Below are 57,671 nucleotides of genomic sequence, written 5' to 3' on the forward strand. Positions count from 1 at the left end.
CTTGGAAATCCGTTCCCCGAGGCCTGGAGCGGGGTGCCGGGGCACCGTGGCCGGGCCTTATTCGTTGGCGGCCCGGGGTCGCTCGCCGTCCTCGTACTGGTCGAACAGCGGGGTGTGGCCGCGTTCGCGGGAGCGGCGGGCCGAGGCGGCGCGTCGGGCGTCGCTGCGCTCATCGCCGTCCGCCGCCGTGTCCTCCGCGTGGTCCGCCGCGTCCGGTTCCCCGTCCGGTGCGGTGCCGGAGTCCGCCGCTTCGTGCTCCGGTGCGACCGAGCTCGAACGGGCCGAGCTCCAGGCGTCCGGTGCCCCGAGGTCCACGTCGGAGGTGGCCCGGGGGGCGACCGGCGCGGTCACGTAGGTCGGCAGCGGTACCGGTACTGGGTCCCAGCTCTCGCCGTGACCGGGCCGGCGCTGTCGCTCGCGCTGCTGGTCGACCCACTCCGCGTGGTCGGTCTGCTCGACGAGCGCCCTGCGGTCGGCGGCGAGCGCCAGCAGGCCCGGGTCGGTCTCCGGTTCGAGGGCCTCGTGCGGCTCCTCTGCGCCGGCGTCGAGGCCGGGGTCGACGGACGACGACGCGCTCGCCGGCGCAGGCGCACGCCGGCGCGGCTGACGCTCCCGCAGCCGCTGCGCGGCCACCTCGGCACGCCTGCGGTCCATCTGGTACGCGAAACGGCGGTGCTCCTGGGAACGCAGGTACGCGATGTACGCGCTCAGCAGGACAGCGGGCACACCGGGCGCCCAGAGGAGGGTGAGGCCGCCGACCGCCGCGACGATCGTGCCGAGCGTGAAAGCGAGGAAGAGCATCACGGTGGTGCGCCGACGGCGCGCGAGCGCCTTCGAGCGCTGGGCACGCGCGGCGGACGCCTGCGCGGACGGCGTACGCCGCGCGACCGGCACGCGCCGGCCCGCCGGAACGGCGCCTCCCTCGCGCGCGGGCGTCGCGCCCTGTTCACGTTGCTCGCGCTGTTCGCGCTGCTCCCGCGCGGGCTTGCCCACCGATTCGCGCGCCGGTTCACGAGCGGGCTCGCGCGCCGGTTCACGCGCCGTCTCCGGACGCCCCGGCCCGCGCTCGTGACCCCGCTCGTGGCCCCGCTGCTCGTGCCCCCGCTGCTCGTGGCTTCGCTCCTGACCGCGTTCCTGCCCCCGGTTGTGACCCCTGTCGTGACCCCGGTCCGCCGCCCGCTCCTGCCCTCGCTCCGGAACCTGCGCCTTCACCTGCGGGCGGGTCGGAGGCATGACGAAGGCCCGGACGTCCACCGAGTCGGTGACGGCGTCCGAGGCGTCGGCGCCCTGCTCCCCCTCGTCGGTGGAGCGCGCCCGCAGGTCCTTGGCGTACCGGCGCTCCATGCCCGCCCGTCCGGAAAGCAGCCGAATGGCGGTGCTGAAGCGTTCCGTCGGACGGGCCTCGTTCAGCTCGTCCTGCCTACGGAGCCACATCGGCACCAAGTAGGCGGCCCAGGCCCCGACAATGACTGCGTAGATGAGGCCGCTGCTGCTCACGCCTCACACGGTAGAGGGGTTTTCGTGAGGCCATCCGCCAATTGAGCCGGTGTGTCGCACGATCTGGCTGATATTTCGAGCTTTTTTTGCGACCGGTGCGATCAACCGATCATTTTCGAACGTTTATTCGACGTAATTTTTCAATTGGACGCCCTCCGCGAGCGCGCTCGCCGCCACCTGCTCAGCAGGCCCTCCGGGACCTCCTCCGCCGTGAGCGCGAAGACGAGATGGTCGCGCCAGGCGCCGTCGATGTGGAGATAGCGCGGCCGCAGCCCTTCCTCACGGAATCCGAGTTTCTCGACGACCCGGCGGCTGGGACCGTTCTCGGGCCGAATGCAGACCTCGATGCGGTGCAGTCCGACGGTGCGGAAACAGTGGTCCACGACGAGCGCCACCGCCGTCGGCATCACCCCGCGGCCGGCCACCGACTCGTCGACCCAGTAGCCGACGTGCCCGGAGCACATCGACCCCCAGGTGATCCCGGCGACCGTCAACTGCCCGACCAACCGCCCCTGGTACTCGATGACGAACGGCAGCATCCGCCCCGCGTGCGCCTCGGACCGCAGGTGCCGGACCATCTGACGGTACGTCGGCCGGTGCGCGATCGGCCCACTGGGCGCGGGCGGCGGAATGGTCGCCTCCCAGGGGCGCAGCCAGTCCCGGTTGCGCCGGTTGACCTCACGCCAGGCCCGCTGGTCGCGCAGCTTTATCGGCCGCAGGACGACATCGCCCTCCACCAGATCGACGGGCCACGATGCGCTGTTCAGCTCGCACCCCCCGTACCGGCCCCGGGTCTGGGGTGGTCGCCGCCGCGGATCTGGTCGACGGCATGCGTCAACAGGGGCTCCAGGACGGCCAGTCCGTCCTTCACCCCGCCGGCGGAACCGGGCAGGTTGACGATCAGCGTGCCGCCCGCCACTCCGGCCAGACCCCGGGAGAGCGCGGCGGTCGGCACCTTCTCCCGGCCGTACGCCCGGATGGCCTCCGCGATGCCCGGGACCTCGTGGTCGATGACCGCGCGGGTCGCCTCGGGCGTCCGGTCGGTGGGCGAGATGCCGGTGCCGCCTGTGGTGACGATCACGTCGTAACCCGCCTCGGCCCCCGCCCGCAACGCCGCCTCCACCGGGTCCCCGTCGGGGACGACCCGCGGCCCGTCGACGGCGAAGCCGAAGCCCTTGAGGCCCTCGGCGACCAGGGGCCCGCCCCGGTCCTCGTAGACCCCGGCGGCGGCCCGGTTGGAGGCGGTCACGACCAGCGCGGCGTACGGCGCTTGCAACGCGCCGCCGATCGACCCATCGGTTGTCATGCCCGGCTCCAGTCGCCCGACTTGCCGCCCGTCTTCTCCTCCACGCGGACGTCCGTGATGACCGCTGCCTTGTCGACCGCCTTCACCATGTCGATCACGGTGAGCGCGGCGACGGAGACCGCGGTGAGGGCTTCCATCTCCACGCCCGTACGGTCCGTCGTCTTCACCGTGGCGGTGATCTCCACGGCGTCGTCCGCGACCGACAGGTCCAGTTTCACACCGGAGACGGCCAGGGGGTGGCACAGCGGGATGAGGTCCGGGGTGCGTTTGGCGCCCATGATGCCCGCGATCCGCGCGGTGGCCAGCGCGTCACCCTTGGGTAGCCCCTCGCCCCGCAGCAGCTCGACCACCCGGGGTGAGACGAGGACACGGCCGCTCGCGCGCGCGGTGCGCGCGGTCACGTCCTTGCCGGAAACGTCGACCATGCGGGCGGCGCCCGCCTCGTCGATGTGCGTCAGTCGGTCCTGCGTACTCATGCTCTGTCGGCACTCCCGGTCGGGCCTGTTGTGCGCGACACGGTACCCCCAACCAGCAGTGCTCAGCCGAGAAGGACCACCTCGACCTCGGTGCCGGGCTCGACGGACTCCACGTCCTCGGGGACGACGATCAGCGAGTCGGCGTGCGCGAGGGCGGCCACCAGGTGGGAGCCGGCCCCGCCGACCGGGCGGACGGTGCCGTCGGCACAGACGGCCCGCAGGAACTGTCTGCGGCCCTTCGGCGAGGTCAGCGCCTTGTCGGCGACCAGTGTCGCGCGCGTGGTGGGCCGGTGGACGTCGTCGAGGCCCATGAGGGTGCGGATGGCGGGGCGGACGAACAGTTCGAAGGAGACGTACGACGACACCGGGTTGCCGGGCAGGGCCAGCAGGGGGGTGTGGTCGGGGCCGATCGAGCCGAAGCCCTGCGGCTTGCCCGGCTGCATGGCGAGCTTGCGGAACTCGACGCCGCCGCCCGCCTCGTCCTCGTCGCCGACGTGCTCCAGGGCCTCCTTGACGACGTCGTACGCCCCGACGCTCACCCCGCCGGTGGTGACGACCATGTCCGCGCGGACGAGCTGGTCCTCGATGGTGGAGCGGAGCGTGTCGGCGTCGTCGGCGACCGCGCCGACCCGGTACGCGATCGCGCCGGCGTCCCGCGCGGCCGCGGTGAGGGCGAAGCTGTTGGAGTCGTAGATCTGGCCGCTGCCCAGTTCCTCGCCGGGCTGGACGAGTTCGCTGCCGGTGGACATGACGACCACGCGCGGGCGCGGGCGCACGCGTACGGCGGCGCGGCCGATCGCTGCCAGCAGGGCGATCTGGGGCGGGCCGAGGACGGTCCCGGCGTCGAGGGCGCGGTCGCCGGCCTTCACGTCGCTGCCCTTCGCGCGTACGTGCGCGCGTGCCTCGGCGGACCGGTACACGCGCACGTGCCCGGACGCCTGCTCGGGGGCGAGGCTGCGGGCGCGCATCCCTCTGACCGGTCCCTCGCCGAGCCCGCCGTCGGTCCACTCCACAGGGACGACGGCCTCGGCGCCGGACGGGAGGGGCGCGCCGGTCATGATCCGGGCGGCCTGGCCCGGCCCCACGTACAGCAGGTCGGCCTGCTGCCCCGCCGCGACGTCCCCGACGACGTCCAGCGCCGCCGGGAACTCCTCGCTCGCGCCCGCGACATCCGCGACCCGTACCGCGTACCCGTCCATGGAGCTGTTGTCGAAGGGCGGCAGGGAGACCGCCACCGTGACGTCCTCGACGAGGACGCAGCCCTGGGCGTCGGGCAGTTGCAGCTCGATGGGCTCCAGGGGGCGGACGGTGGCGAGGATGTCCGCCAGGTGTTCGTCCACCGACCAGAGGTGGTCCTGGCCGGCGGTGCGGGGCGCGGCGGTGCTCAAAGTGGCTGCATCTCCTCGGTGACGTAACTGCGAAGCCAGGACCGGAAGTCCGGACCCAGATCTTCACGTTCGCACGCGAGTCTGACAATGGCCCGCAGATAGTCGCCGCGGTCGCCGGTGTCATAGCGCCGGCCCTTGAAGACGACGCCGTGGACGGGACCGCCGACCTTCTCGTCCTGCGCGAGCTGCTGGAGGGCGTCGGTGAGCTGGATCTCGCCGCCGCGGCCGGGCTCGGTCTCGCGCAGGACGCCGAACACGCTCGGGTCGAGGACGTAGCGTCCGATGATCGCGTAGTTGGACGGGGCGTCCGCCGGGTCCGGCTTCTCGACGAGACCGGTCACTTTGACCACGTCGCCGTCCGCCGTGGGCTCTACGGCCGCGCAGCCGTAGAGGTGGATCTGCTCGGGGGCGACCTCCATGAGCGCGACGACGCTGCCGCCGTGCCGCTCCTGCACCTCGATCATCCGCTGGAGCAGCGGGTCGCGGGGGTCGATGAGGTCATCCCCCAGGAGGACGGCGAACGGCTCCTGTCCGACGTGCGGGGCAGCGCACAGGACGGCGTGTCCGAGGCCCTTGGGGTCGCCCTGGCGCACGTAGTGCATGGTCGCGAGGTCGCTGGACTGCTGGACCTTGGCGAGCCTGGCGGCGTCGCCCTTCTTCTGCAGCGCCGACTCGAGTTCGTAGTTGCGGTCGAAGTGGTCCTCCAGGGGGCGCTTGTTGCGGCCCGTGACCATGAGGACGTCGTCGAGACCGGCGGAGACGGCCTCCTCGACCACGTACTGGATCGCCGGCTTGTCCACGACCGGCAGCATCTCCTTGGGAGTGGCCTTGGTCGCCGGCAGGAACCGGGTGCCGAGGCCGGCTGCGGGGATGACAGCCTTGCTGATCCTGGGGTGCGACTGAGTCATGTCGGCAACCTTATCCGCTCACTTTGAGAGGAATCTGTAGCTCCGGTTAATTCATGATCATATGACCGCGTTGGAACGGTGTGGGAGGAGTGCGTGCGCTATGTGGGAGCTGTGCGGGAGCGGCGGATGAGCCACCTCGAAGGCGGACCAGAGTCTGACAAACGTATGTTGCGGCGAGAGTTCCTCGCCATGAGAAACAGGTTGACGACGGATGACCTGCGCACGGCGGCCGTCGCCCTGGCCGCCCGCGCCCTGGAGCTGCCCGAGTTGGCGCACGCGCGCGTGGTGGCGGCATACGTCTCCGTGGGCACCGAACCGGGCACCCTGGCGCTGCTGGACGCGCTCCGCGCGCGGGGCGTCCGCGTCCTGCTCCCCGTACTGCTGCCCGACAACGACCTGGACTGGGGCGCCTACGCCGGCCAGGACTCCCTCTCACCGGTCCGGCACGGCGGGAAGACGGCCCTCCTGGAGCCGACCGGCGAGCGCCTCGGCCCGGACGCCGTGACGGGCGCCGACGTGGTGCTGCTCCCGGGGCTCGCGGTCGACGAGCACGGTATGCGGCTGGGCCGCGGCGGAGGCTCGTACGACCGCGTGCTGGCCCGCCTGGCGGACTCCGGCGCCCGCCCCCGCCTGGTGGTGCTCCTGTACGACACCGAGGTCGTCGAGCACGTCCCCGGGGAGGCGCACGACCGACCGGTACACGCCGTGGTGACACCCTCGGGAGTACGCCGCTTCACCTGACCGGCCTGCCTTCCTGCGACCGCTACGCGACCTACACGGGGGAAGGGGCCGTCCACGCGCGCGTGGACGGCCCCTTCCCCCGTGGTCGGCCAGTCAGGGCTTCAGGACCAGGGTGTCGCTCGTGGCGGCGTCGACCGCCTTCTTGGAGAAGGACCAGTCGAGCAGCTCACCGTTGGCCCACTTGCCCGTCTGGTCGGTGTAGTGGGCGCTGAAGGCGTGCCCCGAGGCGCCGCTGAGGTTGATCCACTTCGACTTGTCGAGATCGTCGAGGTTGACCACCATCCGCATCGACGGCACCCACACGACGCCGTAGCCGCCGGCCGCGTTCCAGCCGGTCGCGTTGACCGCCGCCTCGCCGCCGCTGAGCTTCCAGGGGCCGCGGTTGAGGATGTACTGCAAGAAGCCGGGGCCGCTGGTGCCCAGGGTCTGGTTCTTCAGGAACAGGCGGTGCAGCCTGCCCCAGCTCCAGGTGTCGATGTCCTTGCCGAGCTTGGCGGTCAGCTCCCAGCGGGCGTCGATCATGGCGCGCGCGAACAGCTCGTCGCGGTTGTGGTCGGCGCCGGGGCGGGTGCCCGACTCGGGCGTCGTCCACCACGCGCTGTCCGGCTTGTCCATGAGGTTGCGCACCACCTCGAACCAGCGGTCGCCGCCGTCCGGCTGCGCCTGGTCGGCTTCGCGCTGGCCGCACTCGCGGACCTTGTCGGTGTCGTCGACCGGGCCGGTGCTGTCGACCGGGTCGACCCACAGGCACTGCCCCTCGACACGCAGCTCCTTGGGCAGCTTGTTGCCGAAGGCCAGCTTGAGGATGTTGCGCCAGACCGCGTTGAAGTAGGCGGCCGCGGCCGAGTCGGCGTCCTGCCGGTAGTCCCAGCCCTGCAGCAGCTTCTGCGCCTCGCGGACGTCCGGATCGTCCAGGTTGATGTCCAGCAGCTTGGTGACGAGCAGCCGCGCGATCTGGCTGTCGTCGTCCAGCTGCATCTGGCGCATGTCGTCGGTGGAGATCTTGCCGCCGCCCTTGATCTTCAGCTTGATCAGGTCGGTGATCCGCTGGCTGCGGGTGCCGTAGCCCCAGTCCGTGGTGAGCGTGTAGGGGTACTTGTCCTTGTCGACGACGGCCTGGTTGGCGGTGACGATGTACCCGCGCGCGGGGTCGTACTCGTAGGGCAGCTCGTCGAAGCCGATGTAGCCGGTCCACTTGTACTTGGAGTCCCAGCCGGGCGCGGGGATCGAGCCGTCGACGCGCTTGGCGCGCGTGGGGATCTTTCCGGGCAGCTGGTAGCCGATGTGGTTCGCGGTGTCGGCGTAGACGAGGTTCTGCGAGGGCACGTCGAAGAGCTTGGCCGCGGCGCGGAAGTCGTCCCAGTCCTTCGCCTTGCCCATGGCGAAGACGGCGTCCATGGAGGTGCCCGGTTCCAGCGCGGTCCACTTCAGGGCGACGGCGTAACCGTCGCCGCGGTCGGGCGCCGCGGTGTCGACGGTGGCCTTCTTGCCGACCTTGACGAGTTCGTCGGCACGGTCTGACAACAGGGGCATCCCGTCCTCCGTCTGCCGGACGACGATCTTCTTGGCGGCCCCGCCGGCGACCTTGATGGTCTCCTCGCGCGTGGTGAAGGGCTTCACCTTGCCGTCGTACTGGTAGCCGTCGTCGCCGGAGAGCTTCTCCAGGTAGAGGTCGGTGACGTCGACGCCGGAGTTGGTCATGCCCCAGGAGATGGTCTGGTTGTGGCCGATGATCACACCGGGCATGCCCGCGAAGGTGTAGCCGGAGACGTCGTACCGGCACTTGGCGGAGACGGTGCGACAGTGCAGGCCCATCTGGTACCAGACGGACGGCAGCGACGCCGACAGGTGCGGGTCGTTGGCCAGCAGCGGCTTGCCGGTGATCGTGTACTTCCCGGCGACGACCCACGAGTTGGAGCCGATGCCGTTGCCGTTCACACCGACGGCCGTGGGCAGGTCGTCCAGGACGTCGTAGAGGCCCGAGAGCTGGCTCTGCAGGGCCGAACCCGTGCCGCCCGCCGTTCCGCTGCCACCGCCGCTCGTGCCGCCGCCCGAGCCGCCGTTCGCGGAGGAGTCGCCGGAGCCGCTCTCGCCGTCCCCGCCGCTCTGCTTGAACGACTTGGTCAGCTCGTCGTACTGGCCCTCCTGGACGATCGCCTGGTTGCGGTCGTACGGGTACTGCGGGTACAGCTCGGCGATCTGCTGCGGGCCGAGACGGCTGGTCATCAGGGCGCGGTCGATCTCGTCCTGCATGTTGCCGCGCAGGTCCCAGGCCATCGCCTTCAGCCAGGAGACCGAGTCGACCGGGGTCCACTGGGCGGGCTTGTAGTCGTTGGTGAAGCCCAGGGCCGCGTACTCCAGGGAGATGTCCGCGCCGTCCTTGCCCTTGAGGTAGGCGTTGACTCCCTTGGCGTACGCCTGGAGGTGCTTCTTGGTGGCGGGCGACAGCTTGGTGTCGTACTCCTGCTGGGCTACGCGATCCCAGCCCAGGGTGCGCAGGAACTCGTCGTTGTCGACCTGGCTCTTGCCGAACATCTCCGACAGCCGCCCGGACGTCATGTGCCGGCGCACGTCCATCTCGTAGAACCGGTCCTGCGCCTGGACGTAGCCCTGCGCCATGAACAGGTCCTCGTCGGAATCCGCGTAGATCTGCGGGATTCCGTAACCGTCCCGCTGCACGTCGACCGGTCCGGACAGGCCCTCGAGCGTGATCGAACCCTTGGTCTGCGGGAAGGACGCGCGGACGGTGCTGATGGACCAGTAGGCGCCGTAGGCGATGCCTCCGATGATGGCCAGCACCAGCACAAGCACGATCAAACGGGCTTTGCGCCCCTTCTTCCTGCCGGACTTGCCGGGCTTGTCACCCGATGTGGCGGTGGTGTTGGGGGGCATCGCTGTCCTTGCTGTCCTAACGCGAGCGGCAGGCGGTCCTGGAGTGCTGGAGCAACCATAGGCGCAGGGCTTCGCGCGACTTGACGCGGAGTCGGGTACCAGCACGGAAGGATGTTCGATCTTGACTCGGCAAGCGTCAAGAAATCGTCAAGAGTTAGGTAAGGTAACGAAGTAGTTGGGTCCGGGGCGCACAGCTTCGTGTCCGATGTATCCGATGCACATGTGCGCCCGCGCGAGGCGCGCGCGCCGGTGAAGGGAACGGCCGCTGACTGTCCACCACCTCAACCAGCTCCTGCTCGTCTGCTCGCTGGTCCTGCTCGTCGCCGTCGCAGCGGTCCGGATCTCCTCGCGCAGCGGGCTCCCCAGCCTGCTCGTGTACCTGGGGATCGGCATCGCCATGGGCCAGGACGGCATCGGCGACATCCACTTCGACAACGCCGAACTGACCCAGGTCATCGGCTACGCCGCCCTGGTCGTGATCCTCGCCGAGGGCGGCCTCGGCACGAAGTGGAAGGAGATCGAACCGGTCCTGCCCTCCGCCACGGTGCTGGCGCTGGCCGGCGTCGCGGTGAGCGTCGGCGTCACCGCGACGGCCGCGCACTTCGTGATGGGGCTGGAGTGGCGGCAGGCGCTGATCATCGGCGCGGTGGTGTCCTCGACGGACGCGGCGGCGGTCTTCTCCGTCCTGCGCAAGATCCCCCTGCCCTCGCGCGTGACGGGCAGCCTGGAGGCGGAGTCCGGCTTCAACGACGCCCCAGTGGTCATCCTGGTGGTCGCCTTCTCCACGGCGGGCCCTGTCGAGCACTGGTACGTGCTGCTGGGCGAGATAGCCCTGGAGCTGGCCATCGGCGCCGCCATCGGCCTCGCGGTCGGCTGGCTGGGCTCCTGGGGCCTCAGGCACGTCGCGCTGCCCGCCTCCGGCCTCTACCCGATCGCCGTCATGGCGATCGCGGTCACCGCGTACGCGGCGGGCTCGCTGGCGCACGGCAGCGGCTTCCTGGGCGTCTACCTCGCCTCGATGGTCATGGGCAACGCGAAACTGCCGCACTGGCCCGCCACGCGCGGGTTCGCCGACGGCCTCGGCTGGATCGCCCAGATCGGCATGTTCGTGCTGCTCGGCCTCCTGGTCACCCCGCACGAGCTGGGCGACGACGTGCTGCCCGCGCTCGTCATCGGCCTGGTGCTCACCATGGTGGCCCGCCCGCTCAGCGTCGTGCTGTGCCTGACGCCGTTCCGGGTGCCGTGGCAGGAGCAGACGCTGATGTCCTGGGCCGGGCTGCGCGGCGCCGTGCCCATCATCCTGGCGACGATCCCCATGGTGAACGGCGTCGAGGGCAGCCGCCGCATCTTCAACATCGTCTTCGTCCTGGTCGTCGTCTACACCTTGCTCCAAGGGCCGACGCTGCCCTGGCTGGCGCGCAAGCTGCGGCTGGGCGGGGACCCCGAGGCCGCCGACCTCGGCGTCGAGTCGGCGCCCCTGGAGCGGCTGCGCGGGCACCTGCTGTCGGTCGCGATCCCCGAGGGGTCAAAGATGCACGGCGTCGAGGTCAACGAGCTGCGGCTGCCGGCCGGGGCCGCCGTCACCCTCGTCGTACGCGACGCAAAATCGTTTGTTCCGCTGCCGACGACGGTGCTGCGGCACGGGGACGAACTGCTCGTGGTCGCCACCGACCCCGTCCGGGACGCGGCGGAACTACGACTCCGCGCGGTGGGCCACGGCGGCAAGCTGGCCGGGTGGCTCGGCACGGGCACCGCCGACACGGGCCGTTAACGACATGTTTCGTACGGTTCACGCGCCCGCCAAACGCAGGTGAACGCGCGCGTGGTGCTCACTTTCACAGGTGCACCACGCGTTGATCCCTGTACGATGAAGGCGCATTCTGATCGAACCAACTCTGCCTGACGCAGTGCTGGCGCGACCGTATGGCGGCCGAGAACCCCTCCGCAGTGGGCGCCGGCATCTACCGCAGTCCGCGCAAGAGGACAGCTCTCGGCGCGCCACGGCCCGCACATGGGTCGCGCTACCAGGCGGCAGAAAGGCACGGGCCGTGGCATCCACGGTCACCTCCCGCCCGGGATACGGACAGCTGCTGCGCACCCGCGGCGCCTGGACGTTCCTGCTCCCCGGCTTCGCGGCACGCCAGCCGTTCGCCATGCTCACCATCTCCATCGTGCTGCTCGTGCAACACACGGCCGGCTCGTACGGTGCCGCCGGCGCCGCCGCGGCCGTCACCGGCGTCTCCATGGCCCTGTGCGCCCCCTACAGCGGCCGTCTCGCCGACCGGTACGGCCAGCGCGCGGTGCTGCTCCCCGGCGTGCTCGTGCACACGCTGTCCGGCCTCACCTTCACGGCCCTCGCCCTCTCCCACGCACCCCTGTGGGCACTGTTCGTGGCGGCGGTGCCGACGGGCGCGTCGGTGCCGCAGATCGGGCCCATGGTGCGCGCCCGCTGGGGCGTGAAGCTGAAGGGCTCGCCCCTGATGACCACCGCGGCGGCCTTCGAGTCCGTCACCGACGAGCTCACCTTCGTCTTCGGCCCGCTGCTGGCGACCGCCCTGTGCACCGCCGTGAACCCGGCCGCCGGCCTGGTCACCGAGGCCTCGCTGACCCTGCTCGGCGGTCTGCTGTTCGCCGCGCAGAAGAGCACACAGCCCCAGGTCGCTGCCGCCGGGCACGCGCGCGTGGAGCACGGCTCGGCGCTGCGCGTCCCCGGTGTGCGCGTGCTGATCGTGGCGTTCCTGGGCATCGGTTCCGTCTTCGGCGGCATGCAGGTCTCGCTGGCCGCGTTCACCGAGTCGATCGGCGAGCCTGGCCTGAACGGCGTCCTGTACGGCACCTTCGCCGCGGGCAACATGCTCTCCGGCCTGGTCTGCGGCGCCCTCGCCTGGAAGGTGGCACCGCAGCGACGCCTGATCGTCGCCTACGCCGCGCTGGCCCTCGTCGCCTCCGGTCTGTGGGCCGCGCACTCGGTGCCCGTGCTGGCGGGCCTCGGCCTCCTGGTCGGCATGTGCATCGCGCCCGCGCTGATCACCGGCTACACGCTGGTCGAGGGCCTGGTCCCGGCCGGGGCCCGCACCGAGGCGTTCACCTGGCTGACCGGCGCGGTGGCGCTCGGGCAGGCGGCGGCCGTCACGGTCGCCGGACAGCTGGAGGACCGCTTCTGGGGCGGCGCCGGTTTCCTGGTGCCGATGGGCGGCACACTGCTGGCCCTGGGGACGCTGCTGGCCCTGCGATCGAGCCTGGCGACGCGCCCACGCGCGCTTACCGTCGCACGTGGCGTCGGTCACCGCGTGCCGGTGACAGTGGACTGATCCTCCGGAATACGTCAAGATAGACCGTCGTTAGCACTCACTGAGTGAGAGTGCCAGGAGGAAGACAAGTGCCGACCTACCAGTACCAGTGCACCGCGTGCGGCGAGGGCCTCGAGGCGGTGCAGAAGTTCACCGACGACGCTCTGACCGAGTGCCCCAGCTGCGAGGGCCGCCTCAAGAAGGTGTTCTCCGCGGTCGGCATCGTCTTCAAGGGCTCCGGTTTCTATCGGAACGACAGCCGCGGCTCCTCGTCGAGCAGCGCTCCGGCGTCGTCCTCGAAGCCGTCGACGTCCGGCTCTGACGCGAAGTCGTCGAGTTCGACGTCGTCGTCCTCGGACTCGAAGTCGTCGAGCGCGGGCACCTCGACCGGCAGCAGCTCCGCCGCGTAAGGCTCGCTCAAGGGACCCTGTCGTCATGCGACGACGGGGTCTTCGGCGTTTCCGGGGCCGGGCAGGGGGTCGTTAGGGTGCGACGCATGGCGAACAAGGCGAACGCAGCAGAGATCGGTGTGATCGGCGGGTCCGGCTTCTACTCGTTCCTCGACGAGGTGACCGAGGTCCAGGTCGACACCCCCTACGGGCCGCCCAGTGATTCCCTCGTCCTCGGCGAGATCGCCGGCCGGCGGGTCGCCTTCCTGCCCCGGCACGGGCGCGGACACCATCTGCCGCCGCACCGGATCAACTACCGGGCCAACCTGTGGGCGCTGCACTCGCTCGGGGTGCGTCAGGTGCTCGGTCCGTGCGCGGTGGGCGGTCTGCGCCCCGAGTACGGGCCCGGCACGCTGCTCGTGCCCGATCAGCTGGTCGACCGCACGAAGTCGCGGGTCGGGACGTACTTCGACGGGCTGCCGCTGCCCGATGGCACGGTGCCCAACGTGGTGCACGTGTCCCTGGCCGACCCCTACTGCCCCGCCGGACGCTCGGCGGCCCTGAAGGCGGCGCGCGGGCGGGAGTGGGACCCTGTGGACGGCGGGACGCTGGTCGTGGTCGAGGGGCCGCGGTTCTCGACCCGTGCCGAATCGCTGTGGCACCGGGCACAGGGCTGGTCCGTGGTGGGCATGACGGGACACCCCGAGGCCGCGCTCGCCCGTGAACTCGAGCTCTGCTACACCTCGTTGAACCTGGTCACCGATCTGGACGCGGGCGCCGAGAGCGGTGAGGGCGTGTCCCACGAGGAGGTCCTGCGGGTGTTCGCGGCCAACACGGACCGGCTGCGGGGTGTCCTGTTCGATGCGGTGGCCGCGCTGCCGTCGAACGGCCAACGGGACTGCCTGTGCACGAACGCGCTGGGCGGGTTGAACCCGGGGTTCGAGCTGCCTTAGCGGGTGATGCGGCGTGGGGGTGGGCCATGGGGCGTGGACATGGACATGGGTGTGGGTGTGGGTGTGGGTGTGGGTGTGGGATCTCTGGGGCGGTGAGGGGGCGGAACTCCTCGTTCGGGTGAGGAAGTTGTCCACAACCCGTGGGTAGTCCACCGGCTCCGGCGGGCGGCGGCGCGAAGGCTCATCGTGGTTTCGCAAACCCGTCCTTCGTCACAGGTGGTGATCCCATGTCCCTTCCTCCTCCTTCCTCTCCGTTCGCCTTCCCGTCCGCGGCACACCCACTCGGCGCGGACGCTCCGGCCACGTGCGAGGTGCCGTCCTTCGCTCCCGTGCGGGTCCGCGGCGGGCGGTACCGGCTGCAACGACTCGTACGGAGTCGACGGCGGGCCCTCGCGATCGGCCTCGCCGTCACCGCAGCCGCGCTCGTGGCGGCCGGCCCACTGGCCGGCGACCCGGCGCGCGGACATCCGGGCGCAGGCGCGAGCGGGGGCGCCGGGGGCGGGGATTGGAGCGGAGACTCGCACGCCCGCGCGCAGACGTCGGTGGGTGCCCCGGCGCCTGCTCCTGGGGCCGTGGCGAAGGTGACGGTGCCGGTGCGCATCGCCGACGCGGCCACCGTCCGGCTGCTACAGCCCGGCGACCGGGTCGACGTCATCGCCATCGAGCAGGCGGCGTTGGGCGGCGGCGGCATGGGAGGCGTGGGCGGCACGGGTGATGTGGGCGGCGAGGCCCAAGTCGTCGCGCGTAGGGCGCTCGTGACGAAGGTGCCGCAGCCGCTGGACACTCTCGGCTCCGTCGGCGCTGTCGGTACGGCTGACGGCGGTGCGCTGGTCGTCCTCTCGGTGCCCCGGTCCACTGCGGCGCGCCTGGCGGGTGCGAGTGCGACGGCTCGGCTGGCGGTGACCCTGTGGTGAAGTCAAGTCCCTCGTTCGAACTACCGGATTGGACACGGCCGCCTCGCGTTGACGTAGGTTGCGGAGCTGTTTGTTCCACAACCTGTACATGCGAGGAGTGTCCCCGAGGTGAGCGAAAAGAAGGCAAACGTCTGGCAGGGCTTCAAGGCCTTCCTGATGCGCGGGAACGTCGTCGATCTGGCAGTCGCGGTGGTGATCGGCGCGGCCTTCACGAACATCGTCAACTCGGTGGTGAAGGGGATCATCAACCCGCTCATCGGGGCGGTCGGCACCAAGAACCTGGACAGCTACAGCTCCTGTCTCAAGGGCCGCTGCACGGGTACGGGCGACAGCGCGACGGGGGTGCGGATCCTGTGGGGCTCCGTCCTCGGCGCGACGCTGACGTTCGTGATCACCGCAGCGGTGGTGTACTTCCTGATGGTCCTGCCCATGTCGAAGTACCTGGCGAAGATGGAGGCCCGCAGGAAGGCCAAGGAGGGCGCACAGGAGGTCATCGAGGTGACCGAGCTGGAGATCCTCAAGGAGATCCGCGATGCGCTCGTCGCCCAGCGGGGTTCGGGCCACAGCGAGCGGTAGCGGCGCTGCGCACGCTGCTCAGCCGGGTTCAGAGGTGGTGGGGCGGCTTCTCGTCGAGGAAGCGCTTCAGGTCGGCGGCACTGTCCGCGTCGGCGGACGGCCGCTCGCCCCAGCCGCGGTCGGTGTCGTCCGAGGACTGCCGGTCCAGCGGGTCGTCGAAGACCAGCGCGGCCTTCGGCTCACCTGGGTCGGGGGCGGAGGAGGTGCTCATGCCTCCAGAGTACGGCCCCGACGGCAGCCCAGGTGAGGCCCGGAGCAGCGGCCACGCACCGAGCGGGCCTGCGGATTCCGCAGGATCCGCAGGATCCGCAGGATCCGCAGGATCCGCACAAGATTTTCCGCCGGTTGTCTGCTGTGCTGGGAGCCATGACGTCCAGTCCGACTCCACCGGCCTCCTCCCCCTCGGGACCCCCCGCCTCGACCTCAGCCCCCGGCCCCGCCCCGACTCATGCGAAGCCGCTGCGCAGCCTCACCGCGCGCGGGCGGGGCGAGGCGCACCGGGTCGCCTCGCCCCTCGAGCTGCTCTTCGACCTGTGCTTCGTCGTGGCCATCGCCCAGGGGGGCGTCCAACTGGTGCACGCCGTGGCGGAGTCCCACGCGGGCGAGGGAATCCTCAACTACGCGATGGTCTTCTTCGCCATCTGGTGGGCCTGGATGAACTTCAGTTGGTTCGCCTCGGCCTACGACAACGACAACGTGCTGTACCGGATCGTTACGCTGGTGCAGATCGCTGGCGTTCTGGTGCTGGCGGCGGGCATCTCGCGGGCGTTCGAGGACCACGAGTTCGTGGCCGTCTGGTTGGGCTACGCGATCATGAGGTTCGCGTTGAGCTCGCAGTGGCTGCGGGTCGCGTGGTCGGCCGAAGGCCCGGAGCGGGCGATGGCGCTGCGGTACGCAGGCGGAGTGCTGCTCTGCCAGGTCGGCTGGCTGGGGCTGCTGATCCTGCCCGAGGGGGGCCGGACGTGGCTGTTCCTGGTGATGGCACTGCTGGAGTTGTGCGTACCGCTCTACGCGGAGAAGGACCACCCGACGTCCTGGCATCCGCATCACATCTCGGAGCGGTACGGGCTGTTCACGATCATCGTGCTGGGCGAGACGATCGCCGCGGCCACGGTCGCCGTGAAGTCGGGGATCGACGAGAACGACGCGCTGGGCGAGTTGCTGCCCATCGCGGTGGGGGGCCTGTTGATCGTCTTCGCCGCCTGGTGGATCTACTTCGTGGTGCCCATCCATGGGTATCTACGCTCCAGCAAGCAGGCGTTTCTGTGGGGCTACGGGCACTATTTCGTCTTCGCCTCGGCCGCCGCGATCGGCGCGGGCCTGGAGGTGGCGGTCGAGCAGGCGGTCGGCAAGGCCCACCTCTCCGCGGCGGCCGCGGCGGCGGCCTTCACCCTGCCGACGGCCCTGTACCTGCTGGCGGTCTGGGCGTTGCACGCCCGCCACTTCAAGGCGGGCCTGGCCCAGCAGCTGGTGCTTCCCGTAACCGCGCTGCTGGTGATCTGCTGCACGTTCCTGGGCGAGTGGGCGGTCCTCGCAGCCGGCCTGGTGACCGCGCTGGCGGTGGCGACCGGGGTGACCCTGACGGCGCGCACGGCCGCGAGGGAGTCGCAAGAGGCGCGGGAGGTCCGGGAGCACGCGGAGCGCGATTCGAGCGCGGCGGTGTGACCCTGCGCGACACCACCGCACACGGCGCGGGCTGGGCGAGACTGGCTCCCATGACAGTTGACGCTCTGACGGACGTCGCCGGCGTACGCGTGGGCCATGCCACGCGCACCGGCGACGGTTGGCTCACCGGCACCACGGTCGTCCTCGCGCCGGACGGCGGCGCCGTGGCCGCCGTGGACGTGCGCGGCGGCGGTCCCGGCACGAAGGAGACCGACGCCCTGGATCCACGCAACGTGGTGCAGCGGGTCGAGGCGATCGTGCTGACCGGGGGCAGCGCCTACGGGCTGGACGCGGCGTCCGGGGTGATGACCTGGTTGGAGGAGCAGGGGCGTGGGGTGCGGGTGGGTCCCGACCCACTGCACGTCGTGCCGGTGGTGCCCGCCGCCTGCGTCTTCGACCTGGGCCGGGGCGGCGACTTCCGGGCCCGCCCGGACGCGGCCACCGGCCGGGCGGCGGTCGAGGCGGCCGCGGCGAGCGAGCCCGGCGCGCCGGTACGGGAAGGGTGCGTGGGCGCCGGGACGGGCGCGGCGGTCGGCCCGATGAAGGGCGGGGTCGGCACCGCCGCCGTCGTACTCGACTCGGGGATCACGGTGGCCGCGCTGGTGGTGGCCAACGCCGTGGGATCGGTGCTCGATCCGGAAACCGGGGTGCTGTACGGGGAGTTGTTCCAGGGGCGCGTGACGTATCCGAAGGCGCAGGTGCACGAGGCCGCGCGCCGGCGGCTCGCCGAGAGCGCGGTGAAGAACGCGCCTCCCATGCTCAACACCACGCTCGCGGTGGTCGCCACCGACGCGGACCTGTCGAAGGCGCAGGCGCAGAAGCTCGCGGGCACGGCGCACGACGGGATCGCGCGCGCCGTACGGCCGGTCCACCTGCTCAACGACGGGGACACGGTCTTCTCACTGGCGACGGGCGTCCGCCCGCTCGACCCCGACCACCCTCTCGCCCTGAACGACATCCTCGCGGCAGGCGCGGACGTGGTGACGCGCGCGATCGTACGAGCCGTCCGCGCCGCCGAGCCGGTGGACGGCCCGGGCGGCCTGTGGCCGTCGTACGAGGAGTTGTACGGGGGCCGGTGACGCGCCCCGGGCCGCGGCGAGAGAGTGCGCCGGGAGCGACGCGGTCCGGAAGCAGCATGGTTCAGGGACGGCACGAGCCGGGAACGACCCGCGCTGGAAGGGGGATTGTCCCGGTTCTGTCACGTGATGGTGTCAACGGCGGTCGGGGGGAACCCGACCGGCCGTCGGGTCCCTCCTTCTCCACGTACCGGAGCGGATCACTCACATCACACGAAGCTGGAGCAGCCCGTGACAACGGCGGACATAGCAGCGCGGCGCGCACTGGGAGCCTGTGCCGTCCTGGTGGTCGGCGCCCTGACCCTGACCGCTTGCGGGGGCAGCGCCAACGCCAAGGACGGCGACGCCAAGGGCGGCAAGAGCAGCACCGCCAAGACGTCCACTGCGGAGATCGTCATCTCGGCGAAGGACGGGTCGACGGGTGCGTCGATCAACGCGACCGGCGTGAAGGTGAGTGACGGCCGGCTCACCGAGGTGAAGATGACGGTGGCCGGGTCGGGGCAGGCCGTCGAGGGCTCCCTGTCGGCCGACGGCAGCGACTGGAAGCCGAAGGAGCAGCTGGAGCGCGGGACGAAGTACCAGATATCGGCGACCGCGAAGGACGCGAGCGGTAAGACCGCCGCCGCCAACTCCATCTTCACCACAGTCGCTTCGGCCAACAGCTTCATAGGGACGTACACGCCGGACAACGGCACGACGGTCGGCGTCGGGATGCCGGTGTCGTTCACGTTCGACAAGGCGATCGGCGACAAGAAGGCCGTGCAGTCGCACATCACGGTCACCTCCAGCAGTGGCCAGCAGGTGGTCGGGCACTGGTTCGGGGCGCAGCGGCTCGACTTCCGGCCCGAGGAGTACTGGAAGGCCGGCTCCAAGGTCACGATGAAGATCGACCTGGACGGCGTCGAGGGCACGAACGGCGTCTACGGGGTGCAGAAGAAGACGGTCGCCTTCGCCGTCGGGCGGTCGCAGGTGTCCACGGTTGACGTGAACGCCCAGACCATGACGGTGGTGCGGGACGGGCAGACCCTGAAGTCGGTTCCGATCTCGTCGGGCAGCCCGGAGCACACCACGTACAACGGGCAGATGGTGATCTCCGAGAAGTTCACGCAGACCCGCATGGACAGCCGGACGGTCAACCTGGGCGGCGAGTACGACATCCCGGACGTGCCGCACGCGATGCGGCTGACGCAGTCCGGCACCTTCATCCACGGCAACTACTGGTACAACAAAGGTAATCCGCCCTTTGGCCGCACCGGGACCAGTCACGGCTGTGTCGGACTCGCGGACGTGCAGGGCGCGCAGGGTGACACGCCCGCCAAGTGGTTCTACGACGAGTCGCTGATCGGGGATGTCGTGGTCGTCAAGAACTCCCCGGACAAGACGGTGGCCCCGGACAACGGGCTGAACGGCTGGAACATGCCATGGGCCGAGTGGACCGCCGGAAGCGCGGCCTGAGCAACGCGGGTGCCGGAAACGGCGTCTGACCCGCGGTTTCTGACAGGTCGCCGGGCCGTGCGGGAACTTTTCGCACGGCCCTCGCGTTTTCTCGGCATACGTTTTCTCGGTTCCCGGACATGATGTCCGGCCGAGGGGCTACGGTATGCACCCACAAGGTGACATGCAGCAACGCCGGGAGAAACCTTGAGCGTTCCGTACGAGACGACAGCGTACGAACCAGCCGAGTCGCCCGAGTCTCCGGAGGAGCATCTCGCGCGGCTGCTCGGTCGCGCCCTGAACTCGTTCGAACTGCCCGACGAAGCCCTGCGGCGGCTCGAGTTCGCACTGGCCCACGACAGTTCCCTGCACTCCGCGCACCACAGCGCGGGCCTGCACCGGGAGACCTACCGGCACACCTGGCTGCTGGCCGACGGCTACGCGCTCACGCTGTGGGAGCTCGTGCACAACACCGCGCCGGGCAGCGAGCCGCAGCACGAGGTGTACGTCGACGAGGAGGAGCTGCGAGCGGCCACGTCCCGGCTGCCGCTGCCGTCGGACGCCGCGGACTTCGAACTGCCGGTGCTGGTGCACCTGTCGCCGGTCCCCGCACCCCGGCATGTGTACGTGCCGGACGACTCGGCGGACCACGCGCGCCGGCTGCTGCGCCGCGCGGAGAACGCCGACGGGCCCGGCGCGGAGACGGCCGCGCTGCTGAAGTCGGCGTTCGCGCATCAGATCACCCAGGCCTTCGGCCGTCCCTGCCGCGCGGGCCGTATCGGCCTGGGCTATTCGCTGTACGAGCACGCGTTCCTGCTGCTTGACGGCCAGGAGGTCTCCCTGTGGGAGGTCGAGCACACGGCGACACCCGACGGGCGGCACATGTGCGAGGTGTATCCGTCCGAGACGGCGGCCCGGGACGCGATGGAGCGCCGGGCGGCGCAGGTCTCCTGAGGGGCGGCCCTCCGTGCTGGACGCCGCGCGGGTCAGTGGCCGCCGTCGAGTTGCCGTACGAGGCCCGCGAAGGCGGCTTTCTCGGCGGGGGTCAGTTCGACTGCCTCCAGGTGGGGGCCGGTCTGACGTTGGCACGGGAGAGCCGACAGAGCGGGCTGAGTCGGCAGGACGGGGCGGGTGGGGCGTGCCGGGTGGGGTGCGGCGGCGGAGCGGATGCGGATGCGGCGCAGGACCCGGGTCAGGACGAGCAGCCAGGCGACGGACGCCACGGCGAGGACGGTCAGGGCCGTCAGCTGAGTGGGCGTGAGATGCACGGGCATACCGCCCAGTACACACCACGGTCCGGGACTTTGGCCCCGGACCGTGACGTATCTCGCAGGCCACGCAGATCGCGTGAAAGGCCTTTTCAGCGCGGAGAGTTGTGAATCACCGCAGATATTCGTAGAAAACCGAAGGAACCCATAGTAAGTCGCATCAACCTGTAGGAAACCGTAGAAAAACTTAGAGGTCTGCAGGAACCCTGCAACAGTTCGCCGAAGCCCGACGCCTGAAGCCCGAACCCGGAACCCCGAAGCGCGTTACGCGGCCACCGGCTGCTTCGGTTCCGGTGTCGTGGTGGTCGTGGGCTCCGCCGTCGTGCCGGGTTCCGTGGTGCCGGGGACCGGCTTGCGCAGGCCCTTGAGGACGACGACCAGGGCGGTCGTCACGCACACGCCCGCCGCGATGGCGACCAGGTAGAGGAACGGGTTGCCGATCAGCGGGACCACGAAGATGCCGCCGTGCGGAGCGCGCAGTGTGGCGCCGAAGGCCATCGACAGGGCGCCGGTGACCGCGCCGCCCGCCATCGAGGCCGGGATGACGCGCAGCGGGTCGGCCGCGGCGAACGGGATCGCGCCCTCGGAGATGAAGGACGCGCCCAGCACCCAGGCGGCCTTGCCGTTCTCGCGCTCGGTCGGGGTGAAGAGCTTCTTGCGGACGGTGGTCGCGAGCGCCATGCCCAGCGGCGGGACCATGCCCGCGGCCATCACGGCGGCCATGACCTTCATCGCGGAGTCGCTGGGGTCCTGGACGGCGATGCCGGCCGCGGCAAAGGCGTACGCGACCTTGTTGACCGGGCCGCCGAGGTCGAAGCACATCATCAGGCCGAGCAGCACGCCGAGCAGGACGGCGTTGGTGCCGGACAGGCCGGCCAGCCAGTCCGTCATGCCCTTCTGGGCCTCGGCGATGGGCTTGCCGATCACGACGAACATCAGGAAGCCGACGATCAGCGAGGAGATCAGCGGGATCACCACGACCGGCATGATGCCGCGCAGCACCGGCGGGATCTTGATCCGCTGGATCGCGAGGACGGTGCCGCCCGCCAGAAGGCCTGCGGCCAGACCGCCGAGGAAGCCGGCGGCGATGTTGGAGGCGATCATGCCGCCGACGAAACCGGGGACGAGACCGGGACGGTCCGCCATGCCGTAGGCGATGTAACCGGCGAGGACCGGGATGAGGAAGCCGAAGGCGACCCCGCCGATCTGGAACAGCAGAGCGCCCCAGCTGTCGACCTGGGTCCAGGAGAAGTGCTTCATGACCGAGGGCGCCTTGTTGATCTCCCAGCCGCCGATCGCGAAGCCGAGCGCCAGCAGCAGACCGCCCGCGGCGACGAACGGGACCATGTAACTGACGCCGGTCATCAACCACTTGCGCAGCTTGGTGCCGTAGCTGTCACCGGACTCGCCGGCCCGCTCGACCGGCGTCCCGCCCCTGGCCGCCGCACTGACCTCACCGCGCGCCGCCTTCCCGCGCACCTCGGTGATCAGCTCGGCGGGACGGTTGACGCCCGCCTTCACACCGACGTCCACGGTGGGCTTGCCGGCGAAGCGGTCCTTGTCGTGTACGGGGACGTCGTGGGCGAAGATCACGCCGTCCGCCGCGGCGATGACGGCCGGGTCGAGCCGGGTGAAGCCGGCCGAGCCCTGCGTCTCGACGACCAACTCGACGCCCGCCTCGCGGCCCGCGTTCTCCAGGGACTCGGCCGCCATGTAGGTGTGGGCGATGCCGGTCGGGCAGGAGGTGACGGCGACGATGCGGAAGGGGCGCTCGGGTTCGGGGGCCGGGGCTGGGGTCGGCGTCTGCTTCGGGGCGGGGGCCTGGTGCTGGGCTTGGTCCGGGGCAGGGGCTCGGTTCGGGTCCGGGGTGGGGGCCGTGTCGGCGTCGGCGGAGGCCGCCGTCGACGCCGACACGGAGTCTTCGGAGGTGCCTTCGGCAACGGCCTCGATGGCTGCCGGGGTCTCGTCGCCGCGGATCAGTGCCGCCGCGGTGGCCGCGTCGCCGGCCGAGCGCAGTGCATCGGTGAACGTGCCGGGCCCTTCGCGGGGATTCGCCTGGGCCGGGGGGTGAGTGGAGTGCGGGGTCAGCCCGCAAGTGCCCGCTCGCTCTCCTCGGCGTGCGTGCCCTCCTCGACCGCGCTTTCCTCGATCGCTCCCTCCACGTGCTGCGCCGGCCGCTTCGGCAGGGCGAACATCAGCAGGAAGATGGCGAACATCACCAGGGCCACCCAGCCCAGGGCGTGCTGGAAGGCGTTCACGAAGGCGGGACGTACCTGGTCCTGGGTCAGCCGGTCGCCGATCTCGCCGAAGAAGACGACCGCGACGAGGCCGAGGCCGAGCGCGTTGCCCATCTGCTGGACGGTGTTGATGAGCCCGGACGCCGAACCGGCGTGCTCGCGCGGCACCTCCGACAGCACCGCGTCCGTCAGCGGCGCGACGATCAGGCCCATGCCGACGCCCATCACGACCAGCGGCAGCGCCATCTGCCACGAGGTGATGGCGAGGCCGTAGCGCTCGGACTCCCAGATGTAGAGCAGCACGCCGAGCCCCATCAGCAGCGCGCCCGTCTGGAGCACCTTGCGTCCGAAGCGCGGGACCAGTTTCTGGACGGACAGCCCGGCGGCCGTCGAGACGGCGAGCGAGAACGGGACCCCGGTCAGGCCGGCCTTCAGCGGGCTCCAGCCCAGGCCGGTCTGCATGTACAGCGTCCAGACCAGGAAGAAGACGCCGAGACCGACCCCGAACACGGTCTGCACGGCGACGCCCGCGGCGAAGCTCCGCACCCGGAAGAGGGAGAGCTCGATCAGCGGCGAGCCGTCCCGCGCGCCCTTGCGCCGCTCGTAAGCGACGAGCGCCCCGAAGACGACGAGCGCGCCGGCCATCGACACGTACCCCCACACCGGCCAGCCCAGCTCGCGGCCGCGGGTGAGCGGGTAGAGCAGCATGAGCAGCGCGAGGGTGACCAGGACGACGCCGACGAGGTCCAGTTTCAGCGCCTTGGGGGCCTTGGACTCCGTGATGAAGCGGCTGCCGAGGATCAGTCCCGCGATGCCGACCGGCAGGTTGATGAGGAAGATCGGACGCCACTCCAGCCCGAACAGGTTCCACTCCGTCAGCAGTGCGCCGAGCAGCGGTCCCGAGACGGCCCCCAGCCCCACGACCGCGCCGAAGAGCCCGAACACCTTCCCGCGCTCGTGCGCCGGAAACGTGGCGTGCACGATCGACAGCACCTGCGGGACCATCAGCGCCGCCATCGCCCCCTGCAGGATGCGGGAGGCCACCAGCACCTCCGGGTTCGCGGCGAAGCCGCACAGCGCGGAGGCGAGGGTGAAGCCTCCGATGCCCACGAGGAACAGCCGCTTGCGGCCGTGGATGTCGCCGAGCCGGCCGCCGGTGATGAGCCCGGCGGCGAACGCGAGCGCGTAGCCGGCGGTGATCCACTGGATCTGGCTCCAGGAGGCGCCCGCCTCCTCCTGTATGGAGGGGATCGCGATGTTGACGATCGTGACGTCGACGAGGTCCATGAAGGCCGCGGTCATCACGATGGCGAGGGCGAACCAGCGGCGACGGTCACCCGGGGTCGTTTCGGCGGAGGTCTCGCCGGAGGGCTCGGTCGAGCTCTCCGTGGACGTGTCGGTGGAGGTCATGGTGCGATAGTAGGACTGCAATAGGCCAGGTCGTGTCCTAGTGGTGCTGCATCCTCGGATGCATGACGACGGACACTCCGGCTCGGCTGCTGCAACTCCTCTCCCTCCTCCAGACGCCCCGCGAATGGCCCGGCGGCGAACTCTCCGAGCGCCTGGGGGTGTCCCGCCGCACGGTCCGGCGGGACATCGACCGGCTGCGCGAACTGGGCTATCCCGTGCAGGCGAGCAAGGGCTCGGACGGCGGGTACCGGCTGGTCGCGGGCAAGGCGATGCCGCCGCTCGTGCTCGACGACGAGGAGGCGGTGGCGATCGCGGTCGGGCTGCGGGCGGGCGCCGGCCACGCGCTGGAGGGGGTCGACGAGGCGTCCGTACGCGCCCTGGCCAAGCTGGAGCAGGTGCTGCCGGCCCGGCTGCGCCACCGCGTGTCCACCCTCCAGGCCGCGACCACGCCGCTGACCAGCGGGGACGGCGCGAGCATCGCGCCCGAGACGCTGACCGCCATCGCGTCGACGGTGGCCGGGCAGGAACGGTTGCGGTTCGCCTACCACGCGAAGGACGGCACGCAGTCGCGCCGCCTGGCCGAGCCCTACCGGCTCGTGTCCACGGACCGGCGGTGGTACCTCGTGGCGTACGACCTCGACCGCGAGGACTGGCGGACCTTCCGGGTCGACCGGATCCGGGACCCGTTCGCGACCGGCGCCCGTTTCACCCCGCGGGAGTTGCCGACGGGCAGCGCGGCGGAATACCTCCGGCGGTCCATCCGACGGCGCTCGGACGCGCACGAGTACGAACTCGACGTCACCTTCGAGGCGTCACCGGAGTTCGTGGCGACGCGGCTGCCTGCCTGGCTGGGGACACCGGTCGCGAACCCGAACGCGGACGCGAACCGGGACGCGAAGCCGGACGCGAAGCCGGTCGCCGCCGGCCCGTCGGGGAACCCTGAGGACTCGGACTCGGGGGCCGTCGAGGGCGGGTGCCGACTGCAGTGCTCGACCAGCGATCCGGTGGAGTGGGTGGCGGTGCGCCTTGCGATGCTGGGCTGCGAGTTCTCGGTCCGTGGGCCGGCGGAACTGGCGGAGTGCGTACGGGAGTTGGGTGGGCGGTTGGGACGTGCGGGGGGTGTGTGAGGGTGCGGAGGGGAGAGGTTTTCATGGAGGGGCAGGCGGGCGCGTAAGCCGTCAAGGCTTCTCCGCCGGCTGCTCCGGTTCCTCTTCCCAGGCGAACCCTCGCAATGCCCGCAGGTTGCGCAGTGCCAGCTCTGCCGGGCCTTCCGGGCCGGTGGGAGGGGTGTTGCTCGCCGCCCAGCTCTCGACCGCGACCCGGACGGCGGCACTGGCCACGGCCGCGGTGAAACGCTGGTGCGGTGAGGCGACGTTGTCGGGGGCGGGAGTGGGGGCGGGGGCCGGCGTACTCGGCGGGGCGGTCGGCGGCGATGCGGCGGTCGGCGTCCGTGCAGTGGTGGTCGGCGGATGCGCGGTGGCCGTCGGCGGATGCGCGGTGGCGGTCGGCGTCTGTGCGGTGGCCGTCGCCCGGTGCGCCAGCACCTCTGTGAGTGTCGTCTCCGAGGTGTGGCAGACCTCGGCCCAGACCTTGCCGAGGGCCGGACTCGTTCCGGCCAGCCGGATCAGGGTGCGGACCCATTCCCAGGACGCCGCCGACACTCCATGGCTGAGGACGAGGGTGTGTCGTACGGCGTGGTCCAGCGCGTCCGGCACGGGGAGTTCGGCCGGTGCCTCGCGTACCGCCTCCGCCCAGCGCTGGGCGCCGGCCGCGTAGAGGGGGGCGACGGCCTCTTCCTTGGTCGCGAAGTACCGGTAGAAGGTGCGCGGGGCGACGCCTGCGGCCTGGGCGATGTCCTCGGCGCGGGTGGCCTTCAGGCCCCGGCTGACGAAGAGGCCGGCCGCCGCCCGGGCGATCTCCATACGGGTCGCCGCTTTGCGCCGCTCGGTCAGTGAAGCCGGGGCGGAGGGGGAGGTGGAGCTGATCACATCGGCAGGCTATGCCCATGTGGCACAATCTGCCATTCGGGCGGGCCACCCCGTGGTTCAGGTACGGGGTGCCCCGCCCTCCCCGCGCGCCGGTACGTGGTCGGTACGGCCGGCTGGGCATGTGCGCCCGCAATCCCCACCCGGGGACGTCGATCCCGGCCCGGGGACAAGAGGGAGCCGGAGGCCCAAGGGAGCCGGGCCCCGGCACCTGGGGGGAGAGGCGCCGAAGCCCGACTCGGGGAGAGTCCCGGCGCCGGGGGATGTGCGTCGGGACTTGGCTCACGTGGGACAAAGATCTCGGGGAGGGCTACAGGGCCCGGTCGACCCGAACTCCCGTGCCGACCCGAACTCCCGTGCTCTGAAGTGTTGTTCCCGCGCTCCTGCCGGTTGAAGCGGCGTTCCCACGCCATGTTTGCGCGGCCTTCCACCACCCGGCGCACGCGGGCGGAAACCCAGCACCAGCCAACGCCCAAAGCCCACTCACCACACCCCCGAGTCCAACCAGCGGGCCCCCGCACCCAACTCACCCAGACCGAAGGCGGTGTTGGAGAAACGCTCCCCGCCCACCCGACGAGTTCCGCCCGCCGAGCCTCATGCACCACCCCGCCGAGCAGCGCACCCGGCCCAGCCGGGCATCACATCCCGAGCGGCGCACCAAGCCCCACAAGCCCAACCGCACGGTCCACTCAACGGGCAGCAGTCCCGCCGCACACCCTGCCCAGCCAGCGCAACGTCCCCGCAGCGCAGCGTCACCGTGCCGTTCAGCCCAGCCCAGCCCGCCCAAGCCGGCGCAGCGCCAAGCGTTACGCCGCCGCCTCGAATCCCGTGTCGCGGGCCAGTTTCTTCAGTTCCAGGAGGGCGTGCTTTTCGATCTGGCGGATGCGTTCCCTTGTCAGGCCGTGTTCCTTGCCGACCTCGGTCAGGGTGCGCTCGCGGCCGTCGTCGATGCCGTACCGCATCTTGATGATGGAGGCCGTGCGCGGGTCGAGGCGGTCGATCAGGCCGTCCAGTTCCTCGCTGCGCAGCAGGGTCAGGACGGACTGTTCCGGCGAGACCGCGGAGGTGTCCTCCAGCAGGTCGCCGAACTGTGTCTCACCCTGGTCGTCGACCGCCATGTTCAGCGAGACCGGGTCGCGGGCCCAGTCCAGGACGTCCGTGACGCGCTCCGGCGTGGAGCCGAGCTCGGTCGCGATCTCGACGGGCTCCGGGTCGCGGCCGTTCTCCCGGTTGAACTCGCGCTGCACGCGCCGGATCCGGCCGAGCTCCTCCACGAGGTGGACGGGCAGGCGGATGGTGCGCGACTGGTCCGCTATCGAGCGGGTGATGGCCTGGCGGATCCACCACGTCGCGTACGTGGAGAACTTGAAGCCCTTGCGGTAGTCGAACTTCTCGACCGCGCGCACCAGACCGGCGTTGCCCTCCTGGATCAGGTCAAGGAGGGGAAGACCGCTGCGGGGGTAGCGGCGGGCGACCGCGACGACCAGGCGGAGGTTGGAACGGATGAACACGTCCTTCGCCCGCTCGCTGTCGGCGACCAGGGCTTCGAGCTCCGCGCGGGAGGCGTCCGCCTTGGACTCCTCGTCGCCGTCGAGGACCTGCTGTGCGAACACACCTGCCTCGATGATCTGGGACAATTCGACTTCCTTGGCGGCGTCGAGCAGTGGTGTACGCGCGATTTCGTCGAGGTACATGCCGACCAGGTCGCGGTCGGCGATCTCGCCGCCATGGGCGCGAACACTGCGGGCCGCGTCGGTCGTCCCACCAGTGGCGGACTTGCGACGGGCGACGGCACGGGTTGCCATGCGTGCTCCCTTGCGATGGGGGTTCAGCGGGTGGCCTTCAGACACTCGGCGTTCTCGGAGGTTTCGGAAGTCCTGGAAACTGAAGCCCTGGAACCTCTCGGAACTCTCCTCGTGTGCCCTGCATCCGATGGAAACAACGACTGGAATCAGGACAGAATTCCCAACCCGCACCCCGATTTTTATGATCTTGCAGTACCCTGTCCGACCACGCGGGGAGGCGTGATGTCGTCGGAACGTACAGAGGTGCAGGTCAGGCCGGGAATCGAGGGTGATCTCGAAGCCCTCACACTGCTCTACAACCACTACGTACGTGAGACGCCCATCACATTCGACACCGCGGTCTTCACTCCGGAAGAGCGACGTCCTTGGCTGCTCTCCCACCCTGAAGACGGCCCGTACCGCCTGATGGTTGCCGCAGAAGCGGACTCACAGGGCATCCTGGGGACCTCACAGGAAATCCTCGGGTACGCCACATCCAGCCCTTACCGGCCGAAGGCCGCCTACTCCACTTCGGTGGAAGTGACGGTCTACGTCGCCCCGCACGCCGGCCGGCGCGGCATCGGCACGCTCCTCTACGAGGCGCTCTTCGAGGCACTGGCCGACGAGGACGTGCACCGCGCGTACGCGGGCATCGCCCAACCGAACGAAGCGTCCGCGCGGCTGCACGAACGCTTCGGTTTCCGGTACGTCGGCACCTACCGGGAGGTCGGCCGCAAGTTCGGCCACTACTGGGACGTCGCCTGGTACGAAAAAGAGCTCTAGTTAGAAGCCGACGGAACCCCTGCGGCACTCGGCAGAACCCGGCACGACCAGGCCCGAACGGCCAAGCCCAACGACCAGGCCCAGCCCGGCGCCCCCAGGTCCAACCAGGCCCGGCCCCACCACCCGTCAGCCGAACTGCACCGACCGTTTCGCCATCCCCACCCAGAACCCGTCGATCACCGACTTCTGCGCGTCCAGCTCGCCGGACACCTCCGCCGCGCCCATGGTCACGAAGAGCGGGGCGAAGTGCTCGGTGCGCGGGTGGGCGTAGCGGCCGGCCGGGGCCTTGTCGAGGAAGTCCAGCAGGCCGTCCCAGTCGCGGGCCTCCAGCGCGCGCCGGCCCCAGTCGTCGAACTCCGAGGACCAGGTCGGCACGCCCGGGCCGGTGTGCCGTAGCGCGGCCAGGTTGTGGGTGAAGAAGCCGGAGCCGACGATCAGGACGCCCTCATCGCGCAGCGGAGCGAGCTTGCGGCCGATCTCCATCAGCTTGACGGGGTCGAGGGTCGGCATCGAGACCTGCAGGACCGGGATGTCGGCGGCCGGGAACATCTCGACGAGCGGCACGTACGCGCCGTGGTCGAGGCCGCGGTCGGGCATGTCCTGTACGGGCATCCCCGGAGCGCGCAGCAGCTTGCGCACGCTCTCGGCGAGCTCGGGTGCGCCGGGGGCGTCGTACTTCACCTGGTAGTAGTGCTCGGGGAAGCCCCAGAAGTCGTAGACCAGGGGGACCGGGTCGACGGCGCTGAGGGCGAGCGGGGCTTCCTCCCAGTGCGCGGAGACCATGAGGATCGCCTTGGGGCGGGGCAGGTCGGCGGACCAGGCGGCGAGTTCGCCGGGCCAGATCGGGTCGTCCGCGAGCGGCGGGGCACCATGACCGAGGTAGAGCGCGGGCATGCGTTCCGGGGAGAGGGATCGTTCCCGTTCCTGGGGTGTGGCGGACATGGCAGCGGCTCCTTCCGGGACCTCGGCCCCTCACGCCGGGCGTTCCTGGCGATCCTGGTACTTCTGTACCCCTGACACCGGACCCTGCACTCTGGTGCTTACGGCGGGCTCCGGCGTTCCTGGATCGTCCGGCACGTTTGATTGAAATCTAAAACGGCAACATCCAAGAGGGTAATCGTAATTGGTTTAAAATTCAAGGAGCGGGCGTTTACAGTGGAGTACATGACGAAGGCATCCGCATCCGCTGACGAGCCCCAGTGGCTCTCCGCCGAGGAGCAGCTCACCTGGCGCTCCTATGTGCACGCGACCACCCTCCTAGAGGATCACATGGACCGCCAGCTCCAGCGTGACGCGGGCATGCCGCACATCTATTACGGCCTCCTGGTCAAGCTCGCCGAGTCCTCCCGCCGACGGCTGCGGATGACCGAGCTGGCCATGTACGCGAAGATCACCCGCTCCCGCCTCTCCCACGCCATCGCCCGCCTGGAGAAGAACGGCTGGGTGCGCCGCGAGGACTGCCCCTCCGACAAGCGCGGCCAGTTCGCCGTCCTGACCGACCAGGGGCTCGAGGTGCTCAAGAAGGCCGCGCCGGGCCACGTCACCGTCGTGCGCACCGCGGTCTTCGACCGGCTCACCCCCGAACAGCAGAAGTCCCTCGGCGAGATCATGGAGATCATCGCCGAGGGACTCCAGCCCAACGAAGCGGGCGCCGACCTGCCCTGGCTGCGCTAGGGCAGGTCCCGGCCCAGGCTCATGTCCGGGCCCAGGCTCATGTCCGGGCCCACGACTACGTGCGGGCCCAGGGTTACGTGCGTCAGTGGACCATCACCGGCACCGCGTCCTCGGCGTCCCGTGCCCCCGAGCCCGCGACCGGGCCCATGTCCGGCTTGCCGGCGTTGACGAGGGTCAGGGCGATCGCGGCGGCGGCGACCAGGATGCCGACGGCGAACCAGATCGCGATGGCGTAGCCGTGCACCATGCCCTCCAACTGCACCAGTTGCTGCTGCGGCTTGGCGGCGGCGCCGGCCATGTGGTCCTTGATGTACGAGGTCGTCGCGGACGCGGCGATCGTGTTCAGCAGGGCGGTGCCGATGGCGCCGCCCACCTGCTGCGAGGTGTTGACCATCGCGGAGGCCACACCGGCGTCCCGCGGCTCGACGCCCTGGGTGGCCAGGGACATGGCCGGCATGAACGCCGTACCCATGCCGAGGCCGAGCAGCAGCATTCCCGGCATCAGGATCGCCGCGTACGAGGAGTCGATCTCCAGGCGGGTCAGCAGCAGCATGCCGAGTGCGGCGACCAGGAAGCCGGGGCCCATCAGCAGACGCGGCGGGACCCGGGTCATCAGGCGGGTGCCGATCTGGGTGGAGCCGGCGATCATGCCCGCGATCATCGGGAGGAACGCGAAGCCGGTCTTGACCGGCGAGTAGCCCTTCACGATCTGCAGGTAGTAGGTCAGGAAGAGGAACAGGCCGAACATCGCGATGATCGCGAGGCCCAGGGAGAGGTAGATACCGCCGCGGTTGCGCTCGGTGATCACGCGCAGCGGCAGCAGTGGAGCCTTGACCTTCGACTCGACGATCACGAAAGCGAACAGCAACACGGCCGACGCGACGAACAGGCCGATCGTCATCGAGTCGCCCCAGCCCTCGGACTCGGCGCGGGTGAAGCCGTAGACGAGGGAGACCAGGCCGAGGGTGGAGAGGATGACGCCCGGGATGTCGAGCGGGGAGCGGTTGCGGCCGCCTTCGGGCTCACGGATGACGAAGTAGGCGCCGGCCGCGGCGACGATCGCGAACGGCACGTTCACGAAGAACGTCCAGCGCCAGTCCAGGTACTCGGTGAGGAAGCCGCCGAGGATCAGGCCGACGGCGCCGCCACCACCGGCGATCGCGCCGTAGATGCCGAACGCCTTGGCGCGTTCCTTCACGTCCGTGAACATCACGGCGAGCAGCGAGAGCGCGGCGGGCGCGAGCAGGGCGCCGAACGCGCCCTGCAGGGCGCGGGCGCCGAACATCATCGCCTCGTTGGCGGCAGCGCCACCGAGCGCGGAGGCCGCGGCGAACCCGCCCAGCCCGACGACGAACGCGCGCTTGCGGCCCCACAGGTCGGCTATCCGGCCGCCGAAGAGCAGCAGACCGCCGAAGGCGAGGGCGTAGGCGGTGACGATCCACTGCCGGTTGCCGTCGGAGATGCCCAGGTCCTGCTGGGCGGAGGGCATCGCGATGTTCACGATGGTCGCGTCGAGGACGACCATCAGCTGGGCGAGGGCGATGAAGGCCAGGGCTTTCCACCGGTTGGCGTCCGGTGCGCCACCGCCGCCCGTCTTACCGGGGGCCTTCTGGACTGTTTCAGACATGGGGATACCCACTTCGGGACTTCGTGACGGAAAAAGACGGAAATAATACGGAAAGAAGGCAGGGAAAAGATCGACTTGTCGTCGGTGACGACCGGTCGTTCCCCTTGTGTGACGTCGCGTTGCGTGAGGTGTGAGGTGTGACGTGTGACGTGTGACGTCGCGCGATGACTGCTGAGGTGATGCGGACTAATCGCTCAGCGTGTTCGCGGGTCGGCCGCTACGGGCGTTCGTGGGCTGATCGCTCAGGACTGGCGCAGGTCCTCCATGGTCACGGCCGCACCGGGCAGGACGGAGCGGGCGGGGGCCCGTAGCCCGTCCAGGAACAGTTGCAGGTGGCGGTGGACGAAACGGTCGGCGCTCACGCATCCGGTACCGGCCGGGGGCCGGCTGAGCTGGGCCACCGCGATCATCACGTCGCCCACGCCGACGTCGGGCCTGAGCTGCCCGGCCGCCTTCGCGCGATCCATGACCTCCTCGATGATCCGATCGACCCGTTCGCGTGCGGCTTCGAGGTCGGGGTGATGCTCGTCGAACGTGCTGGCGACCATCGGGCACAGCGCGCTGATCCGCTCATCCGCGGCGTCGTGCACGAACCGCTCCAGCGCCCCGAACGCGTCGCCGGTCTCGGCGAGGGCGACCTGTCCGGACCGGGCCGTACGGTCCAGCACCGAGCAGACGACCTCACGGACCAGCGCGTCCCGGTCGGGGAAGTTGCGGTACACCGTGGCGTTGCCGACGCCGGCCCGGCGGGCGATCTCGTCGAGCGGCACGTCCGGCCCGAACTCGACGAACATCTCGCGGGCGGCGGTGACGATCCGCTCCCGGTTGCGCAGGGCGTCGGCGCGGGGCCGGGTCACCTTGCGCTCGGCGGGGATGGCGGTCGCGGTCTGCACGGCGTACTCCTTCTTGCGAGGGGTTGACGAGGGGTTGAGTGGTGAAAGGACTGAAAGGGCTGAAAGGGCTGGGGCTGAGTGGTGAAGAGCTGAGGTTCTGCGACGGGTTGCGACGGCTTTTGCGATCCGGGGACGGATTCCCCGTTTCACTCGGACACCTGACTAAACGGGGAAGAGGTCCCCGGTTATTTCCCAGACGGGAGACTTTCCCTACGTGACCTGGGTCACACCCTCCGCGGGACTCCGTCCGCCCTACCCGGCCCGCTTCCCCACAGGGCCGCCCGCGTCCTCGCCAGGCCGCCCTCTTCCCCGCAGGGCCGCCCGCTCCCGCGCACGGCAGCACGGCAGCACGGCCGCACGGCCGCACGGCCGCCTACCGCCTACCGCCTACCGCCTACCGCCTACCGCCAGGTAACCCACGATCGGTCTCCTCCAGCGCGCGCCCGCGTGCACCCCGGCACAGGGTGATCGCAAGGGTGCAGCCGGTGACCGGTGGCTGCCTGGAGCGAGAGGCCCCGCATGCAGCCGCAGCCCGTGCGCACCGTCCCGGCCCGCTCAGGCGAGCCACTCCGCCGCCGGATACGCCCGCGCCGCGCCGCCACCCTCGTCTCCGTCACCGCCCTGACCCTCGCGGTCAGCACGTCGGCCGGCACGGGCCGCCTCACACCGCCGCCCGGCTCGACGACGGCCGGCGCGGGCCCGATCTCCCTGGCCCGGTCCTCCGCCCTCGCCCCCTGCCTGATCAACGGCGGCTCGGCCGTCCAGATGTCCGAGGGCGTCCCGACCACCGGCGGCTACTCCCGCTCCACCGGCACCGTCCACGCCCTCACCCTGATGATCGACTTCTCGGACGCGCCCGGCCGGGGCAGCGCGCTGAACCGCTACCGCGAGTTCTTCCCGCAGACCGAGGACTGGTTCCGCACGGCGTCCTACGGCCGCCTCGACTACCGCGCCGAGACCCCGATCCGCCACTGGCTGCGCATGCCCAAGTCGTTTCGCGCGTACGGCATAGAACGCGGCGCGCCCTTCGACCCCGGCTACCGCGATCTCGTCCAGGACATCGTGGCCGCCGCCGACCCGACGGTGGACTTCCGCGCCTACGACCTCCTGAACGTGCTGGTCACCCCGAACGCGGGCCCCTCCGCGCTGGACACGGTCCTGTCGGTGACGTTCGCCGGCAACACTGAGGCGCCGGTCGCCGACGGCGTGTCGGTGGCGAACGCGTCCTTCGTCTACTCCCGCCAGGACGACGGCTCCGGCTCCTACGGCCGCACCGGCTACCGGGTCCTCCCCCACGAGAACGGCCACGTCTTCGGCCTGCCCGACCTCTACACCCAGGAGGGCGGGGGCGCGGTCGGCCACTGGGACATCATGAGCGAGGACTGGGGGGCCAACAACGACCTGCTCGGCTGGCACAAGTGGAAACTGGGCTGGCTGGACGCCTCCCAGATCGCCTGCGCGGCGACCCGCGGCACGACGGAGTACCCGCTGACCCCCCTCTCCCGCGCGGGCGGCCCGAAACTCGTCTTCGTCCCGGTCGACAACCGCACGGGTTACGCCGTCGAACTGCGCGCCCCCGGGGGCAACGACGAGACGGTGTGCCGTCCGGGCATCCTCATCTACAAGGTCGACGCCGACGTCGACACCGGCATGGGCCCGGTGACCGTCTACGACTCCCACGCCGACAGCGGCGGCTGCACCCGTAGCCCCAACGTCCACGCGGAACTCTCCGACGCCCCGTTCACCCCGGGCGAGACCTTCAAGGACCCGAAGCGGGACATCCGCATCTCGGTGACGGGGGCGGACCTGAAGGGGGAGTACCAGGTGCGGGTGAGCCGGAGGTAGGTGGAGAGACAGCCGGGGGTAGGGCGGGAGGGAGAGGAGGGGGAAGGTGGAGAAACGATTCTTCAGGAAGCGGCGCGCCTGCCCTTGGCCCTGGCCCTGGCCCTGGCCTTCACCCTTCCCCTGGCCGCCCGGCGGTCCTTGCTGCGTCGTCTGACGGACGCCGCGTACCCGAGCGTGCTGAGAGCGACGGCCCCGACGGTGAAGCCGAGGATCAACTGGTCGACGGTCGCCACCTTGGTCACCGCATAGGTGATGACCGCGAGCACCGCGCACGCCCCCCAGACCCTTGAGGGTGTTCATCTCTTTTCCCCGATCTTTCCCCGACTCACTTCCTGGACCTGATCCAGGACCTGGTCCCAGGACCCACCTGCAGGGCCTACTTCCAGGCGGACACGCGGGTCACATACGACTTGACGATGGACGAGAAGAGCCAGTACGCCCGCACCACGGTGTAGACGAGCTCGGGGATCAGCAGGGCCTCGACGAGCATCGCCTTCCAGCCGAGGTTGGTGACCCGGAGCGCGGGATAGACGATCCAGAACGCGAAGAGCGCCCACAACCAGGGGCTTTCGTGGGAGGCCGTGCTGCGCGACCATGAGGAGCTGCCCCGAACCCCATCCCGGGATGTACACGAAGCCCATGCAGCCCAGGATCATCGTGGCGATGGTGTGCCAGGTGAACTTGGTCCAGCCGCGACGGCGCAGCGTGTCCACGGTCCCGCGGCTCCACCGTTCGCGCTGCTGGATCAGCTCACGCAGGGTGGGCATGAGGTCGGTGTAGGCGATGCAGAGCTGGTTGGCCGTCACCTTCCAGCCGGACTCCTTGAGCGCCAGCGTCGTCTCGTAGTCCTCGACCAGGTTGCGGTGGTCCTCCCAGAAGACCTCGCCCCGCCAGTCGATCAGGTTCTGCAGGGCCTCGGCCCGGTAGAAGGAACCGGCCCCCGACATGGTGTGGACGTCCGTGCGGTAGCGCGCGTTGGCGGCCCGGCCGTACTCGATGATCTGCATGCCGAGCAGGAACCGCTGCCAGGGGTTGCGCCACAGGTCGGTGCGGCCGAGGCAGGCGGCGCTGACGCCGCCGAGCTCCGGGTCGGACGCGAGAACGTTCTGCGCCCGCTCGACGAACCTGGAGTGCAGCTCCGTGTCGGCGTCCATGACCAGGATGTGGCCCACCCGGTCGGTCAGCCGTCCGCCGACGGCCTCCCTGAGCCAGCGCAGCCCGTAGTTGAGCGCCCCGGCCTTCTTGTGCGGGTTGTCGTCGAAGTTCAGGACGACCGTGGGCGGCGCGTTCTCGTCCTCGGCGAACCGGCGCGCGTATTCGTCCGTGCGGTCGGTCGAGTTGTTGACCACCACGACGATGAGGTCGGGCCGGCGGGACTGCGCGGCCAAGGACTCCAGCGAGGTGAGGACGCCGATCTCCTCGTTGCGAGCCGGCACGAGGACGACGGTCTCGTAGACCCGCGTGTCCCACGTGTCCCGCGTATCCCGCGCGCCCTGCGTGCCCCACGCGCCCTGCGTGTCCCGCGTCGTCGTCTCGACTGGCGTGTCGTTCGCCCCGCGCCCTCTTCGATGCCGACTGCGCGACGCGCGCCGCGGATCAACCCGCGTAGAGCGCTCCGCCGTACCCGCCATTGCCCTGTCCCCTAATTCACACAGCGACCCCACCACTGTGTTCAAGCGGGCATCAAGGACACCTGGTCGAAGGACGGCGTCAGCTTCCCCGCAGGGGAGGACACCAAGGCAGGCCAGGGGCAGGATCAGGGACAAGGCCAGGATCAGGGTCAGGTTCAGGGAGAAGATCAAGGGCAAGATCAGGGACAAGGTCAGGGTCAGGCGCTTCAGTTGCGGGCCGAGACCGACGGGACCGAGAAAGGCACCCGGCAGTCCGAGTTCCACAGCACCGGGGGGACCGTCTTCGAGGGGACGCTGGTCGCCCGGGTCCACCTCAGCGACAAGCCCGCCGACGGCCGCGACGGCGACCACACGCCGAGTCCTTCTTCACGATCTCCCCCGACCACGAGTCGAAGAAGTACAGCGAACACGACTACGAGTACCTGCCCAACGGCGGCTGGGGAGCGAACGGGCCGCGACTCGACACCACGAGCTGGCGCGACAGCGCGACCAACGACCGGGCCACGAAGTCCCACATCACCAAGCTCGGCGGCTGGCACACCATGGTGATCACCGTGCACGACGGAAAGACCACCTACTCCATCGACGGCCGCGACCTCTTCACCAACGGCAGCGAGCACTCCCCACGCGAGCCCATGACCGTCAACTTCAGCACCTGGTTCATCGACCTCCCCTTCAAGGGGGCCCGCAGTTGGGACATGAAGGTCGACTGGCTCTACTACCAGGCGGACCAGGACGTCTCCGGCAAGGACGCCCAGAAGGCCGTCGCCGCCCTCACCGCCGACGGCACCCACTACGTGAACACCCTGCCCAAGCCCTGACCCGCACCGACCTCCCCCCGTCCCGTTACGGTGTCCCGACGACCCGTGACGAACACCCGTCCCGGAGACCCCCCACGGGGAGCACACACCACCCATGCCACAACCCGACCCCGCCACCTCCGCCGACACCGGAGCCCCCACCGAAGCCGTGGCACCCGCCGAGGCCGTGGCCCCGCTGATGCGCGGCGTCGCCGTGCTGCACCGGCTCACCGAGGCGAACGGCGTGCTGAGCCTCAGCGCGCTCGAACGCGCCACGGGCCTGGCCCGGTCGACCGTCGACCGCATCGTGGCGACGCTGGCACGCATGGGATACGTCCGACTCGACGGCCGCGACGCGATCCTGACCCCCCGCGTCATGGAACTGGGCAACGCCTACCTGGCCGCCCTGCGCCTGCCCGCGCTGCTGTCCGCCCGCGCGGACGGCCTGGCCGACGAACTCGACGAGTCCGTCTCCCTGGCGGTCGCCGACCGCGACGGCATCCGCTTCATCCACCAGGCGACCCGCCGCCGCGCGATGTCCCTGAGCTTCCGCATCGGAGACCTGCTCCCGGCCGAACGCACCGCCCCCGGCCCGCTGTTCGCCACCGAGTGGACGGACGAGGAGTGGCACTCCTGGCGCACCCGCCGGACAACGGACCCACAGAACCACAACTTCCCGACGGTACCGCCGTCCCCGCAAAGCAGGCGGAACGACAGGGACGACGACGCGGAAGAGGACGAGGAGGAGGCCTTCGCACGAAGGACGGCGGGAGCGGCCTCCACGGACTACGCCCTGGACGACCAGTTGATCGAACCGGGCCTGGTGGCGGTCTCCGTCCCCGTACGGGATCCACGCACCGCCCGGATCGCGTGCGTGGCGAACGTCGTCAGCCACACGAGCCGGCACACGGCGGCGAGCCTGCGCGAAACGCTGCTGCCCCGCCTCCGCGCGGCCGTGTCGGCGATGGAGGACGACCTGCGCCAGGCCTCGCCCCCGCACCCCGGCCCACCCCCCGCGGGCCTGGCGACCTGGACGGGCGCGTCGAAACAGGAACTCGGCCGGGAGTTCGTCGAGTCCCTGGCCCGGGGCCTGACCGTCCTGACGGCGTTCGGCGAGGGCAGGGCGGAGCTGACCCTCACGGAGGTCGCGAAGGCGACGGGCCTGGCACGGGCGACGGCCCGCCGGGCCCTGATCACGTACGAGCACCTGGGCCTGGTGACACCGACCCCGCACCGCACGTTCGCCCTCACCCCCCGAGTCCTCGCCCTGGGCTTCCCACCCCTCTCCCGTACGTCTCTCCCCCGCATCGCGGCCCCCCACATGGCGACGCTGGCGGACGAGATCCAGGAGACGACCTCCCTGGCGGTCCTGACCGAGCGGGGCGACGAGATCCAGTACACGGCCCGGGCGACCGCGAGCCACGTCATGAGCGTCGACATCACGGTAGGGACGAGGCTGCCGGCCCACGGAACATCGATGGGCCGGATCCTCGTCCCGAAAACCGGGGACGCGCCGCCGCCCTACGCCCTGACCGACGAGGAACTGGAACAGGGCGTGCGCGCGATCGCGGTCCCGATCCACGACCGGACGGGCCAGGTGATCGCCGCCCTGAACGCGGCGACCCACGTCGCCCGCCGCACGACCGAGGAGTGCGTCCACGTACTTCTCCCCGCCCTGCTCTCCACCGCCTCCCACATCGAAACAGACCTCCACACAGCCTCCCGCTTCACCCGATTCCCCCTGACCTGACCCCACCCCCCGACCCCCACACCCCCCACCCCGAATCCGGTACGCTGACGCCTGTGACCCACAGGGCCACGACCCCGCCTTCGTAGCTCAGGGGATAGAGCACCGCTCTCCTAAAGCGGGTGTCGCAGGTTCGAATCCTGCCGGGGGCACCAACACAAAGGCCCCGGAGCGATCATGGTCCGGGGCCTTTGACATCTACGGGTCTTAATCACTCACGTCAACGTGACTTCAGCCCAAGGCAGCTCCGCCGACCTTGAAGAGCCGGCCGCTGCCGCCCTCCTAAGGCTGTCGCCGAAACTGCACTGAGTCGCGCCTCAACTATCGTGATCGCTTGCTTCCGCGCCTGCTGCTTGCGCCGCGTCGACGATGGCTTGCAGCGCAGCAAGGTGACGCTTGAGAGCCGTACGGCCGGCCGATGTCAGCGACAACCAAGTGCGTGGGCGGCGTCCGACCGCTCCTTTACGGACGTGGACGTACCCGACCTCCTCCAGGGCGGTCGCGATGCGGCTGACACTCGCGTCGGAGACATGACAGTACTCACGGACTGCGGCGAATTCGGCTTCGGCGCAACCAGCGAGGAATGCCATCATGGTCAGCCGTGTCGGATGGTGAATCGCCTGGTCCAGCGCCGGTGACACGGCATGGTTCATTCCGTGTGCCCCGACGCCTTCAGCATCGCGACCGACTTGGAGCGGAGGAAGTTCTTCTGGGTTTCTCGCCACCACAGGGAGCCTCCTCCGAGGATTCCTAGAGCGATCGCACCCACGCTCCAGCCGAACGTAAGGAAAGCAAGGGCGGCCAACCCATAGGCGACCACCGGGAGGCCTTCGACGAGCGCGCGTTGTCTCATGGTTCCACGTGGTGGCCAGGCACGGACCCGCATGCGGGTCACCCGCACCGCGCACATGACCGGGAAGACGGACAGCGTCACGATCGTAGCGAGCAGTAACGCAAGCTTCCAAGCCGCACCATCCGCCTCGTACAGAAGCGGCCCGGCGGCCAGGGCCATTCCGAATCCGTGAGTAACGCCTGCCACAGGGGCCCACCACGTTGGATAGGGGGGCGATGTGTTCGCGGTCAGTTGGGCCCGTTGCGCGGCCTGCAGGTCGCTCCTGGCCGTGGCCGAGCTGAAGTGCTCGCTGCTAGGCATGGGTTCTCCCGTCCCTCCATAGTGCTTCCTCAGATGTCCTCATCATGGCATCTACTTTCGTAGGGCAAAAGTACTTCCGTACGCCTGATGTGACGTGGCCGTCTGGGCATCCGGTTCGCGACGAGGGCCCAGCGGAGTACAACATCCACCAACGCCCGGAAAGCGACTCCCGCGACACTCACCGCGCCCCGCACCCCCGGCTGGCCGAGCCACGTAGAGCTACGGATCGGAAGGCTTCTGACATCTACGGCTGACATCAACGACGCCGGACGGGGGCATACACCAGCGTCTCCGTCCAACCGTCGCACCAGTCGACGGCAGCAGCCGGAGCGGGGTCTGATCGAACTCCTAAAGCGGGTGTCGCAGGTTCGAATCCTGCCGGGGGCACTGTGTCTGAACAGGCGCGATGCACCAGAAAGGCCCCTCGGAAGTGATCTCCGAGGGGCCTTTTGAGCTGGCATGGGAACGAATGGGACGTGGGAATCTGGACAAATCCCCTGGTTTCGGCCCCCTCTCACACGGCCGCCGCTGGCACGCCCCCGTCGACATCGGTGCCTCGATCCCGATAAGGAATCCGCGGTCGTCCTCTACAACGTCCTCTCCGATCGCCCAGCTGTACGAGCAGAGCCTGGTCCACCACGTTGGGGCGCACGTAGCCCTGGAGGACCAGATGGTCACCTGGGTCGTCGGCATGGACAGCCCTGACCGCATGGACGCCGCGGTCCACGGATTGACGGAACTCGCCGACCCCGACCAGCTCGCCGCCGTCGCCGGCCACATCCACGATGACCGCCTCGGCGGACGCCGAGAACCCCCCGGAAACGGCCCCATATAGGCCAACGGCCCAGCCGGGGCACCCGATCGGCCCCGGCTGACAGCCTTCCGGGCCATGCCGATCAGGGGGAGTACGGCCGTCACTGCGCGGCCGTCGGCGCTGGCGTGAACCTGCAGGGCGCGGGAGCGAACTGAAGAACTCTATTGCCAATTACTCACCCCAGAGGGGCCAAGAGCGATGTCTGCGTTCTCGCCACCCCAACCAGCCGGGCTGCGCCAGAGGACATTGACACGGAAGACGTCGCGAATCGTGTCTACAGACCAGTCCTCGGCGGGCGGTTCGGGGAGAACAAGGTAGAGACCGTCGGCCGGCGCTGGCAGCGTGTGGTTGATCTCGAGCAGGCGGGTCGCACCCGATCGCAAGTCCGCGTAGGCGGAGCAGCCTGCGCCCAGGGCCTCGTAAAGGAAGAGACCGTGCTGGGTGACGCAGCTGACGTCGACGACCGGTGAGTCGACCGGCTGGAGGTCCGCCCAGAGGAGTGACGCCTTCAGCGCGTGACGAACCGCTTCGTGCTTCTTGCACGCGCGGTCGGTGCCGGCGGCCGTCTCGAGCGCGTGAAGGAAGCCGTCCTTCGTGTTCGCAGCCGGCGTTGCGGCGGTGTCCGCAGTGGTCATCTGCACTTCTTCCTTCTGATCGGGTTGTGTCGGGGCGACGGGGGCCGCGTCGTCGGAGTTCGGCTTCGTAGCTGTGTCGAAGCGCTCCTGGAGCTCTCGCCGCGCTTCAGCGAGGTGTCCCGCCCAGCCGGAAACTGCCAGCCCCTCTGCGAGTCGGCCGACATCGAAGGTGCCCTCCTTGAGCGCACGGTTGGTCGTCGCGGCGAGGTCGCGAAGAGCTCCGAGTCGTTCTCTGTCCGGATCGCCGAGCAGGTGAAGCACGTTGACCCAGTCGGCCTGGTCCCGTCGGAGGATGCGGTTGGCCATGCCCTGGAGTTCGGAGAGACGGCTGCGGGCGTCGGGAACGCCGCCGTCGCTCTCGGTCAGTTCTCTGAGAACATCCAGTGCCGCGAGGTAGCGCCCTGCCATCCGCTCCGAAATGGGCGACCGACCGCGCTGGTCGGCGGTGAGCACCGTCTGGGTCGTCTCGTTGGCAAACACCCAGCAGTCCAACTTCGCGCCCCGCAGAGGGGGAACCGATCCATGGCGGACGGTGAGGACGAGCGGTCGGTCGATCACCGGCGACAACGACTTGACCTTGTAGCGACCGCCCGGGGCCCGGTCCACGACCTCGACCCGGACATTGGTACCGATCCGGGGAAGCCTTCCGACTCCGCCGTCCTCCGGCTGGACAGCGGGCACCGTCGGTGCTGGGGCGTCCCCGGAAGCGGTGAGCGCCTCTGGCAGCGGGGCGGTATGCAGGACGGTCAGGCTCTGGGTGCTGCGGGTGAGGGCCACGTACAACTGGCGCAGCCCGGCGGGACCGCGGTCGGCGATCGTGGCGGGCTCGACGACCAGGACGTGGTCGTACTCCATGCCCTTGACCTGAGCTGCGGCCAGCACGGAGACGGCCTCGCGGTTCCGCTCGCCGATGTCGCCGTCCTCGGTGATCCTGCGGCTGATGGCGTCCAGCCAGTCCGAGTCGTCGGGAACGATGACGGCCACAGAGCGGGGGGTGCTGCCGTCACTGGTGTCCATCAGCCGGGCCACGTGGGCGACGGTGTCGTCGAGCAGTTTCCACGGTTCGGTCGCCACGGTCCGTACGGCGTCCGCTCCCGCCTCCCGGACAGCCTGCGGGTACGGCAGGGTCGGAGCGATCGTCCGTGCGAGAGGGGCGACGAACTCCATGATCTCGGCGGGGACGCGGTAGCTGGTGGTGAGCTGGGCCACGCTCCAGTCGCCGTGGTCGGAGAGGAGTGCGCCGAGCAGGTCCCAGCTCGTCGGGATGTGGGCGCCCGTCGCCTGCGCGAGGTCGCCCAGGACGGTCATGGAGCCGCCGACGGCGGAGCGCCGCCGCAGGGAGCGGGCCTGCATGGGCGTGAGGTCCTGGGCCTCGTCGACGACGATGTGGCCGTATCGCGGTGGGGTGTCGCCGCTGATCAGCACTCGGAGCTCTTCGAGGCAGACGTGGTCGTCGAGGGTCCATGGATCGTCGTCGGCACTGGCGGCGCGAACCCGCAGCAGGGCCGCCTGCTCGTCCTCGTCGAGGATGCCGTCAGCGCAGTCCCGCAGGAGGTCGGCCGAGTCGTAGAGGCTGCGCAGGGCCTCCCGGGGGCCGGGGGACGGCCAGATGCGTTCGACGAGGCGCTCGACCCGGCGGTTGCGTTCCAGGTCGCGGCGGATCGTTCCGGCCTGCCCGCGGCGCGGCGCGATGTCGGCGAGCTCCTGGAGGAGCCGGTCGACGAAGAGGCCGCGGAAACGATCGCGCCGCTCCCGGAAGGGCCCGTCGCCGGTGTGGGCCCGGTCGAGGAGGGCGAGGACCTCGGACTTCGGCACGCGGAGGGTCGTACTGCCGGCGGTGACGACGATCGCGGGCTCATCGCCCTCGAAGGAGGGGGCAACGGTGAGGGCGTCGAGAGCCTCAGGGCGGTAGTCGCTCTCGACGCGCCGCCGCAGCACGTCCGCCATGCGTTTGTCCGACTTCACGAGGCGCGCCTTCGGAGAGTCGGCGCCGAGGATCTCGCCCTCCCACAGGCGGTCCAGTTGGACGGCGTTGACGTCCCGGGTGCCGAGGGTGGGGAGGACCTTTCCGACATAGTCGAGGAACCGCTGGTGGGGGCCGATGACGAGGATGTCCTGAGCCCTGAAGTGCTCGTTGTTGACGAGCCAGGTCACCCGGTGGAGACCGACCGCCGACTTGCCGGTACCAGGGCCGCCCTGCACGACGAGAATGTCCGAGGGCGAGCCGGTGACCAGCTCCATCTGGTCACGGCGGATGGTCTCGACGATGTCCCGCATTCGACCGCCGCGCGACCGCTGGAGCTCCCGCAGCAGGAAGTCGTCCGGTTGGAGCGCCTTTCGCCGCTGGCGTTGTACGACATCGCCGGGGGTCGGGGCCGGCATACGCTCCGGGGCGGGAGACGCGTCCATCTCCTCCGCCGCGCTGTCGTCGGCGGCCTGACGGGGCTCCGGTACAGCGGCGGGCTCGCGTACGGCCAAGGGCCCGGAAGCGGGCGTCGGCAGGGAGATCTCGTCGAAGTAACTCTCGATGATCCGCTGTACGCAGCGGAGCTGCCGACGCAGGACCACCTCGCCCGGGTTCTCGGGCCGGGTCTCGATCCACTTCTTCGCCAGGGGGCTGGTCCACAGCAGGACCACCGGCTCGTGCGAGGCGTCGTGCACGCCGCGGCGCCCGATGTACCAGGGACGGGGGTCTCCTCCCGGGTCCTCCGGCGCATCGACGCGGGAGAAGACCAGGGCTTCGTCGCCGAGCCCTCCGTAGGCCTCTGCGCGAGCCTCCGCCTCGGCCCGGTTGGCGATCCCGTCCTTGCCGCTCGCCGAGGCGGTGGCGGCCGAAGTGCCGCTCAGTTCAGCCAGTTTCGCGGTGTAGCAGTCGTATGCGCGGTCCACCGCCCGCTGCTCACCGGCGAGGATCTCGTCCCGAGTGGTGGTGCTCATCTGCGTCCTCCCTGCGGTGTCGGGGGACACCGCCACGGGCATGTGCCCGTACCCCGCTGAAACAACTATCAGAAACCAGACGGTGACGAACAGTCAGTGGATCAGTTCTCGGACGAGGCCGTCCGCCTCGGTCCGCCAGGCCCTTACCTGGTCGTGCGTAGGCCCGAGCTCGTACAGGTGGTAGTGGCAGCCCAGACTCAGCTGGGACCAGAGGGCCTTCGCCCGTCGGGCCGTCTCCACCGACGCGACGGAGTGCAGGAGGAGCAGCTTGGCGCGCCCCGTGGTGCGGGACAGACCGGGCGTCGCGGCTTCCAGTACCCGGTCGACGCAAAGCTCCAGCGCGGTCCGCAGCGCCAGGCATGCGCCGCGGTACCGGCCGACGGTGGTGGCGTGGGCGAGTTCGCCGTCGAGGAGGCGGTCGGCCGTGAGCAGCAGACCTTCGACGGAAACGGAGGAAGGTGTGGTCATGCGGTCACCTCCGGCTTGCGGATCTTCTGCGCCAGGTTCTCGACGTCTGTGACGAAGCGGTGGGGGTTGGGGAACGAGGTGCCGTCGGGGTGGGCACCCTTCTGGCACTGTTGGATCAGGGAGCACGCCGGACTTCCGTAGCGGCGGCGCACCTCCTCCTTGACGTCGTTACCGCGCTTCACGTCGCCGAAGAGGGCGAAGGCCGCGACCTCCTGGAACCTCTCCGCGCTGTCGATCGCGGCCTGGAGGTCCTGCTCCGATCTGCCGGTGCGGTGGTGGCGGATCCACGCGGCCTCCAGGAAGGCGTTCTCCAGGGCGATACGGCACAGGCCGGGCAGCACGTGGCTGTACGTCTCGGGAGGAAGGCCCCGGGTGGCGGCAATGGCCCGGGCGTCGCCGATGGCCTGGGCGACCGGGTCGTCGACGCAGTCGACCTTCACCCGGGACTTCTCGCCACGCGTCACCTGGAAGACCGTGACCGGCAGTTCCTGGTCGGTGAACGCCTTCTGCAGACGGGGGTCGTGGGTGAAGACGACGAGCTGCCGGTGCCTGCCGATCTCGTTCAGCACCTGGGCGAGTCCGTGCACCTTGGTCGGGTCCATGGACTGCACGGGGTCATCGATGACGATGAAGCCGAACGGACTGTCGGCGGTGGCGGCCCGGGGCAAGAACAGGGACAGCGCGAGGGAGTGCTGCTCGCCCTGGCTCATGACACTGAGAGCCGAGGCCTCCTGGCCGTCGACGGAGACATCCATGACGAGCTTGCGGACAGTGGCCTTCTCGCTGCCCTTCAGGCTCACGGCCTTGAGGTCGATGTTGCTCTCCTGGCGGAGCCGCTCCCAGATCCGCTGCGACTGGTCGGCGAAGCCCTCCATGCGCTGCTCCCGCAACTCGGCGGCCAACGACTTGATCCAGGTGCTCGCCTTCCTGATGTCCCGCAGCCGAGGCTTGTTCGCCTCAACGGCACGGGCCCTCTCCGCCCAGCCCGCCAGGCGGGTGACGAGCCCGCGCCAGCGTTCGTCCCGCTTCTCCAGCTCCCTGACGGCGTTCTCCTTGACCGCGGCGCAGGCATCGGCCAGCGTCGCGGCGGCCTCGTGGGCGCGCCGGGCGAGTTCGTCGGGATCGCTGATCGTCCGGCAGGCGGACCATGCGCACCACGGGTCGGCGAGGGCGGCGGGGATCCGCGGGGGCGTGTGAACAAGGTCCTGCACGGCCCGTGCGGCCGACCGGAGTTCGCTGCGCGCGTCCGCGGCTGCCTCCGCCTCCTGTCGCAATGCGGCGATCTGGGCGATGGCGTCCGCGGCCCATGCCGCGTCCAGCATTCCGTCGGTCCCACACACGGGGCAGGAGGCAGCGTCGGGGTGACGGTCGTTGTGCGCCACAGCCCGTTCGAGGAGTTCCGCACGCTGCAGGGCGCCCTCGGCGATGGTGCCACGCAGGTCCTCGACGTCGGCGAGAGCCCTGCGCAGGCGGTCCACGGTCGTGCGGACCTGCGCCATCTCGGGTCCCTGTACGTCGGCCTCGGCGCGCAGCGCGGCAAGCAGGCCGTCGTCCGTGTCGGCGGGCAGCCCGGTGACCAGGGCTTCAATGGTCTCGAAGTCGGGCGTTCCCGTCGTGTCGACGGCGACGAGTGCCTGGACAGCGCGGTCGTCGTCCTCCAGCTCGTACAGGGCCTCCATGAGGCCTGGCAGCTCCGCCTTTGCCACCTTCTCCGCGTCTTCGAGTGCCTTGGCCTCCTGGCGGAGCCGGCCGTCGGCGGCGCTGAGCTGCCCGAGGCCGAGGATGGTGGCGATGGAGTCGTACATCTCGGAGGGCTTACCGCTGATCATGCGGTCGAGATCGACGTACGACAGGAAGGGCCGGAAGTCCCGCAGGGCCTGCTTCCAGGTCACCTGGTCGAGGGGTGCGCGGCCGTGTCCGGGCCGCTTGAGCTCGGCCTGGGAGTCGTCGAAGTCGTCGCCCTCCCAGGTGCGGGTGAGGGTGCTGCGGCCAGCCTCGCCCTCGATGGCGAGCTTGACCTCGATCTCCGGCCTGCCGTCGGTGTCGTGGAGGTTGCGCCAGTTGCTGCTGCGCATCGCGTGCTGCCCCTGCCACCGCATGTTCACGCCGGTGAAGGCCGTCTCGATGCCCTCGGCGACGCTGGACTTGCCGGAACCGTTGCGACCCACGACCAGGTTCACGCCGGGCCGGGGGCTGAGCTTGAGCAAGGCGCGCGGTCCGATGCCGCGGAACCGGGCGACGGCGACGGACTCGAGGTAGATCCGGCCGATCGGAGGGGTCCCTTGGGGCTCGCCGTCGCCCAGGGCCTCTTTCAGGAGCACCTTCACGGGCTCGGTGAGCGCCGCCTCCTCCAGGCGGGCTTCCACCAGGCCGGCCATGGGCACGGGCTGGTCGGCGGGGGTCGGCTGAGCGGGGTCGGTGGGGTGGTTCGCGTTCTGCTGGGGCTGTTCCGTCACGGTCATGTGCTGTCTCCCGGGGGCCGGATGCTGGTTCGGAGGATGGGTCGGACACCGGCACGCGGTCGGTGAGGATGATGCCCCCGGCGTTCGCGTCGGGTGGGCGGCGGGCGGCGTAGCGCCACCCCATCGAGGGGGAGGGGCGCGGAGGGGCTGACGAATACGGTCGTCCCGGGCACTGTGTGCTCGTCGCGGCCCGAGGGTCGGAGCGCCCGTTGCCGCTCAGCCGGCCTTGGTCCAGTCCTGGCAGCCCTGGGTCTTGAAGACCTCGCCCTTCTTGACCGTCACCCGGCCGGTCCCGGTCGGGGTGCCGTTGGTGATGATCGAGTCGAAGTCGCCGCTGGAGTCCTTGGCCCTCTCCCAGTAACACATGGAGCCGTCAGTTGGGCCCTTGGTCTTGTACGTGCCGGGCTCCATGTCCTGGCCGACCAGGTACTCGCCGTCGCCGGAGATCTTCGCGGCGGACGCCGCCGTGATGTCGGCGGGCTCGGTCGTCGGCGTCGCCGGCTTGGCCGCGGTCTCGGTCGGGGCGGCACCCTTGGCGGCGGCCGTCACCGTCACAGTCGGTGCGGGAGTCGCCGCCTCACCGTCGCCCGCGTTGGCGCCGCCGCCCATCCCGGCTCCCAGGCCCAGTGCGACGAGCGCGACCGCGCTGTGCGTGAACCACGACTTGCGGCGCGAAGGCTTCTTGGCAGGCGGCGCTGCGGGCGGCATGTGTCCCCACCCGCCCGGGGCGGGCTGACCGAACGGGGACTGCTGGATCGAGGTGGTCATGTGGGGTTCCTCCGGTGTGCGGTGGGTGGCGACTGCAGTGCGGAACGCACACGGGTGGCCTCGGCCGCGACGTATCGCGCGGCGATGAGAAGGGATCGGAAGAGATCAGATGCGTGGCGGTGGTACGGCGACAGGGCGCTCCACAGCGCGTCGCGCAGTCGCCGCTTCCAATCGGAAGCAGTAATAGGTAAGCACACCACTGAAAGCATCGTCAAACAGCTTGATGCGCTTGACGGCTGCTGTAACGTGTTTACTGTTCACTACCGACTGGCCCGAGAGGAGCAGCACCCCACGCCATGCCCCAGCAGCCCTCAGCCCAACTGCCCGCCTCGGCGCACGTGACCGCCGCCGAGATCTCCCGCGTCGCAGGGGTCACGCGCGCCACCGTCAGCAACTGGCGCCGTCGCCACGACGACTTCCCCGCTCCCAGCGGGGGCACGGAGAGCAGCCCGCTCTACGACCTGACGGCTGTCCAGGCATGGTTGCGGGGGCGCGGGCACACCTCCGCTGCCTCGCCCGCCGAGGAGTTGCGTACGGCGCTGCGTCTGCTCGGGCCCGGCTCGGGTGCGGCGGCGCGGCTGTTCCCGCTGGTGGCGGCCATGTCCCGCCTCACGCCCGAGGAGCTGGCCGAACTCGCCACCGCGTCCGACGACCAGTTGATCGCCCGCACGGAGAAGGCCGCAGCCCAGCTCCCCCCGGCTGTGCCCGAGGCCGAGCCGGTCCGCTACGGCCCGGACGATGCGGGCACGGTCCGCGCCCTGCTGGGTTGCGTCCGTGAGGCCGGAGCGCAGGCCGCCCTCGATGTCCTCGCGGAGCGCGAGCTGGACGAGGGTGCCGCCAGCGGCGTTTACCAGACTCCGGAGGGCCTGGCCCTGCTCATGGCGCGGCTCCTGCCCGCCGGCGCGGCCCGTGTCCTCGATCCGGCCTGCGGCAGCGGCACTCTCCTCGCTGCCGCTGCCCGGCAGGGCGCACAGGAGCTGTTCGGGCAGGACACGCTCCCGGTCCAGGCCCAGCGCAGCGCGGTCCGGCTCCTGCTCGCCGCACCCGGGGCCGACGTGGCGATCCGCGTCGGCGACAGCCTGCGCGACGACGCCTTCCCCGAGGTCACGGTCGACGCCGTCCTGTCCAACCCGCCTTTCGGCGACCGTGATTGGGGTCATGACGAGCTGGCGTACGACCCGAGGTGGGCGTACGGGGTCCCGCCGCGCTTCGAATCCGAGCTGGCCTGGGTGCAGCACGCCCTCGCGCATCTGGAGGCCGGCGGCCACGCGGTCATGCTGCTGCCGCCCGCACTCGCCTTCCGCTCCTCCGGCCGCCGCATCCGCGCCGAGCTCATCCGCAGCGGGGCCCTGCGAGCAGTCATCTCGCTCCCGGCGCGTGCCGCGTATCCGCTCCACATCGGTCTGCAGATCTGGGTGCTCCAGCGCCCCGAGCCGGGCGGCGCGGACCGTACGCCGGTGCTGTTCGTCGACGGTGAGGGCGAGCAGCGGGACGCCACCACGGGAACACCTGGCGCGACCGTTGCGTCCACGGCCGGCTTCGGCACACGCGGCGGCTCGCGCCCTGGCCGGTCCGGCTCTTCCTCTTCCGCCGCCTCCTCTTCCTCTGGTTCCTCTGGTTCCTCTGGTTCCACCTTCGACTGGGCGGGGCTGACCGGCAGGGTCCTCACCCAGTGGGCCGCGTTCACCGCAGCCCCCGACACCTACGCCGACGAGCCCGGCGTCGCCCGCGCGGTGCCGCTCGTCGACCTCCTCGACGATGTCGTCGACGTCACCCCGGCCCGCCATGTGAGGGCGACGGCAGCTGACATCGACCCGGCAGCCCTGGCCCGGCGCGTCGCCGAGCTGCACGGGCAACTGGCCGAGCAAGTCGCTGCCCTGGCAGGCGCCTCAGAGTCCGGCGGCTGGCAGCCGTCCGGGGCGTCAGCCCGCGAGTGGCGTACGGCGACCGTCTCCGACCTTGCGCGCGGCGGGGCCCTGACCGTGCTGCGGGCGGCGACGCCCGGGACGCGAGGCTCCAAGGGCGCCGCCGCCCCTGCCGCAGACCGGCCGGTCCTCACCGCCCTGGACATCTCAGCCGGAAACCCACCGTCCGGCGGCGCCGGTGACGTCCACTCTGACGCCACGCAGCCTGTCGCCGCCGGAGACGTCCTCGTACGCGCAGTCGCGGGCGGCGGCGACGCGGCCGCGATGACCCGGGTCGCGGACGACCAGGACGCCGGAGCCCTGCTCGGTCCGAACGTCCACCTCCTACGCCCCGACCCGGCCCGCCTCGACCCGTGGTTCCTGGCCGGATTCCTCGGCGCCGAGGACAACATCGCCTCCGCGTCCACCGGCAGCACCCACGTGCACGTCGCACCCGGCCGCCTGCGCGTACCGCTGCTGCCCCTGGAGCAACAGCGGCGCTACGGGGAGGCCTTCCGCCGCGTGCACGAGCTACGCGCGGCCGTTCGCCGAACCGCCGGCCTCGCCGCCGACACCGCGGCCACTCTTACCACCGGCCTCACCGCCGGCGTACTCCTGCCACCGGACACCCCGGACAGCAGACCCGGCCGTTCCGCCTGAAACGCCCCACACGTCCCACCGCACACGACCACACTGGATCCCTGCCGTCCCCCGCCCGGACGGCGCTTTTCGGAAGGAAGCCGGGACCTCTTGAACAGCAGTAAGCACACGGAGCTGGCGAACCACGCCTGGTCCGTCGCCGATCTCCTGCGCGGCGACTACAAGCAGTCCGACTACGGCAAGGTCATCCTGCCGTTCACCGTGCTGCGCCGCCTGGAGTGCGTCCTGGAGCCGACGCGCGACAAGGTCGTCGAGACCGTCGCCAGGTTCGCGGGCCAGGAGATCGACACCGACCACTTCCTGCGCAAGGCCTCGGGCAACTCCTTCTACAACAAGAGCGACCTCACGCTGCGGAAGATCGCGGCCGACCCGCAGAACGCGGCGAAGAACCTGCAGATCTACGTCGGTGCCTTCTCCGACAACGCCCGCGAGGTCCTCGACAAGTACGAGTTCAACCAGCAGGTCAGGAAGCTCGACGGCGCGAACCTGCTCTACCAGGTCATCGGAAAGTTCACCGACCTCGACCTGCACCCCGACGTCGTGCCCAACCACAACATGGGCTACATCTTCGAGGAGTTGATCCGCCGCTTCGCCGAGCAGTCGAACGAGACCGCGGGTGAGCACTTCACCCCGCGCGAGGTCATCAAGCTGATGGTCAACCTGCTGGTGGCGCCCGACGCGGACGCCCTCAGCCTGCCTGGTGTCGTCCGCACGGTCATGGATCCGGCCTGCGGCACGGGCGGCATGCTCAGCGCCGCCGACGACCGCATCAAAGCCCTCAACCCGGACGCGACGGTCGAGGTGTACGGGCAGGAGCTCAACCCCGAGTCCTGGGCGATCTGCCGCTCCGACCTCATGATCAAGGGCCAGGACCCGGAGAACATCCGCTTCGGCAACTCCTTCTCCGACGACGGCCACTCCCGCCGCAGGTTCGACTACCTCCTCGCCAACCCGCCGTTCGGCGTGGAGTGGAAGAAGGTCAAGGAGGAGGTCGAGTACGAGCACAGGTCGCTCGGCGACGCCGGCCGCTTCGGCGCGGGCCTGCCGCGCATCAACGACGGCTCGCTGCTCTTCCTCCAGCACATGATCTCGAAGATGAAGCCGGTGGACGTGAACGGCGGGGGCGGCTCCCGCATCGCCATCGTCTTCAACGGCTCCCCGCTGTTCAGCGGCGCGGCGGGGTCTGGTGAGTCGGAGATCCGACGTTGGATCCTGGAGAACGACTGGCTGGAGGCGATCGTCGCCCTCCCGGATCAGATCTTCTACAACACCGGCATCTCCACGTACTTCTGGATCCTCACCAACCGCAAGGACGCCGACCACACGGGCAAGGTCGTCCTGCTCGACGCGCGCGACCAGTGGCAGAAGATGCGCAAGTCGCTGGGCGACAAGCGCAAGGAGTTGGGCGACGGGACGAACGGCCGCCCCAACCACATCGGCGACATCACCCGCCTGTACGCGGAGGCGGTGCAGGTCGCGAAGGACACCGAGCACCCGCTGCACGGCAAGGTCAAGGTCTTCGCGAACGAGGACTTCGGCTACCAGCGCATCACCGTCGAACGCCCGCTGAAGCTGCGCTTCGAGGTCACGGAGGAGACGTTGGCGGCGCTGGAGGAGTCCAAGCCAATCCAGAAGCTGCCGGCCGCTTCGGTTTTCTTCGACGCCATCGAGTCGATGCAGGTTCGATCCTGGGCCACCAAGTCGGAGGCGTGGCTGGCGCTCAAGGACGCGGTCGTACAGGCCGGGTCGACCTGGCCGACAGGCGCGCCGTTCAACAAGGCGCTGCGGGACGCAATCGGCGTACGGGACCCGGGGGGCGAGGTCCAGATGGTGAAGGGCAAGCCGGAACCGGACACGGACCTGCGGGACTACGAGAACGTTCCGCTGGGCGAGGACGTCGAGGACTACCTCAAGCGCGAGGTGCTGCCGCACGTGCCGGACGCGTGGATCGACCACACGAAGACGAAGGTCGGCTACGAGATCCCGTTCACCCGGCACTTCTACGTGTACAAGCCGCCGAGGCCGCTGGCGGAGATCGACGCGGAGTTGAAGTCGCTGGATGCGGAGATTCAGGCGCTGCTGGGTGAGGTGACGGAATGACCCCCACCACGGACGGCTGGATCGCTGGCGCACCTGTTCAATGGACGCGGGGACGCATCAAGAATCTCATCGCATCGTCCACCAATGGAACGTGGGGTGGTGAACCTGCCGAAGACGGTAGCGATGTCCGCTGTATTCGCGCCGCCGACTTCGACCGTGTGGGGCGTCGAGCGAAGGCCGATGGGGCTCCGTTGCGAAGCGTCGACGCATCATCGCTACGGCAGCATCTCCTGCATCCTGGCGACCTGATCCTCGAAAAGTCGGGGGGAGGCGAAAAGCAGCCCGTCGGCATGGCTGTTCTCTACGACGGAGCAGAGAAGGCAGTGTGCTCTAATTTCTGCTCTCGGATTTCCCCCGAATCTGCTGTCGACTCTCGCTTCCTGACCTACGTATTCGCCGCTGCATACGGTCAGGGGCTGACACAGAGTGCCATCAAGCAGACCACGGGTATCCAAAACTTGGATGCTGGAGCCTTCTTTTCTTCGCCGTGGGCATATCCAGGGTTGGAGGAGCAGCGCCGCATCGCCGACTTCCTCGACGCCGAGACCAGCAAGCTAGCTCGAATCGAGCTCCTTTCCAGCAAATTCTCACACCTCCTAGGCGAGCGGCAGGCGTCGCTGCTGTCGAATTGCTTCTCGTCACGCACGACGGAGGCTGGCGGCACGCTTCCGGTCAATCTTGCATTGCGACGTGTCGTAAATCGATGGATCGACTATCGCGGGGCAACACCCGAAAAGACTGTATCCGGGGTCCCATTGGTCACTGCCAAGAACATTCGCGATGGAAAGATCGACATGGCTGCAAGTCGCGAGTACATTGCCGAAGACGCCTACAGCGATTGGATGCGTCGTGGGCTACTCATGCACGGCGACGTGTTGTTGACCACTGAGGCTCCGCTCGGACAGGTGGCAATGGTCGATGATCCAGGGGTCGCTCTCGCGCAGCGTGTAATTGTACTCAGGGCCGATCAGAGGTTCTGTAGTCCGGAATGGCTTTACTGGTACCTGCGTTCACCCCAGGGCCAGGCGGAGTTGGAACTCCGGGCTACCGGATCGACCGCCTTGGGTATCAAGGCCGACAGGCTGCGTGGAGTTCCCATTCTCGTTTTGAAACCCGCAGAGGCAAAAGAACGCTTGGCGCAATTGCAGAGCCAGGTGTCTCAGATCGAAAGCCTGCAGGGTGAGTTGTCAAGACAGCGAGCGCTGATCGCCGAACGCCGCCAAGCCCTCATCACCGCCGCCGTAACCGGCCAGTTCGACGTATCCACCGCCAGCGAACGCAACGTAACGGACGGAGGCACCGCGTAGCCATGAGCCCGATCCACACGGAGTCCGCCTTCGGTGACGCCATCGTCGCCGCCATGGTCGAGTGCGGCTGGCGCGAAGCGCGCCCGCAGGACTACCGGGCCGATCTCGGCCTGGACACCAACGAGTTGTTCACCTTCATCGGGGCGACCCAGCCCGACGAGTGGAACGAACTGCTCACCGTCTACGGCGGAGACCCGAACGAGGCGCAGCGCGGGTTCGCCGGCCGACTCGACCAGGCCATTGCCACCAACGGGCTCCTCGATGTTCTCCGCAACGGCGTCAAGGACCGGGGTGTCCTGCTCCGTGTTGCCTACTTCAAGCCGAACCTCGTCGCCCACGACTCCGTGCTCGACGGCTACCGGGCCAACCGTCTCACCGTCGTCCGCGAACTCGTGTACGCGACGAAGCAGGCCGACTGGGGCAACAAGCTCGACCTCGCCCTCTTCCTCAACGGAATCCCCGTCGCCACGGCCGAGTTGAAGAACCCGCTGACCAAGCAGGGGGTGGCAAAGGCCAAGGAGCAGTACCGCACCGACCGCGACCCCACCGAGCTGATCTTCACGCGTCGGGTCGTCGCGAACTTCGCCGTCGACCCGGACCTGGTCTTCGTCGCCACCCAGCTCAAGGGCAAGAACACCCGGTTCCTCCCGTTCAACACCGGCTCCAACGGCCCCGGTCAGCCGGGCGGCGCAGGCAACCCGGACCCGACCGCCTTCGGCACGTACGCGACCTCCTACCTCTGGGAGCAGGTCTGGCAGCCGGACAACTGGCTGGACCTGCTCCAGCGGTTCGTGCACCTGTACAAGAGCAAGTCGCCCGGCGGCGGCACCACCAAGACGATGGTCTTCCCCCGGTTCCAGCAGTGGGACGCGGTCAAGAAGCTCACCGCGCACGCCGCAACGCACGGCGCGGGCCACGACTACCTGGTCATGGCCTCGGCCGGCTCGGGCAAGTCGAACACCATCGGCTGGCTCGCGCACCGCCTCAGCGACCTGCACACCCCGACCGACCCCCGCGAACTCGACGCCGAGGCCATGGCCAAGGGCCTCCAGCCGGGCGTGCCGGTCTTCGACAAGGTCATCGTCATCACCGACCGCCGCAACCTGGACGCCCAACTCCGGGAAACGGTCGGCAACTTCGAGCAGACCGCAGGCCTCGTCGTGAAGATCGACGAGAAGTACGGGGCGAAGGGCGAGCAACTCGCCAAGGCCCTCTCCCGCGACACCGGGAAGATCGTCACCGTCACCCTGCACTCCTTCCCGGCGCTGCTCGACTACCTCCAGCGCAACCCCACCGAGATCCGGGGCAGCCGCTTCGCGATCATCGTGGACGAGGCGCACTCCTCGCAGTCCGGCGACGCCGCCACCGCCGTACGGTCCGCCCTGCGCGACCTCGGCCTGGACTCCGACTCGGACGACGCGGGCGCGACCACGGTCAAGGCCCCGGCGACTGCCACCCTCGACGAGCAGCTCAAGAAGAGGGCCGAGCAGCGTTCCCGCGCCGCGAACCTCTCCTACTTCGCGTTCACCGCCACGCCGAAGGCCAAGACCCTCGAACTCTTCGGCACGCTCCAGGACATCGACGGCAAGGCGACCTACCGGCCCTTCCACACGTACTCCATGCGGCAGGCGATCGAGGAGGGCTTCATCCTCGATCCGTTGCGCAACTACGTCACGTACAACACGTATTGGAAGCTGGTGAACCAGAACCCCGACGAGCGGGAGGTCGACCCGTCGAAGGCGAACTCTCTGCTCGCCCGGTACGCGCTCACCCATGACTCGACGGTCGCCCAGCACGCCCAGGTGATCGTGGAGCACTTCGTGGCGCACAGCCGGGGCCGCCTCGGCGGGCGGGCCAAGTCCATGGTGGTGACCGCCTCACGGCAGTCCGCCGTGCAGATGGCGCGCGCGATCAAGAGCTACATCAAGGACCGGGACTACGACACCAAGTACCCCGACCTGGGTGTCCTCGTCGCCTTCTCCGGCTCACTCACAGTCGACGGCGAGGAGACCACCGAGCCGAAGGAGAACGGCGGGCTGTCGGAGAGCGCGCTGCCGAAGGCGTTCGGGTACACGCGTGCCGACGACAAGGCCGCCCGAGCCGGCGGTGCGGGCCAGCGCGAGTACAGGATTCTGGTCGTGGCGGAGAAGTACCAGACCGGCTTCGACCAGCCGCTGCTGACGACGATGTACGTCAACAAGACGCTGACCGGCATCTCCGCCGTCCAGACCCTGTCCCGGCTGAACCGGACCGCCGAGCGCAAAACCCAGGCCGACCTGGCGGTACTGGACTTCGTCAACGACGCCGAAGACATACAGGACTCCTTCCGCCCGTACTTCGAGGAGGCGAACACCCTCCCCTCCGACCCCAACCTGCTCTACACCGCGCAGAGCCGGGTCATGCAGGCGCCGATCCTGTCCGGGCAGGAGATGGACGAGTTCGCCGCCGCGTACTTCGCGGCCAAGGAGAAGGCGGCAGGCTCACAGTCCAAGTGGGAGAAGCTGCACGCCGAGCTGTACCGGCTGCTCTCCCCCGCCGTCGCCCGCTTCACGCCCCTGCTCGAAAGCGAGGACGAGGACGACCAGGAGACGGCGGAGGGCTTCCGCGCCGACCTCAACGACTACGTCAGGAAGTACGGCTTCCTCGCTCAGATCGTCCCCTACCGGGACGCCGAGCTGGAGCGGCTGCATCTCTACGGCCGCTACCTCCTCAACCGGCTGCCGCGCCGCGCGGACGGAGGCGTGGACATAGGCGAGATCGACCTCAGCCATATGCGGGTGGAGAAGACCGGCGAGTACGACGTCTCCCTCACTGCCGAGGGGCCGACGACGATGCAGGGCTTCGGCGACGGCTCGGGCGGTGCGAAGGAGGCGGAGAAGTCGCTGCTCTCGCAGTTGATCGACAAATTCAATGAACGCTTCGGCACCGAGTTCACCGAGCAGGACGTCATCCGCCCGTTCGAGGAGGCCAAGGCCGACCCGAAGGTGCGGGCGGCGGCCGTCGTCAACGACGAGGACAACTTCGGACTCGTCTTCGACAACGTCTTCGCGGACAAGATGGCCGACCACATCGACACCATCGCGGGCATGGGCCGCCAGTACTTCGGCCCCGACAAGGGCTTCAAGTCCAGCCTGGACCGCAGCGCCCGCAAGGCCGCGTGGCGGATGATCCGCCGCGAGGAGGGCCTGGACGACGACGTCTGATCCGTATGCCCCGGCTGGATGTGCCGGCCAGGGCGCCCTTGGAGCAAGACCTCGGCCTCTGCCCGGCGATC

46 protein-coding genes and 1 tRNA gene are annotated in these 57,671 nt (G+C 69.8%); 23 read left to right on the forward strand and 24 right to left on the reverse strand.

From position 1 onward, the window contains the following. Positions 1 to 57: 57 nt before the first annotated feature. The 6 genes from OG352_RS18030 to galU all read right to left on the reverse strand — a co-directional run bounded on the left by OG352_RS18030 (position 58) and on the right by galU (position 5,575). Positions 58 to 1,497 carry a gephyrin-like molybdotransferase receptor GlpR gene (locus OG352_RS18030; RefSeq protein WP_329218153.1) on the reverse strand — a complete coding sequence of 480 codons (1,440 nt, stop codon included), beginning with the start codon at positions 1,495 to 1,497 and terminating at the stop codon, positions 58 to 60. A gap of 140 nt (positions 1,498 to 1,637) precedes the next feature. Then, on the reverse strand, positions 1,638 to 2,237 hold the full coding sequence (locus OG352_RS18035) for a GNAT family N-acetyltransferase (RefSeq protein ID WP_329223874.1): 600 nt from the start codon (positions 2,235 to 2,237) through the stop codon (positions 1,638 to 1,640). Between the two features lie 23 nt (positions 2,238 to 2,260). Continuing rightward, complete coding sequence (locus OG352_RS18040; RefSeq protein WP_329218155.1) at positions 2,261 to 2,803, reverse strand: MogA/MoaB family molybdenum cofactor biosynthesis protein; 543 nt, start codon at positions 2,801 to 2,803, stop codon at positions 2,261 to 2,263. Then, positions 2,800 to 3,279, reverse strand: coding sequence for a cyclic pyranopterin monophosphate synthase MoaC (gene moaC / locus OG352_RS18045; RefSeq protein ID WP_329218157.1), 480 nt, complete (start codon positions 3,277 to 3,279; stop codon positions 2,800 to 2,802). The genes OG352_RS18040 and moaC overlap by 4 nt, the downstream gene beginning before the upstream one ends. Before the next feature lie 62 nt (positions 3,280 to 3,341). Continuing rightward, positions 3,342 to 4,667, reverse strand: coding sequence for a molybdotransferase-like divisome protein Glp (gene glp / locus OG352_RS18050; protein ID WP_329218158.1), 1,326 nt, complete (start codon positions 4,665 to 4,667; stop codon positions 3,342 to 3,344). After that, a complete protein-coding gene (galU, locus tag OG352_RS18055; RefSeq protein ID WP_329218159.1) occupies positions 4,664 to 5,575 on the reverse strand; it encodes a UTP--glucose-1-phosphate uridylyltransferase GalU in 912 nt (303 codons plus the stop codon). Before galU ends, glp begins: the two co-directional genes overlap by 4 nt. Before the next feature lie 126 nt (positions 5,576 to 5,701). Between galU and OG352_RS18060 the strand changes: the two genes are divergently transcribed. Further along, positions 5,702 to 6,316, forward strand: a complete 615-nt coding sequence (locus tag OG352_RS18060) for a 5-formyltetrahydrofolate cyclo-ligase (protein ID WP_329218160.1) — start codon at positions 5,702 to 5,704, stop codon at positions 6,314 to 6,316. Between the two features lie 93 nt (positions 6,317 to 6,409). On the opposite strand, the gene OG352_RS18065 is transcribed toward OG352_RS18060, so the two are convergent. Further along, on the reverse strand, positions 6,410 to 9,208 hold the full coding sequence (locus OG352_RS18065; protein ID WP_329218162.1) for a penicillin acylase family protein: 2,799 nt from the start codon (positions 9,206 to 9,208) through the stop codon (positions 6,410 to 6,412). A gap of 265 nt (positions 9,209 to 9,473) precedes the next feature. Here OG352_RS18065 and OG352_RS18070 point away from each other — a divergent pair, with 265 nt between their 5' ends. The 6 genes from OG352_RS18070 (at position 9,474) to mscL (ending at position 15,330) form a co-directional block, all read left to right on the forward strand. Next, positions 9,474 to 10,979: a potassium/proton antiporter gene (locus tag OG352_RS18070; RefSeq protein WP_329223875.1), complete on the forward strand. Its 1,506-nt coding sequence runs from the start codon at positions 9,474 to 9,476 to the stop codon at positions 10,977 to 10,979. A 277-nt stretch (positions 10,980 to 11,256) separates the two neighbouring features. Next, a complete protein-coding gene (locus tag OG352_RS18075; protein WP_329218164.1) occupies positions 11,257 to 12,519 on the forward strand; it encodes an MFS transporter in 1,263 nt (420 codons plus the stop codon). 68 nt (positions 12,520 to 12,587) lie between these two features. After that, positions 12,588 to 12,908 (forward strand): FmdB family zinc ribbon protein, encoded by a 321-nt coding sequence (locus tag OG352_RS18080; RefSeq protein WP_329218166.1) that lies wholly within the window; start codon positions 12,588 to 12,590, stop codon positions 12,906 to 12,908. A gap of 86 nt (positions 12,909 to 12,994) precedes the next feature. Then, positions 12,995 to 13,840: an S-methyl-5'-thioadenosine phosphorylase gene (locus OG352_RS18085; RefSeq protein ID WP_329218167.1), complete on the forward strand. Its 846-nt coding sequence runs from the start codon at positions 12,995 to 12,997 to the stop codon at positions 13,838 to 13,840. Between the two features lie 227 nt (positions 13,841 to 14,067). After that, positions 14,068 to 14,754 (forward strand): hypothetical protein, encoded by a 687-nt coding sequence (locus tag OG352_RS18090; RefSeq protein WP_329218168.1) that lies wholly within the window; start codon positions 14,068 to 14,070, stop codon positions 14,752 to 14,754. 108 nt (positions 14,755 to 14,862) lie between these two features. Next, positions 14,863 to 15,330 carry a large conductance mechanosensitive channel protein MscL gene (gene mscL, locus OG352_RS18095; protein WP_329218169.1) on the forward strand — a complete coding sequence of 156 codons (468 nt, stop codon included), beginning with the start codon at positions 14,863 to 14,865 and terminating at the stop codon, positions 15,328 to 15,330. A gap of 28 nt (positions 15,331 to 15,358) precedes the next feature. Here mscL and OG352_RS18100 read toward each other — a convergent pair whose 3' ends face one another. Beyond that, positions 15,359 to 15,541, reverse strand: coding sequence for a hypothetical protein (locus OG352_RS18100; protein WP_329218170.1), 183 nt, complete (start codon positions 15,539 to 15,541; stop codon positions 15,359 to 15,361). A 155-nt stretch (positions 15,542 to 15,696) separates the two neighbouring features. Between OG352_RS18100 and OG352_RS18105 the strand changes: the two genes are divergently transcribed. The 4 genes from OG352_RS18105 (at position 15,697) to OG352_RS18120 (ending at position 20,459) form a co-directional block, all read left to right on the forward strand. Further along, a complete protein-coding gene (locus OG352_RS18105) occupies positions 15,697 to 16,995 on the forward strand; it encodes a low temperature requirement protein A (RefSeq protein WP_329218171.1) in 1,299 nt (432 codons plus the stop codon). 50 nt (positions 16,996 to 17,045) lie between these two features. After that, positions 17,046 to 18,074: a P1 family peptidase gene (locus tag OG352_RS18110; RefSeq protein ID WP_329218172.1), complete on the forward strand. Its 1,029-nt coding sequence runs from the start codon at positions 17,046 to 17,048 to the stop codon at positions 18,072 to 18,074. A gap of 228 nt (positions 18,075 to 18,302) precedes the next feature. After that, positions 18,303 to 19,526, forward strand: coding sequence for a L,D-transpeptidase (locus OG352_RS18115; RefSeq protein WP_329218174.1), 1,224 nt, complete (start codon positions 18,303 to 18,305; stop codon positions 19,524 to 19,526). A gap of 186 nt (positions 19,527 to 19,712) precedes the next feature. Continuing rightward, the gene (locus OG352_RS18120; RefSeq protein ID WP_329218176.1) at positions 19,713 to 20,459 is read left to right on the forward strand and encodes a DUF6227 family protein; all 747 of its coding nucleotides are present in this window, start codon (positions 19,713 to 19,715) and stop codon (positions 20,457 to 20,459) included. A 32-nt stretch (positions 20,460 to 20,491) separates the two neighbouring features. Here OG352_RS18120 and OG352_RS18125 read toward each other — a convergent pair whose 3' ends face one another. From OG352_RS18125 to OG352_RS18135, 3 genes are all read right to left on the reverse strand, one after another. After that, positions 20,492 to 20,779, reverse strand: coding sequence for a hypothetical protein (locus tag OG352_RS18125; protein ID WP_329218178.1), 288 nt, complete (start codon positions 20,777 to 20,779; stop codon positions 20,492 to 20,494). Between the two features lie 258 nt (positions 20,780 to 21,037). Continuing rightward, complete coding sequence (locus OG352_RS18130; RefSeq protein WP_329223876.1) at positions 21,038 to 22,861, reverse strand: PTS fructose transporter subunit IIC; 1,824 nt, start codon at positions 22,859 to 22,861, stop codon at positions 21,038 to 21,040. Further along, positions 22,858 to 24,420: an MFS transporter gene (locus OG352_RS18135; protein WP_443072296.1), complete on the reverse strand. Its 1,563-nt coding sequence runs from the start codon at positions 24,418 to 24,420 to the stop codon at positions 22,858 to 22,860. Before OG352_RS18135 ends, OG352_RS18130 begins: the two co-directional genes overlap by 4 nt. 62 nt (positions 24,421 to 24,482) lie before the next feature. On the opposite strand from OG352_RS18135, the gene OG352_RS18140 reads away from it, so the two are divergent. Next, on the forward strand, positions 24,483 to 25,547 hold the full coding sequence (locus tag OG352_RS18140; RefSeq protein ID WP_329218179.1) for a helix-turn-helix transcriptional regulator: 1,065 nt from the start codon (positions 24,483 to 24,485) through the stop codon (positions 25,545 to 25,547). 51 nt (positions 25,548 to 25,598) lie between these two features. On the opposite strand, the gene OG352_RS18145 is transcribed toward OG352_RS18140, so the two are convergent. Together OG352_RS18145 and OG352_RS18150 are read right to left on the reverse strand one after the other, a co-directional pair. Then, the gene (locus tag OG352_RS18145) at positions 25,599 to 26,342 is read right to left on the reverse strand and encodes a TetR/AcrR family transcriptional regulator (RefSeq protein ID WP_329223878.1); all 744 of its coding nucleotides are present in this window, start codon (positions 26,340 to 26,342) and stop codon (positions 25,599 to 25,601) included. Positions 26,343 to 27,211: 869 nt separating this feature from the next. Continuing rightward, positions 27,212 to 28,210 (reverse strand): sigma-70 family RNA polymerase sigma factor, encoded by a 999-nt coding sequence (locus OG352_RS18150; RefSeq protein WP_329218180.1) that lies wholly within the window; start codon positions 28,208 to 28,210, stop codon positions 27,212 to 27,214. A gap of 222 nt (positions 28,211 to 28,432) precedes the next feature. Between OG352_RS18150 and OG352_RS18155 the strand changes: the two genes are divergently transcribed. Further along, positions 28,433 to 28,972, forward strand: coding sequence for a GNAT family N-acetyltransferase (locus tag OG352_RS18155; protein WP_329218181.1), 540 nt, complete (start codon positions 28,433 to 28,435; stop codon positions 28,970 to 28,972). 126 nt (positions 28,973 to 29,098) lie between these two features. Here the strand turns inward: OG352_RS18155 and OG352_RS18160 are convergent, their stop codons facing one another. Next, positions 29,099 to 29,914 (reverse strand): dioxygenase family protein, encoded by an 816-nt coding sequence (locus OG352_RS18160; protein WP_329218182.1) that lies wholly within the window; start codon positions 29,912 to 29,914, stop codon positions 29,099 to 29,101. 222 nt (positions 29,915 to 30,136) lie between these two features. Here OG352_RS18160 and OG352_RS18165 point away from each other — a divergent pair, with 222 nt between their 5' ends. Next, on the forward strand, positions 30,137 to 30,646 hold the full coding sequence (locus OG352_RS18165; protein ID WP_329218183.1) for a MarR family winged helix-turn-helix transcriptional regulator: 510 nt from the start codon (positions 30,137 to 30,139) through the stop codon (positions 30,644 to 30,646). Positions 30,647 to 30,728: 82 nt separating this feature from the next. On the opposite strand, the gene OG352_RS18170 is transcribed toward OG352_RS18165, so the two are convergent. Continuing rightward, positions 30,729 to 32,273 (reverse strand): MFS transporter, encoded by a 1,545-nt coding sequence (locus OG352_RS18170; RefSeq protein WP_329218185.1) that lies wholly within the window; start codon positions 32,271 to 32,273, stop codon positions 30,729 to 30,731. A 242-nt stretch (positions 32,274 to 32,515) separates the two neighbouring features. Next, positions 32,516 to 33,166: a TetR/AcrR family transcriptional regulator gene (locus tag OG352_RS18175; protein WP_329218186.1), complete on the reverse strand. Its 651-nt coding sequence runs from the start codon at positions 33,164 to 33,166 to the stop codon at positions 32,516 to 32,518. Between the two features lie 519 nt (positions 33,167 to 33,685). On the opposite strand from OG352_RS18175, the gene OG352_RS18180 reads away from it, so the two are divergent. Continuing rightward, positions 33,686 to 35,011, forward strand: coding sequence for a M6 family metalloprotease domain-containing protein (locus OG352_RS18180; RefSeq protein WP_329218188.1), 1,326 nt, complete (start codon positions 33,686 to 33,688; stop codon positions 35,009 to 35,011). Positions 35,012 to 35,073: 62 nt separating this feature from the next. Here OG352_RS18180 and OG352_RS18185 read toward each other — a convergent pair whose 3' ends face one another. Next, a complete protein-coding gene (locus tag OG352_RS18185) occupies positions 35,074 to 35,277 on the reverse strand; it encodes a hypothetical protein (RefSeq protein WP_329218190.1) in 204 nt (67 codons plus the stop codon). 30 nt (positions 35,278 to 35,307) lie between these two features. Then, positions 35,308 to 36,447 carry a glycosyltransferase family 2 protein gene (locus OG352_RS18190; protein ID WP_329218191.1) on the reverse strand — a complete coding sequence of 380 codons (1,140 nt, stop codon included), beginning with the start codon at positions 36,445 to 36,447 and terminating at the stop codon, positions 35,308 to 35,310. A gap of 749 nt (positions 36,448 to 37,196) precedes the next feature. On the opposite strand from OG352_RS18190, the gene OG352_RS18195 reads away from it, so the two are divergent. The 3 genes from OG352_RS18195 to OG352_RS18205 all read left to right on the forward strand — a co-directional run bounded on the left by OG352_RS18195 (position 37,197) and on the right by OG352_RS18205 (position 39,344). Continuing rightward, positions 37,197 to 37,463 carry a hypothetical protein gene (locus OG352_RS18195; protein WP_329218192.1) on the forward strand — a complete coding sequence of 89 codons (267 nt, stop codon included), beginning with the start codon at positions 37,197 to 37,199 and terminating at the stop codon, positions 37,461 to 37,463. 94 nt (positions 37,464 to 37,557) lie between these two features. Further along, on the forward strand, positions 37,558 to 39,192 hold the full coding sequence (locus OG352_RS18200; protein ID WP_329218194.1) for an IclR family transcriptional regulator domain-containing protein: 1,635 nt from the start codon (positions 37,558 to 37,560) through the stop codon (positions 39,190 to 39,192). Between the two features lie 76 nt (positions 39,193 to 39,268). Continuing rightward, a tRNA-Arg gene (locus OG352_RS18205) sits at positions 39,269 to 39,344 on the forward strand. Positions 39,345 to 39,506: 162 nt separating this feature from the next. On the opposite strand, the gene OG352_RS18210 is transcribed toward OG352_RS18205, so the two are convergent. Together OG352_RS18210 and OG352_RS18215 are read right to left on the reverse strand one after the other, a co-directional pair. After that, positions 39,507 to 39,842, reverse strand: coding sequence for a transcriptional regulator (locus OG352_RS18210; RefSeq protein WP_329218195.1), 336 nt, complete (start codon positions 39,840 to 39,842; stop codon positions 39,507 to 39,509). After that, complete coding sequence (locus OG352_RS18215) at positions 39,839 to 40,201, reverse strand: hypothetical protein (protein WP_329218196.1); 363 nt, start codon at positions 40,199 to 40,201, stop codon at positions 39,839 to 39,841. The genes OG352_RS18210 and OG352_RS18215 overlap by 4 nt, the downstream gene beginning before the upstream one ends. Positions 40,202 to 41,012: 811 nt before the next feature. Between OG352_RS18215 and OG352_RS18220 the strand changes: the two genes are divergently transcribed. Continuing rightward, a complete protein-coding gene (locus tag OG352_RS18220) occupies positions 41,013 to 41,177 on the forward strand; it encodes a hypothetical protein (protein WP_329218197.1) in 165 nt (54 codons plus the stop codon). Between the two features lie 140 nt (positions 41,178 to 41,317). Here OG352_RS18220 and OG352_RS18225 read toward each other — a convergent pair whose 3' ends face one another. From OG352_RS18225 to OG352_RS18240, 4 genes are all read right to left on the reverse strand, one after another. Continuing rightward, complete coding sequence (locus OG352_RS18225) at positions 41,318 to 44,728, reverse strand: HelD family protein (RefSeq protein WP_329218198.1); 3,411 nt, start codon at positions 44,726 to 44,728, stop codon at positions 41,318 to 41,320. A 93-nt stretch (positions 44,729 to 44,821) separates the two neighbouring features. Then, positions 44,822 to 45,196: a hypothetical protein gene (locus OG352_RS18230; protein WP_329218199.1), complete on the reverse strand. Its 375-nt coding sequence runs from the start codon at positions 45,194 to 45,196 to the stop codon at positions 44,822 to 44,824. Continuing rightward, the gene (locus tag OG352_RS18235) at positions 45,193 to 47,658 is read right to left on the reverse strand and encodes an AAA family ATPase (protein WP_329218200.1); all 2,466 of its coding nucleotides are present in this window, start codon (positions 47,656 to 47,658) and stop codon (positions 45,193 to 45,195) included. Before OG352_RS18235 ends, OG352_RS18230 begins: the two co-directional genes overlap by 4 nt. Positions 47,659 to 47,874: 216 nt before the next feature. After that, a complete protein-coding gene (locus tag OG352_RS18240) occupies positions 47,875 to 48,426 on the reverse strand; it encodes a hypothetical protein (protein ID WP_329218201.1) in 552 nt (183 codons plus the stop codon). 296 nt (positions 48,427 to 48,722) lie between these two features. Here OG352_RS18240 and OG352_RS18245 point away from each other — a divergent pair, with 296 nt between their 5' ends. The 4 genes from OG352_RS18245 (at position 48,723) to OG352_RS18260 (ending at position 57,600) form a co-directional block, all read left to right on the forward strand. Beyond that, positions 48,723 to 50,990, forward strand: coding sequence for an N-6 DNA methylase (locus tag OG352_RS18245; protein ID WP_329218202.1), 2,268 nt, complete (start codon positions 48,723 to 48,725; stop codon positions 50,988 to 50,990). Between the two features lie 90 nt (positions 50,991 to 51,080). Further along, entirely contained in the window at positions 51,081 to 53,090 is a 2,010-nt protein-coding gene (locus OG352_RS18250) for a type I restriction-modification system subunit M (RefSeq protein ID WP_329218203.1), read from the forward strand. Further along, positions 53,087 to 54,397, forward strand: coding sequence for a restriction endonuclease subunit S (locus tag OG352_RS18255; protein WP_329218204.1), 1,311 nt, complete (start codon positions 53,087 to 53,089; stop codon positions 54,395 to 54,397). The genes OG352_RS18250 and OG352_RS18255 overlap by 4 nt, the downstream gene beginning before the upstream one ends. 2 nt (positions 54,398 to 54,399) lie before the next feature. Next, a complete protein-coding gene (locus OG352_RS18260; protein WP_329218205.1) occupies positions 54,400 to 57,600 on the forward strand; it encodes a type I restriction endonuclease subunit R in 3,201 nt (1,066 codons plus the stop codon). Positions 57,601 to 57,671 lie beyond the last annotated feature (71 nt).

Origin of the sequence: Streptomyces sp. NBC_01485 (assembly GCF_036227125.1) — a bacterium.
In the GTDB taxonomy this organism is placed as follows: Bacteria; Actinomycetota; Actinomycetes; order Streptomycetales; family Streptomycetaceae; genus Streptomyces.

Bases quoted from the DNA above. Each gene is read 5' to 3' on its own strand.
- OG352_RS18165 (WP_329218183.1), top strand. From the start codon at position 30,137: ATGACGAAGGCATCCGCATCCGCTGACGAGCCCCAGTGGCTCTCCGCC.
- OG352_RS18240 (WP_329218201.1), bottom strand. From the start codon at position 48,426: ATGACCACCTCGATCCAGCAGTCCCCGTTCGGTCAGCCCGCCCCGGGC.
- OG352_RS18215 (WP_329218196.1), bottom strand. From the start codon at position 40,201: ATGGCCCTGGCCGCCGGGCCGCTTCTGTACGAGGCGGATGGTGCGGCT.
- OG352_RS18180 (WP_329218188.1), top strand. From the start codon at position 33,686: ATGCAGCCGCAGCCCGTGCGCACCGTCCCGGCCCGCTCAGGCGAGCCA.
- OG352_RS18150 (WP_329218180.1), bottom strand. From the start codon at position 28,210: ATGGCAACCCGTGCCGTCGCCCGTCGCAAGTCCGCCACTGGTGGGACG.
- OG352_RS18245 (WP_329218202.1), top strand. From the start codon at position 48,723: ATGCCCCAGCAGCCCTCAGCCCAACTGCCCGCCTCGGCGCACGTGACC.
- OG352_RS18160 (WP_329218182.1), bottom strand. From the start codon at position 29,914: ATGTCCGCCACACCCCAGGAACGGGAACGATCCCTCTCCCCGGAACGC.
- OG352_RS18135 (WP_443072296.1), bottom strand. From the start codon at position 24,420: ATGACCTCCACCGACACGTCCACGGAGAGCTCGACCGAGCCCTCCGGC.
- OG352_RS18065 (WP_329218162.1), bottom strand. From the start codon at position 9,208: ATGCCCCCCAACACCACCGCCACATCGGGTGACAAGCCCGGCAAGTCC.
- OG352_RS18105 (WP_329218171.1), top strand. From the start codon at position 15,697: ATGACGTCCAGTCCGACTCCACCGGCCTCCTCCCCCTCGGGACCCCCC.
- OG352_RS18125 (WP_329218178.1), bottom strand. From the start codon at position 20,779: ATGCCCGTGCATCTCACGCCCACTCAGCTGACGGCCCTGACCGTCCTC.
- moaC (WP_329218157.1), bottom strand. From the start codon at position 3,279: ATGAGTACGCAGGACCGACTGACGCACATCGACGAGGCGGGCGCCGCC.
- OG352_RS18225 (WP_329218198.1), bottom strand. From the start codon at position 44,728: ATGAGCACCACCACTCGGGACGAGATCCTCGCCGGTGAGCAGCGGGCG.
- OG352_RS18100 (WP_329218170.1), bottom strand. From the start codon at position 15,541: ATGAGCACCTCCTCCGCCCCCGACCCAGGTGAGCCGAAGGCCGCGCTG.
- OG352_RS18085 (WP_329218167.1), top strand. From the start codon at position 12,995: ATGGCGAACAAGGCGAACGCAGCAGAGATCGGTGTGATCGGCGGGTCC.
- OG352_RS18210 (WP_329218195.1), bottom strand. From the start codon at position 39,842: ATGAACCATGCCGTGTCACCGGCGCTGGACCAGGCGATTCACCATCCG.
- OG352_RS18230 (WP_329218199.1), bottom strand. From the start codon at position 45,196: ATGACCACACCTTCCTCCGTTTCCGTCGAAGGTCTGCTGCTCACGGCC.
- OG352_RS18220 (WP_329218197.1), top strand. From the start codon at position 41,013: ATGGTCACCTGGGTCGTCGGCATGGACAGCCCTGACCGCATGGACGCC.
- OG352_RS18200 (WP_329218194.1), top strand. From the start codon at position 37,558: ATGCCACAACCCGACCCCGCCACCTCCGCCGACACCGGAGCCCCCACC.
- OG352_RS18145 (WP_329223878.1), bottom strand. From the start codon at position 26,342: ATGGAGATCGCCCGGGCGGCGGCCGGCCTCTTCGTCAGCCGGGGCCTG.
- OG352_RS18260 (WP_329218205.1), top strand. From the start codon at position 54,400: ATGAGCCCGATCCACACGGAGTCCGCCTTCGGTGACGCCATCGTCGCC.
- OG352_RS18140 (WP_329218179.1), top strand. From the start codon at position 24,483: ATGACGACGGACACTCCGGCTCGGCTGCTGCAACTCCTCTCCCTCCTC.
- OG352_RS18110 (WP_329218172.1), top strand. From the start codon at position 17,046: ATGACAGTTGACGCTCTGACGGACGTCGCCGGCGTACGCGTGGGCCAT.
- OG352_RS18060 (WP_329218160.1), top strand. From the start codon at position 5,702: ATGAGCCACCTCGAAGGCGGACCAGAGTCTGACAAACGTATGTTGCGG.
- OG352_RS18170 (WP_329218185.1), bottom strand. From the start codon at position 32,273: ATGTCTGAAACAGTCCAGAAGGCCCCCGGTAAGACGGGCGGCGGTGGC.
- OG352_RS18255 (WP_329218204.1), top strand. From the start codon at position 53,087: ATGACCCCCACCACGGACGGCTGGATCGCTGGCGCACCTGTTCAATGG.
- OG352_RS18040 (WP_329218155.1), bottom strand. From the start codon at position 2,803: ATGACAACCGATGGGTCGATCGGCGGCGCGTTGCAAGCGCCGTACGCC.
- galU (WP_329218159.1), bottom strand. From the start codon at position 5,575: ATGACTCAGTCGCACCCCAGGATCAGCAAGGCTGTCATCCCCGCAGCC.
- OG352_RS18155 (WP_329218181.1), top strand. From the start codon at position 28,433: ATGTCGTCGGAACGTACAGAGGTGCAGGTCAGGCCGGGAATCGAGGGT.
- OG352_RS18090 (WP_329218168.1), top strand. From the start codon at position 14,068: ATGTCCCTTCCTCCTCCTTCCTCTCCGTTCGCCTTCCCGTCCGCGGCA.
- OG352_RS18235 (WP_329218200.1), bottom strand. From the start codon at position 47,658: ATGACCGTGACGGAACAGCCCCAGCAGAACGCGAACCACCCCACCGAC.